This is a genomic window from Tunturiibacter gelidiferens (genome assembly GCF_014201335.1).
GTDB lineage: Bacteria > Acidobacteriota > Terriglobia > Terriglobales > Acidobacteriaceae > Edaphobacter > Edaphobacter lichenicola_E.
Genome location: NZ_JACHEB010000003.1, coordinates 461,374 through 519,044, shown reverse-complemented (window position 1 = coordinate 519,044; position 57,671 = coordinate 461,374). Strand labels below are relative to the sequence as shown.

Annotated in this window: 53 protein-coding genes (2 of these 53 only partly in view); 30 read left to right on the top strand and 23 right to left on the bottom strand. The window is 58.2% G+C overall.

Annotated features, from left to right (window positions below):
* The 9 genes from nuoE to HDF14_RS08370 all read left to right on the top strand — a co-directional run.
* Nucleotides 1–483, top strand: partial view of a complex I 24 kDa subunit family protein gene (gene nuoE / locus HDF14_RS08410; protein ID WP_183975403.1) — the 3' portion only. It extends 27 nt beyond the left edge of the window; 483 of the gene's 510 nt are visible here — the last part of the coding sequence; its start codon lies off the left edge, out of view; it ends in the stop codon at nucleotides 481–483.
* On the top strand, nucleotides 484–1,800 hold the full coding sequence (nuoF, locus tag HDF14_RS08405; protein ID WP_183975401.1) for an NADH-quinone oxidoreductase subunit NuoF: 1,317 nt from the start codon (nucleotides 484–486) through the stop codon (nucleotides 1,798–1,800).
* Nucleotides 1,800–4,196, top strand: coding sequence for a molybdopterin-dependent oxidoreductase (locus HDF14_RS08400; protein ID WP_183975399.1), 2,397 nt, complete (start codon nucleotides 1,800–1,802; stop codon nucleotides 4,194–4,196). The genes nuoF and HDF14_RS08400 overlap by 1 nt, the downstream gene beginning before the upstream one ends.
* Nucleotides 4,197–4,246: 50 nt before the next feature.
* On the top strand, nucleotides 4,247–5,308 hold the full coding sequence (gene nuoH, locus HDF14_RS08395; protein ID WP_183975397.1) for an NADH-quinone oxidoreductase subunit NuoH: 1,062 nt from the start codon (nucleotides 4,247–4,249) through the stop codon (nucleotides 5,306–5,308).
* A 117-nt stretch (nucleotides 5,309–5,425) separates the two neighbouring features.
* Complete coding sequence (locus tag HDF14_RS08390; RefSeq protein WP_183975395.1) at nucleotides 5,426–5,932, top strand: NADH-quinone oxidoreductase subunit J family protein; 507 nt, start codon at nucleotides 5,426–5,428, stop codon at nucleotides 5,930–5,932.
* Between the two features lie 5 nt (nucleotides 5,933–5,937).
* A complete protein-coding gene (gene nuoK, locus HDF14_RS08385) occupies nucleotides 5,938–6,261 on the top strand; it encodes an NADH-quinone oxidoreductase subunit NuoK (RefSeq protein ID WP_183975394.1) in 324 nt (107 codons plus the stop codon).
* A 5-nt stretch (nucleotides 6,262–6,266) separates the two neighbouring features.
* Complete coding sequence (gene nuoL, locus HDF14_RS08380; protein WP_183975393.1) at nucleotides 6,267–8,291, top strand: NADH-quinone oxidoreductase subunit L; 2,025 nt, start codon at nucleotides 6,267–6,269, stop codon at nucleotides 8,289–8,291.
* A gap of 52 nt (nucleotides 8,292–8,343) precedes the next feature.
* Nucleotides 8,344–9,915: a complex I subunit 4 family protein gene (locus HDF14_RS08375; protein WP_183975392.1), complete on the top strand. Its 1,572-nt coding sequence runs from the start codon at nucleotides 8,344–8,346 to the stop codon at nucleotides 9,913–9,915.
* Nucleotides 9,916–11,436, top strand: coding sequence for an NADH-quinone oxidoreductase subunit N (locus HDF14_RS08370; RefSeq protein WP_183975391.1), 1,521 nt, complete (start codon nucleotides 9,916–9,918; stop codon nucleotides 11,434–11,436).
* A gap of 249 nt (nucleotides 11,437–11,685) precedes the next feature.
* Here the strand turns inward: HDF14_RS08370 and HDF14_RS08365 are convergent, their stop codons facing one another.
* From HDF14_RS08365 to HDF14_RS08350, 4 genes are all read right to left on the bottom strand, one after another.
* Entirely contained in the window at nucleotides 11,686–11,994 is a 309-nt protein-coding gene (locus HDF14_RS08365) for an ATP synthase F0 subunit C (protein ID WP_183975390.1), read from the bottom strand.
* Between the two features lie 160 nt (nucleotides 11,995–12,154).
* Entirely contained in the window at nucleotides 12,155–12,886 is a 732-nt protein-coding gene (gene atpB / locus HDF14_RS08360; RefSeq protein ID WP_183975389.1) for a F0F1 ATP synthase subunit A, read from the bottom strand.
* Nucleotides 12,887–12,928: 42 nt separating this feature from the next.
* On the bottom strand, nucleotides 12,929–13,357 hold the full coding sequence (locus tag HDF14_RS08355) for an ATP synthase subunit I (protein WP_260698117.1): 429 nt from the start codon (nucleotides 13,355–13,357) through the stop codon (nucleotides 12,929–12,931).
* Between the two features lie 4 nt (nucleotides 13,358–13,361).
* Nucleotides 13,362–13,625, bottom strand: a complete 264-nt coding sequence (locus HDF14_RS08350) for an AtpZ/AtpI family protein (protein ID WP_183975387.1) — start codon at nucleotides 13,623–13,625, stop codon at nucleotides 13,362–13,364.
* A gap of 115 nt (nucleotides 13,626–13,740) precedes the next feature.
* Between HDF14_RS08350 and HDF14_RS08345 the strand changes: the two genes are divergently transcribed.
* The 4 genes from HDF14_RS08345 to HDF14_RS08330 are packed head-to-tail and all read left to right on the top strand — an operon-like array spanning nucleotide 13,741 to nucleotide 17,372.
* Nucleotides 13,741–15,504: a lysine--tRNA ligase gene (locus tag HDF14_RS08345; RefSeq protein ID WP_183975385.1), complete on the top strand. Its 1,764-nt coding sequence runs from the start codon at nucleotides 13,741–13,743 to the stop codon at nucleotides 15,502–15,504.
* A 57-nt stretch (nucleotides 15,505–15,561) separates the two neighbouring features.
* Nucleotides 15,562–16,518 carry a heme o synthase gene (gene cyoE / locus HDF14_RS08340; RefSeq protein ID WP_183975383.1) on the top strand — a complete coding sequence of 319 codons (957 nt, stop codon included), beginning with the start codon at nucleotides 15,562–15,564 and terminating at the stop codon, nucleotides 16,516–16,518.
* Nucleotides 16,519–17,088 carry a DUF420 domain-containing protein gene (locus tag HDF14_RS08335; protein ID WP_183975381.1) on the top strand — a complete coding sequence of 190 codons (570 nt, stop codon included), beginning with the start codon at nucleotides 16,519–16,521 and terminating at the stop codon, nucleotides 17,086–17,088. It begins immediately after the preceding gene.
* Nucleotides 17,089–17,144: 56 nt separating this feature from the next.
* A complete protein-coding gene (locus HDF14_RS08330; RefSeq protein ID WP_183975379.1) occupies nucleotides 17,145–17,372 on the top strand; it encodes a hypothetical protein in 228 nt (75 codons plus the stop codon).
* Between the two features lie 68 nt (nucleotides 17,373–17,440).
* On the opposite strand, the gene HDF14_RS08325 is transcribed toward HDF14_RS08330, so the two are convergent.
* From HDF14_RS08325 to HDF14_RS08300, 6 genes are all read right to left on the bottom strand, one after another.
* A complete protein-coding gene (locus tag HDF14_RS08325; RefSeq protein ID WP_260698116.1) occupies nucleotides 17,441–18,532 on the bottom strand; it encodes a DsbA family protein in 1,092 nt (363 codons plus the stop codon).
* Between the two features lie 32 nt (nucleotides 18,533–18,564).
* Nucleotides 18,565–20,244, bottom strand: a complete 1,680-nt coding sequence (locus tag HDF14_RS08320; protein ID WP_183975378.1) for an NAD+ synthase — start codon at nucleotides 20,242–20,244, stop codon at nucleotides 18,565–18,567.
* A gap of 116 nt (nucleotides 20,245–20,360) precedes the next feature.
* Entirely contained in the window at nucleotides 20,361–21,872 is a 1,512-nt protein-coding gene (locus HDF14_RS08315) for a sugar transferase (RefSeq protein WP_183975375.1), read from the bottom strand.
* A gap of 248 nt (nucleotides 21,873–22,120) precedes the next feature.
* The gene (locus tag HDF14_RS08310; RefSeq protein WP_183975374.1) at nucleotides 22,121–23,041 is read right to left on the bottom strand and encodes an ABC transporter ATP-binding protein; all 921 of its coding nucleotides are present in this window, start codon (nucleotides 23,039–23,041) and stop codon (nucleotides 22,121–22,123) included.
* A 59-nt stretch (nucleotides 23,042–23,100) separates the two neighbouring features.
* Nucleotides 23,101–23,814: a molybdenum cofactor guanylyltransferase gene (mobA, locus tag HDF14_RS08305; RefSeq protein WP_183975369.1), complete on the bottom strand. Its 714-nt coding sequence runs from the start codon at nucleotides 23,812–23,814 to the stop codon at nucleotides 23,101–23,103.
* On the bottom strand, nucleotides 23,814–25,217 hold the full coding sequence (locus HDF14_RS08300; protein WP_183975587.1) for a dipeptidase: 1,404 nt from the start codon (nucleotides 25,215–25,217) through the stop codon (nucleotides 23,814–23,816). Before HDF14_RS08300 ends, mobA begins: the two co-directional genes overlap by 1 nt.
* Nucleotides 25,218–25,390: 173 nt before the next feature.
* Between HDF14_RS08300 and HDF14_RS08295 the strand changes: the two genes are divergently transcribed.
* From HDF14_RS08295 to HDF14_RS08280, 4 genes are all read left to right on the top strand, one after another.
* A complete protein-coding gene (locus HDF14_RS08295) occupies nucleotides 25,391–25,798 on the top strand; it encodes a cupin domain-containing protein (protein ID WP_183975367.1) in 408 nt (135 codons plus the stop codon).
* 25 nt (nucleotides 25,799–25,823) lie between these two features.
* A complete protein-coding gene (locus tag HDF14_RS08290) occupies nucleotides 25,824–26,180 on the top strand; it encodes a DUF488 domain-containing protein (protein ID WP_183975365.1) in 357 nt (118 codons plus the stop codon).
* Nucleotides 26,181–26,306: 126 nt separating this feature from the next.
* A complete protein-coding gene (locus HDF14_RS08285) occupies nucleotides 26,307–27,122 on the top strand; it encodes a class I SAM-dependent methyltransferase (protein WP_183975363.1) in 816 nt (271 codons plus the stop codon).
* Between the two features lie 172 nt (nucleotides 27,123–27,294).
* Nucleotides 27,295–28,128: a hypothetical protein gene (locus HDF14_RS08280; protein WP_183975362.1), complete on the top strand. Its 834-nt coding sequence runs from the start codon at nucleotides 27,295–27,297 to the stop codon at nucleotides 28,126–28,128.
* 49 nt (nucleotides 28,129–28,177) lie between these two features.
* Here HDF14_RS08280 and HDF14_RS08275 read toward each other — a convergent pair whose 3' ends face one another.
* Nucleotides 28,178–28,648 carry a MarR family winged helix-turn-helix transcriptional regulator gene (locus HDF14_RS08275; protein WP_183975360.1) on the bottom strand — a complete coding sequence of 157 codons (471 nt, stop codon included), beginning with the start codon at nucleotides 28,646–28,648 and terminating at the stop codon, nucleotides 28,178–28,180.
* A 42-nt stretch (nucleotides 28,649–28,690) separates the two neighbouring features.
* On the opposite strand from HDF14_RS08275, the gene HDF14_RS08270 reads away from it, so the two are divergent.
* Together HDF14_RS08270 and HDF14_RS08265 are read left to right on the top strand one after the other, a co-directional pair.
* On the top strand, nucleotides 28,691–30,322 hold the full coding sequence (locus HDF14_RS08270) for a DHA2 family efflux MFS transporter permease subunit (RefSeq protein WP_183975585.1): 1,632 nt from the start codon (nucleotides 28,691–28,693) through the stop codon (nucleotides 30,320–30,322).
* 177 nt (nucleotides 30,323–30,499) lie between these two features.
* A complete protein-coding gene (locus HDF14_RS08265) occupies nucleotides 30,500–31,813 on the top strand; it encodes a PP2C family protein-serine/threonine phosphatase (RefSeq protein WP_183975358.1) in 1,314 nt (437 codons plus the stop codon).
* Between the two features lie 5 nt (nucleotides 31,814–31,818).
* On the opposite strand, the gene HDF14_RS08260 is transcribed toward HDF14_RS08265, so the two are convergent.
* Nucleotides 31,819–32,586, bottom strand: coding sequence for a DUF4239 domain-containing protein (locus HDF14_RS08260; protein WP_183975356.1), 768 nt, complete (start codon nucleotides 32,584–32,586; stop codon nucleotides 31,819–31,821).
* A 116-nt stretch (nucleotides 32,587–32,702) separates the two neighbouring features.
* On the opposite strand from HDF14_RS08260, the gene HDF14_RS08255 reads away from it, so the two are divergent.
* Both HDF14_RS08255 and secA read left to right on the top strand, forming a co-directional pair.
* A complete protein-coding gene (locus HDF14_RS08255) occupies nucleotides 32,703–33,257 on the top strand; it encodes a DUF4232 domain-containing protein (protein ID WP_183975355.1) in 555 nt (184 codons plus the stop codon).
* A gap of 115 nt (nucleotides 33,258–33,372) precedes the next feature.
* Nucleotides 33,373–36,423 (top strand): preprotein translocase subunit SecA, encoded by a 3,051-nt coding sequence (secA, locus tag HDF14_RS08250; protein WP_183975354.1) that lies wholly within the window; start codon nucleotides 33,373–33,375, stop codon nucleotides 36,421–36,423.
* Between the two features lie 116 nt (nucleotides 36,424–36,539).
* Here the strand turns inward: secA and HDF14_RS08245 are convergent, their stop codons facing one another.
* The 4 genes from HDF14_RS08245 to HDF14_RS08230 form a co-directional block, all read right to left on the bottom strand.
* Nucleotides 36,540–37,544: a cupredoxin domain-containing protein gene (locus HDF14_RS08245; RefSeq protein ID WP_183975350.1), complete on the bottom strand. Its 1,005-nt coding sequence runs from the start codon at nucleotides 37,542–37,544 to the stop codon at nucleotides 36,540–36,542.
* Nucleotides 37,545–37,753: 209 nt separating this feature from the next.
* Entirely contained in the window at nucleotides 37,754–38,314 is a 561-nt protein-coding gene (locus tag HDF14_RS08240; RefSeq protein WP_183975348.1) for a hypothetical protein, read from the bottom strand.
* A gap of 17 nt (nucleotides 38,315–38,331) precedes the next feature.
* Nucleotides 38,332–40,287 carry a sensor histidine kinase gene (locus HDF14_RS08235; RefSeq protein WP_183975346.1) on the bottom strand — a complete coding sequence of 652 codons (1,956 nt, stop codon included), beginning with the start codon at nucleotides 40,285–40,287 and terminating at the stop codon, nucleotides 38,332–38,334.
* 2 nt (nucleotides 40,288–40,289) lie between these two features.
* Nucleotides 40,290–41,738, bottom strand: coding sequence for a sigma-54-dependent transcriptional regulator (locus HDF14_RS08230; RefSeq protein ID WP_313899518.1), 1,449 nt, complete (start codon nucleotides 41,736–41,738; stop codon nucleotides 40,290–40,292).
* A 216-nt stretch (nucleotides 41,739–41,954) separates the two neighbouring features.
* Between HDF14_RS08230 and HDF14_RS08225 the strand changes: the two genes are divergently transcribed.
* Nucleotides 41,955–42,281 (top strand): rhodanese-like domain-containing protein, encoded by a 327-nt coding sequence (locus HDF14_RS08225; RefSeq protein ID WP_183975344.1) that lies wholly within the window; start codon nucleotides 41,955–41,957, stop codon nucleotides 42,279–42,281.
* A 147-nt stretch (nucleotides 42,282–42,428) separates the two neighbouring features.
* Complete coding sequence (locus tag HDF14_RS08220; RefSeq protein ID WP_183975342.1) at nucleotides 42,429–43,112, top strand: hypothetical protein; 684 nt, start codon at nucleotides 42,429–42,431, stop codon at nucleotides 43,110–43,112.
* Nucleotides 43,113–43,122: 10 nt separating this feature from the next.
* Here the strand turns inward: HDF14_RS08220 and HDF14_RS08215 are convergent, their stop codons facing one another.
* From HDF14_RS08215 to HDF14_RS08200, 4 genes are all read right to left on the bottom strand, one after another.
* Nucleotides 43,123–43,701, bottom strand: a complete 579-nt coding sequence (locus HDF14_RS08215) for a hypothetical protein (protein ID WP_183975340.1) — start codon at nucleotides 43,699–43,701, stop codon at nucleotides 43,123–43,125.
* A 170-nt stretch (nucleotides 43,702–43,871) separates the two neighbouring features.
* Nucleotides 43,872–44,927 (bottom strand): acyltransferase family protein, encoded by a 1,056-nt coding sequence (locus tag HDF14_RS08210; protein ID WP_183975338.1) that lies wholly within the window; start codon nucleotides 44,925–44,927, stop codon nucleotides 43,872–43,874.
* 605 nt (nucleotides 44,928–45,532) lie between these two features.
* A complete protein-coding gene (locus HDF14_RS08205; protein ID WP_183975336.1) occupies nucleotides 45,533–46,576 on the bottom strand; it encodes a tyrosine-type recombinase/integrase in 1,044 nt (347 codons plus the stop codon).
* Between the two features lie 192 nt (nucleotides 46,577–46,768).
* On the bottom strand, nucleotides 46,769–47,728 hold the full coding sequence (locus tag HDF14_RS08200; protein ID WP_183975334.1) for a site-specific tyrosine recombinase: 960 nt from the start codon (nucleotides 47,726–47,728) through the stop codon (nucleotides 46,769–46,771).
* A 325-nt stretch (nucleotides 47,729–48,053) separates the two neighbouring features.
* On the opposite strand from HDF14_RS08200, the gene HDF14_RS08195 reads away from it, so the two are divergent.
* The 4 genes from HDF14_RS08195 to HDF14_RS08180 all read left to right on the top strand — a co-directional run bounded on the left by HDF14_RS08195 (nucleotide 48,054) and on the right by HDF14_RS08180 (nucleotide 52,935).
* On the top strand, nucleotides 48,054–49,340 hold the full coding sequence (locus HDF14_RS08195) for a POTRA domain-containing protein (RefSeq protein ID WP_183975332.1): 1,287 nt from the start codon (nucleotides 48,054–48,056) through the stop codon (nucleotides 49,338–49,340).
* 111 nt (nucleotides 49,341–49,451) lie between these two features.
* Nucleotides 49,452–50,837, top strand: a complete 1,386-nt coding sequence (gene ffh / locus HDF14_RS08190) for a signal recognition particle protein (RefSeq protein ID WP_183975330.1) — start codon at nucleotides 49,452–49,454, stop codon at nucleotides 50,835–50,837.
* Nucleotides 50,838–50,992: 155 nt separating this feature from the next.
* Nucleotides 50,993–51,898, top strand: a complete 906-nt coding sequence (locus tag HDF14_RS08185; protein WP_183975328.1) for a retron St85 family effector protein — start codon at nucleotides 50,993–50,995, stop codon at nucleotides 51,896–51,898.
* Nucleotides 51,899–51,909: 11 nt separating this feature from the next.
* A complete protein-coding gene (locus HDF14_RS08180) occupies nucleotides 51,910–52,935 on the top strand; it encodes a retron St85 family RNA-directed DNA polymerase (RefSeq protein WP_183975326.1) in 1,026 nt (341 codons plus the stop codon).
* Nucleotides 52,936–52,991: 56 nt separating this feature from the next.
* On the opposite strand, the gene HDF14_RS08175 is transcribed toward HDF14_RS08180, so the two are convergent.
* Nucleotides 52,992–53,696: a hypothetical protein gene (locus HDF14_RS08175; RefSeq protein ID WP_221304598.1), complete on the bottom strand. Its 705-nt coding sequence runs from the start codon at nucleotides 53,694–53,696 to the stop codon at nucleotides 52,992–52,994.
* 588 nt (nucleotides 53,697–54,284) lie between these two features.
* Between HDF14_RS08175 and HDF14_RS08170 the strand changes: the two genes are divergently transcribed.
* Nucleotides 54,285–54,428 (top strand): DUF3309 family protein, encoded by a 144-nt coding sequence (locus tag HDF14_RS08170; RefSeq protein ID WP_183975324.1) that lies wholly within the window; start codon nucleotides 54,285–54,287, stop codon nucleotides 54,426–54,428.
* Between the two features lie 114 nt (nucleotides 54,429–54,542).
* Nucleotides 54,543–54,929, top strand: coding sequence for a Fur family transcriptional regulator (locus tag HDF14_RS08165; protein ID WP_183975322.1), 387 nt, complete (start codon nucleotides 54,543–54,545; stop codon nucleotides 54,927–54,929).
* Nucleotides 54,930–54,952: 23 nt separating this feature from the next.
* On the opposite strand, the gene HDF14_RS08160 is transcribed toward HDF14_RS08165, so the two are convergent.
* On the bottom strand, nucleotides 54,953–56,458 hold the full coding sequence (locus tag HDF14_RS08160; RefSeq protein ID WP_183975320.1) for a helicase HerA-like C-terminal domain-containing protein: 1,506 nt from the start codon (nucleotides 56,456–56,458) through the stop codon (nucleotides 54,953–54,955).
* Between the two features lie 192 nt (nucleotides 56,459–56,650).
* Nucleotides 56,651–57,229, bottom strand: coding sequence for a GNAT family N-acetyltransferase (locus tag HDF14_RS08155; protein WP_260698115.1), 579 nt, complete (start codon nucleotides 57,227–57,229; stop codon nucleotides 56,651–56,653).
* Nucleotides 57,230–57,358: 129 nt separating this feature from the next.
* Between HDF14_RS08155 and HDF14_RS08150 the strand changes: the two genes are divergently transcribed.
* On the top strand, nucleotides 57,359–57,671 hold the 5' end (the start) of the coding sequence (locus HDF14_RS08150) for a dienelactone hydrolase family protein (RefSeq protein WP_183975318.1). 632 nt of this gene lie beyond the right edge of the window; 313 of the gene's 945 nt are visible here — the first part of the coding sequence; it begins with the start codon at nucleotides 57,359–57,361; its stop codon lies off the right edge, out of view.

The window sequence follows — 57,671 nt, the reverse complement described above, 5'->3', positions numbered from 1 at the left end:
TCGCCGGAGCTGGCCGCCCGCTTCGACAAACTCGTTACCATCTACCCGCTCAGGCGCTCTGCGCTCGTCCCCATGCTGCTCTACGCGCAGGATGAGGTCGGCTACGTCTCCGATGCTGTGATCGCGGAGATTGCGGAACGCATCGGCCTTCTGGAGTTGGACGTTCGCAACGTGCTTTCGTACTACTCCATGCTGCGCACCAAGCCTGCAGGCAAGTACAACGTGCAGGTCTGCACCAACATCTCCTGCATGCTCCGTGGTGGCTACGAGATCCTCGACCACTGCAAACACAAACTCGGCATCGGACATAAAGAAACGACATCGGACGGCGTCTTTTCTCTGGAAGAAGTTGAGTGCATCGGAGCCTGTTGCTGGGCACCCGCTATTCAGATCAATTACGACTTCCACGATGACCTCACGCCTGAGAAGGTGGATGTCCTCTTCCAGATGTATCGCGACGGCCAGGGAAAGGACGTGAAGTAAATGCCAACACTCGTCTCGCATCCCGATGAAGTCAAGGTAGTCTCCCGTCGCTTTGGCCAGGGTGCCGCCGACATCGACAAGTACGTTGAACTCGACGGCTATAAGGCTGTTCAGGAAGCCATCGCTAAGGGACCAGAGTGGATCATCAACGAGATGAAGGCCAGTGGTCTGCGCGGCCGCGGTGGTGCTGGATTTCCGACGGGCATGAAGTGGTCTTTCGTCCCGAAGCAATCGGAGAAGCCGAAGTACGTCTTGGTCAACGGCGACGAATCCGAGCCCGGCACTTGTAAAGATCACGTCCTCTTCCTGCACGATCCCCACTCCGTCATTGAAGGCACGATGATTGCCGGTCTCGCCATCGGCTCCAAGCTCGGCTTCATCTATCTGCGGGGCGAGTACCGCTATCTGCTTAAGATCGTCGAAAAAGCCGTTGCCGACGCTTACGCGAAGGGCTTCCTAGGCAAGAACATCTTTGGGACCGGGGTAGACTTTGACGTCATCACTCAGACGGGAGCCGGAGCGTATGAGGTTGGCGAAGAGTCTGCGCTCATGGAGTCGCTCGAAGGCAAGCGTGGGGTGCCTCGCATCAAGCCACCCTTCCCTGCAGTGGTTGGTCTTTATGGTGGGCCTACCGTCATTAATAACGCAGAGACGATCGCCAATGCCCCACACATCCTGCTGATGGGTGGCGAGGCTTACGCCAAACTTGGCAGCGAGCGAAATGGGGGCACACGCCTCTTTGGCATTAGCGGCCATGTCGAGCGGCCTGGCGTTTATGAGCTTCCCATGGGTTACTCGCTCCGTAAAGCGATCTATGACGTAGCAGGCGGCATAAAAGACGGGAAAAAACTGAAGGCCATCGTTCCCGGCGGCTCAAGCTGCCCGGTCATGCTGCCCGAAGAGATCGATGTAGGCCTGGACTTCGATCAAATGGGCAAGGCCGGCACCATGCTCGGCTCGGGCGGCATTGTGGTGCTCGACGAGACCGTCTCCATCGTCGAATTCGCTTTGCGCACCATCGCTTTTTACCAGCACGAATCCTGCGGCTGGTGCATTCCCTGCCGCGAGGGCACAGATTGGATCAAGAAGACCCTCACCCGCGTCTACAACGGCGGCGGCAACAAGAAGGATGTCGACAACGTTCAGTATCTCGCCGAAAACATGCTGGGTCGCACCTTCTGCCCGCTCGGTGACGCAGCAGCCATGCCTACCATCGCCTTCGTCAAGAAGTTCCGCAAAGAGTTTGAAGACTACATCGCAGGCAACAAGGCCGGAACCCCCATCATCACCGTAGAACAACTGGTCGGAGCACATTAATGCCAGACGTAAAATTCACCGTAGACGGCAAACAACTCACCGCCCCCGCAGGCACCTTCCTCATTGAAGCCTGCAAGACCAACGGCATCGAGGTTCCCGCCTTCTGCTACTACCCTGGCATCTCGCTGAAGGCCGCTTGTCGTATGTGTGTCGTCCGCATCGAGAAGATGCCCAAACTCCAGACCGCCTGCACCACCCCAGTCTCTGAAGGCATGGTCGTCCAGACTGAGACTCCCGAAATCGCTCAGGCCCGCAAAGCTACTCTGCAACTACTCCTCGGCAACCATCCCCTTGATTGTCCCGTCTGCGACGCTGGTGGCGAGTGCGAGTTGCAGGACATGACCTTCAAGTACGGCGCCGCCGAAAGCTTCTACGCCGAGCCAAAGCACCACCGCGAAGAGCAAAAGTGGTCGCCCGTTGTCTACTACGACCGCCCACGCTGCATCCTCTGCTACCGCTGCATCAGCATGTGCGGCGAAGGCATGGACGTCTTCGCCCTTGGCATCCAGGCTCGTGGAAGCTCTTCGGTGATTGCCCCCAACGTCCCTGCTCAGATGTCACCCGACGACCTCGCTCACGTGGACTGCGAACAGTGCGGTATGTGCATCGACGCATGCCCCGTTGGCGCCCTCACCTCTGGAACATATAGATACAAGACTCGCCCCTGGGAGATGAACCACGTCTCGACCGTCTGCACCCACTGCGGCGACGGCTGCAAGACCACCCTCGGCGTCCGCTCCACCTCCGACGGCAGCGAAATCGTCCGCGGCGATAACCGCGACAAGTCCGGAATCAACAACGATTTTCTCTGCAACAAGGGCCGTTACGCATTTGACTTCGCCAACAACGAAACCCGAATCACCCAGCCGCTCGTTCGCCAGCCTAATGGCGAACTGAAGCCGGTAAGTTGGGAGACGGCCTTCGACCACGTCGGAAAGAAGCTACGCGAACTCCGCGACACGCGCGGCGGCAAGAGCATCGGCGTCATTGGCTCGAACCGCACGACGAACGAGGAAGCCTACCTCCTGCAAAAGTTCGCGCGCACTGTCCTCGGCACCAACAACATCGATCACCACCGCACAGCCGACTATGTTTCCTTCGCGCAGTCTCTGGCCGGTAACACCGACCGCACCGCCTCGCTCAGGGACACTCTCACTGCATCAGCGATTTTGCTGGTGGGCGGCGATCCCACGATTCAGGCTCCCGGTACAGCGTGGAACATCCGCACGAATGTGCGCAACCACCGCGGTCGTCTCTACGTTGCGAACTCAGCCGAGATCAAGCTCCGCCGCCAGGCCAAGAGTTTTCTCCATCTCGCTCCGTTCGGCTACAGTGCCCTCGCCTCTTACTTCGCTGGAGACGCCGCCGCAGGCAGCGAAGCTGTAGGCGACACCGATGCTCTGACGACATTCCGCGAAGCCATCAAAGCTGAAGAGAATCTGCTAATCCTCATTGGCTCGGAGCTGCGCGGTAAAGACCTCAAGAAGCTCATCGACTTTGGCCTTACCCTCCCCGGAGCAAAGTTTGCTTTGATCTCCGACTACGCCAACTCTCGCGGCGCAGCCGACATGGGCCTGCTTCCTGATCTGCTACCCGGATACACCCCGCTCGCAGGCAACACCACGTTCGCCGAGTACAACACTCCTGCCGCTCCCGGCCTCGACATGATCGAGATCTTTGAAGCAGCGGAACGCGGCGATCTCTCGGCCCTCTACGTCGTCGGATCCAATCCCGTCTCCCGCTACGGCATCGATCCAGCCTCTCTGAAGGACACCTTCGTCGTCGTGCAGGACATGTTTCTCACTGAGACCGCCGTACTGGCAGATGTCATCCTTCCGGCGGCGAATCTCTACGAGAAATCCGGTTCTGTCACCAACAGCTACGGCGACCTTCAGCTAGTCAGCAAGGCGGGTGACCGCGCCGGTGTCCGCACCGACTTCGAGATGATCGTTCGCATCGCCGACAAGATGGGTGCGAACATGCGCGAACTGATTCCCTTCGGCAAGGGCACTCGCGCCGACATGGGCCAGTCTCGCGGTGTTCATTCCGGCGAAGCAGACCGCCATGCCGTGTGGCTCGCCGCGAACAACATGGAGCCTAAGCTCAGCCCATTCGACCCCTTCGCCATTCTCGATGAGATCCAGCGCCTGGTCCCGGGATACAACCTGCTGCGTCTCCAGTTGCTCAGTGGCAACGATCAGCATCTTCAACCTGCTGCATCCTCCAACGGCCTCGTTCAAATCGGCAGCCGCCGCGACCTCGTCCTTCCAGCGAACGATACACTGTTTACCTCGGGCACCCTGGGCCGCTACTCCACCATGCTCTCCGACCTGCAGCACAACGAGAGCCTTCGTCCTCCAACCGGACTCACCCAGATCCAACCAGCAGCCGACTAAAAACACTAAACTAGCAGACGCACACAACTATAGGAGCCCAACCGACCGCCGTGAGCCACCTCAGCCCATTTCAGACATTTCTGCTGCTCAGCATCCTCAAGGTTGTGGTGGTGCTCGTCCTCACTTTGATGGCGGTCGCCTATACAGTCCTGCTGGAGCGAAAGTTTTTGGGCCGCATCCAGAACCGCTGGGGACCCTCCCGCGTCGGGCCCTTCGGCCTGATGCAACCGATGGCAGACGGCATCAAACTTTTCCTCAAGGAAGATCTCCTGCCAATCGCAGCCGAGCGTCCTCTCTTCATCATCGCTCCCATCATCGCGCTGGCCTGTTCGCTCATCTCCATCTCCGTAGTGCCTTTCGGTCAGGTCACGCACGTCGCGGGAGTCGATATCTTTCAAATTGCCGATCTCAACATCGGCCTGTTGGTGATCCTCGGCATCACATCCATCGGCGTCTATGGAATCGCGCTCTCCGGATGGTCGTCGAATAACAAATTCGCGCTTCTCGGCAGCCTCCGCGCCACCTCGCAGATGATCAGCTACGAGCTTGCCCTCGGACTTTCATTGGTCGGCGTGGTCCTCCGCGCCCAATCTCTCAGCCTGCGTGACATCGTCAACAGCCAAAGTGCCCACGGCATGCTCAGCTGGAATGTCTTCGGTGGCTTCCAGTTCGTCGCGTTTTTTATCTACCTCATGGCTGCGTACGCCGAAACCAACCGCGCTCCCTTCGACCTTCCCGAAGCTGAATCCGAACTCGTCGCCGGCTATCACACCGAATACAGTTCCATGAAGTTCGCCATGTTTTTCATGGCTGAGTACGCCAACATGATCACCGTCGCCTGTGTGGCGAGCCTGCTCTTCTTCGGCGGCGCCTCCAGTCCTCTCGGTCATCTCCTCCCCGACAACTTCGGCGGCCCATTTCTGACCGCAGTCTTTCCCATACTCTGGTTCATCGCCAAGGTTCTGTTTTTTCTTTTGCTCTATATTTGGGTGCGCGGCACGCTGCCTCGCTTCCGTTATGACCAGCTCATGAGCTTCGGCTGGAAGTTTCTCCTGCCGCTCGCCATGGCCAATATCGTCGTCACCAGCCTGGTCATGGCTTTACGCAGTTAGCTTCACCGAAGGTAGCAACAAGCTGTTTTACAATCAGCAGATAGCCCCTAACGCTGTCTGCTCCGTTTCAAGCGTCTCAAACGATTCAAGAGATCCAAAAAGGAATCGCGGAACATCATGCAACTGGCACTCTTCCTCATCTTTGGCGGGCTGGCCGCAGCAGGAGCAATCAATCTCCTTCTGCAGCGTCACCCCATCAACAGCGCTCTCTCGCTGGTCGTCGTCATGATGTCGCTCGCCGTCCTCTACTGGTCGCTCGGAGCCGAGTTTCTCGCCGCCTCACAGGTCATCGTCTACTCCGGCGCCATCATGGTCTTCTTCGTCTTCGTCATCATGCTGCTCAACGCCGGCGAAGAAGAACGCACCCACGGCAGCCGCGCGGCCTACATTGTCGGCTTCCCAGGCGCCGCCGCGATCTTCTGCCTGCTCAGCTTCGTCTTCCTCTCAGAGCGCCACGCCCTCGGCTCCTCAAACATCGGCGGCTATCTGAACCACGTCACCAGCAACATCGCCGAGATCAGCACCCTGCTCTTCACCAAGCTTCTTCTCCCCTTCGAAGTCACTTCCATCCTGATCCTGGTCGCCATTCTCGGAGCCGTCGTGCTCGCGCGAAAGGAGCAGTAGCCGCCATGAACTCTTTTGCAGCCGCGCAAGTCCCCATCGCCGCCTACCTTATCCTCGCTGCCGCGCTCTTCTCCGTCGGCGTCGCCGCCTTCCTCATCAAGCGCAACCTCATCACCATCTTCATGTCGATTGAGCTCATGCTGAACGCCGTCAACCTCACCTTCGTTGCGTTCGCGCACATGTGGCACCAGGTCTCCGGCCAAATCTTCGTCTTCTTCGTGATGGTGGTCGCTGCAGCCGAGGCTGCCGTCGGCCTCGCCATCATCATCGCCATCTTCCGCACCCGCCAGACACTGAACGTCGATCAGATCGACCTGATGAAATCGTGACCTCTATGCCTTCTGACTACCTCTGGCTCATCCCGATCGTCCCCTTCGTTGGATTCTTAATCAACGGAACCATTGGCCGTAAGTTTCCGCGCTCGCTTGTTACCGCCGTAGCCCTCATCTGCACTGCGATTCCCGCCATCCTCGTCGCCTGGCTTTGGATCACCATGAAGGCCGATGGCGCCCCCGAAGTCCTCCGTGTCGTCAGCAAACCATGGATCGCAATCACCGGCCTACAAATCGACTTCGCCTTCACCGTCGATCACCTCACCCTCATTATGCTCGGTGTCGTCACTGGAGTAGGCTTCCTCATCCACATGTACGCTGCCGGCTACATGGCCCACGAAGAGGGTTACTGGCGCTTCTTCGCCTACCTCAACCTCTTCATGTTCTTCATGCTGGTCCTGGTCCTCGCCGAAAGCTTCCTCCTCCTTTTCGTCGGTTGGGAGGGTGTCGGCCTTGCGTCGTACCTGCTCGTTGGCTTCTACTTCACGAAGGACTCCGCCGCCAACGCCGGAAAGAAAGCCTTCATCGTCAACCGCATTGGCGACTTTGGATTCCTGCTGGCGATGTTCCTCATCGTTCGTGAGTTCGGCTCTCTGGACTTCACCCACGTCTTCCAGGCCATCAGCGTCAATCCCGACTGGAATGGCGGTGTTATCACTGCCATCGCCCTCCTTCTGGTACTCGGCGCAACCGGCAAATCCGCGCAGATCCCGCTCTACGTCTGGCTTCCCGATGCAATGGAAGGCCCCACTCCCGTCTCCGCCCTCATTCATGCGGCAACGATGGTCACGGCCGGCATCTATATGGTCGCCCGCTGCCACGTCCTCTTCGACCGCAGCCCCTACGCTCTCGGCGTCGTCGCTATCATCGGAGCCGCAACAGCCATCTTCGCCGCCTGCATCGGGATGGTGCAGCACGACATCAAGCGTGTTCTCGCCTACTCCACCGTCTCGCAGCTCGGCTACATGTTCCTGGCCTGCGGAGTCGGAGCCTACACCGCAGGCATCTTCCACCTCCTCACTCACGCTTTCTTCAAGGCACTGCTCTTTCTCTCTGCTGGTTCCGTCATCCACGCTCTCTCAGGCGAGCAGGATATGCGCAAGATGGGCGGCCTCCGCAAGCGCATCCCCGTAACGTTCTGGACCATGACGATGGGCGTCTTCGCCATCTCAGGCATCCCGCCGCTTGCCGGCTTCTTCTCTAAAGACGAGATCCTCTATCAAGCTTTTGTCTCAACCAACCCTATCGGCAAGCTGCTCTGGTTCGTGGGCCTCGTAACAGCCGGTATGACTGCGTTCTATATGTTCCGTCTGTGGTTCAAAACCTTCTTCGGACCCGAGCACTTTGAGGAACACACCGATCTCCACGCCCACGGAGCAGCTGTTCACACACACTCCGACTCCCACACCGTCATTGTCGCCGACCACGAAGACAACCACACCCACGGCGTTCACGAATCGCCCGCGATCATGACCGTACCTCTCGCCATCCTCGCTCTGTTGTCGATCATCGGCGGGTGGGTAGGAATTCCCGCCGCGATGGGAGGCCATAACGAGATCGAACACTTCCTCCAGCCCGTCTTCAGCACCGGCACAGTTGTCGAAGCCGCAACCACAAGCCCAGGCTCCGAGCTGGGACTCGCTGCGGTCTCAGTTCTCGTCGTAGCCATCGGCTTCTTCTTTGCATTCGTTTTCTACTACAAGAAGCCCGGCACCGCCGCAGCTATCGCCAGGCGCGCTCCAGCCCTCTACAACTTCGTCCTCAACAAGTTCTACATCGACGAAGTTTATAGCGCCCTCGTCATCACACCGCTGCTCATGTTCAGCCGCCTCTTCCTCGGCGGTCTCGTCGACGGCGGCATCATCAACGGCTCAGGCTCAGCCGCCGGCGCAACCACTCGAGGCTTAAGCTCTCTCGTTCGCCGCGTTCAGTCCGGAAACATTCGCTCTTACGCTGGCTGGCTCGCACTTGGAGCAGCCGCCGTCCTGCTCGTCATGATCTTTGGCCGTTCCATCTGGATGCACTAAAGAAGGACCCGCTTCATTCGGCATTTTGCTTTTGCAACACCTAAAGGAACCGATGAATATCGACCACACCATCCTGACCATCATCACCTTCGTCCCGCTCGCGGGCGCGGTACTGCTGGCCTTGCTGCCAGACAAAGGCAGGTTGATGCAATGGGGTGCTCTCGCCGTCACCCTGATCACCTTTCTCTGCACCCTGCACCTGCCCGCGTACTTCGACTACTCAGCCGCCCCAGGCACCTTCCAGTTCGAGCAGAACTCCGCGTGGATCAGCTCCCCCGCCATCCGTTATCACCTCGGCGTCGATGGCCTCTCCATGTGGCTCATCGTTCTCACCGGCTTCCTCGCCCCACTAGGCGTCCTCGTCTCATGGAACACCATCGGCGACCGCAAAAAGCTCTTCTACACCCTCTTCCTCCTACAACAGGTCGCGATGCTCGGCATCTTCGTCTCGCTCGACCTCTTCCTCTACTACGCCTTCTGGGAACTCTCGCTGGTCCCGATGGCTCTGCTCATCGCCACCTTTGGCCGCACTGCCAATCGCCGCCGAGCCGCTATCAAGTACTTCCTCTACGCCTTCATCCCTTCAGCCATCCTGCTGGTAGGCATGCTCTGGCTGTACGCGCGCACCGGCACCTTTCAGTTCCCTGAGCTCGCCCAGCTTGCCGCCACGCACAACATCTCCGGCAATGAAGCTGCCCTGTGGCTCGCCTCTCTCTCCTTCCTGATCGCCTTCGCCGTCAAAGTTCCTGTCTTCCCTCTCCACGGCTGGCTCACGGACGCCATCTCCGAAGCCCCCACCGCCGCCGTTATGGTGTTGGTCGGCAAGCTTGGACTCTACTCCATCCTGCGCTTCTCCTTCGGCATCTTCCCCGAGCAGTCCCGCCACATCGCCCCGCTCATGATTGCCCTCGGAGCCATCGGCATCGTCTATGGCGCGCTCATCGCTCTTGTCCAAAAAGACCTCAAGCAACTCGCCGCCTATGGAGCACTCGGACACGTCAGCGTTGTTGTTCTGGGCATCTTCACCTTCACCATCGCAGGTCTGGACGGCGGCATCTACGCCACTCTCAACGAAGGCATCGGAGCTGGAGCCTTCTTCATTCTGCTCGGCATCCTCTTCGAGCGCTACGGCACCTACGACATGCGCGACTACGGAGGTCTCGCAGCAAAGCTTCCCTGGATGGTGACTCTCTTCGTGATTACCACCCTGTCCGTCATCGGCCTTCCCATGCTCAACGGCTTCATCGGCGAATTTCTCGTCCTCACCGGCGCCATGCAGTCAACCGTCACCCACCACATCGGCTGGACGGTTCTCGGCACCACCGGCGTCATCCTGACCGCCTCTTACATGCTCTGGATGATTCAGCGTGTCTTCTATGGCGACCTGAATGAGAACACCGCAGATGTCCCAGTCCCCGACGTCACCGGGCGCGAGCATCTCGCTCTCTGGCCCCTCATCGCAGTTATGCTGGCCATGGGCGTCGCATCCCCTTATTGGCTACGAGCCATCGACACGGCCGGAACCTACCTCGCGCAGGATCCCCAGCCCGTTGAGCCTGCCGCTTCCTTGAGCCCGACTGATGCCCAGCCGCAGATACCCGCCGCCCAGGAGGCCACGAAGTAAATGTCATCCAACGTTCTGGCCCTCCTTCCCGAACTCATCCTCACCCTCGTCGGCGTCTTCGTCATGCTGACAGAGCCATGCCTGAAGCCTGGCTCCAGCCGCAAACCTCTTGGCTGGCTTGCCATCGCCGGCGCCGTCGGGTCTCTCATCGCCAGCTGGTACCAGATTCAGTTCGGCACCATCCATGCCTTCTCCGGCACGATCCAGGTTGACGCCTTTTCCGTCCTCTTCCACTTCGTCATCGCGTCGGTCGTCCTAGTCACTCTCCTCGGCTCATTGGACTTCTTCGAAGGCAACGCCAGCCACGCCGGCGAGTACTTCGCCCTGACCCTCTTCGGAGCCGTCGGCATGATGCTGATGACCTGTTCGGTCGAGCTCCTCATGGTCTTCGTTGGCCTCGAGATCTCGTCCATCTCGACCTACATCATGTGCGGCTTCCGCAAGGGCCAGGCCACCGGCACCGAATCCTCCATCAAATACTTCCTGCTGGGCTCCTTCGCTACCGCTTTCTTCCTCTACGGCGTAGCCCTGGCCTTCGGAGCCACCGGCTCCACCAACATATACGCCATTGCCCACGGCCTCGAAACCACCGCGACTCCAGCCCTCGCCTTCACGGCATTAGCCCTGATTATCATCGGCCTCGGCTTTAAGGTCTCGGCTGCCCCCTTCCATGTCTGGACTCCCGATGTCTACCAGGGCGCACCAGCACCGGTTGTCGGCCTCATGTCGACCGCTCCCAAAACCGCAGCATTCGCCGTGCTTCTCCGCATCACCTTCACTAGTTTCCCTCTCTACCAGCATCGCTGGGCGATCCTGATGTGGGTTCTTGCTGCCCTGTCGATGACCGTCGGCAACCTCGGTGCACTGATGCAGCGCGACGTCAAGCGCATGCTCGCCTACTCCAGCATCGCCCACGCCGGCTACCTGTTAGTCGCCTTTACCGCGTTCCCCTTCGACGGAATCGCCGCAGCCTGCTTCTACACTGCCACCTACGCCGCGATGAACGTCGGTGCCTTCGCGGTTGTCACCCAGGTCGCCGGCTACGATGAGCGCGCTCGAACCATCGACGACTTCACCGGCCTCGGCCAGAAGCGCCCCTATCTCGCCGCACTGCTCAGCTTCTTCCTGCTCTCCCTTATCGGAATCCCCTTCACTGGCGGATTCTTCGGCAAGTTCTACGTCTTCTCCGCGGCTATCCACGGCGGCAACATGTGGCTCGCCGTCATCGGCCTGCTCAACAGTGGCGTGGCCTGCTTCTACTATCTTCGCCTGCTAGCCGCCGTCTATACCCGGCCCGGCAGCGAGAGCACACGCCTCAATCAGCTTCGACGCATCAGCGTCCCTGCAGCGATCGGTATTGCGCTTGCCGCAGTGGCGACGGGTGCTCTCGGCATCCTGCCTGGCGGGGCCGTTTCTTTCGCTGAGTATGCGAGCCACTCGACCTTGATCGAACAAGGTCGACAGGAGTGCGCTGCCTCCCCTGACAGCTGCAACCTCCAGCTGAATTACGACGTGAAATAACATTCTGCTGCCGGACGGGCCCGCTGCGGTCACTTCGTGACGCGTGTACCAGCTCCGGCGGACCAAGCTACAGTTGTCCTCCCGTTGGTCGGAATTATGATTGCCGACCAGCGGGAGGCCCAGCCGAAGGGGTATACAAGTCACGAAGTGACCGCCCCGCGCGCAGCGGGGCCGTCCGGCAGGACACCCAATCAAAAAAGAAAAAGCCCCCGCAGAAGCGGAGGCCATTCCCAACAACAATCTAGAAGCTTACTGAACCTTCAAGAAGATGATGACGAAGGTAAACAGCGCGAGCGATTCAATAAACGCAAGGCCGAGAATCAGGAAGATAAAGATTCCAGGACGAGCGCCCGGGTTGCGCGCCAGCGCTTCGGTTGCCGACGCGGTCGCCTTACCCTGACCGAGACCGCAAAGACCAGCAGCCAGCGCCATGCCAAGACCGGCAGCCAACGGAACCCACTGGGCTCCGGGGCTTGGAGCGGCAGCGCCCTGCGCAAAAGCCGGCGTCGCAAAAAGCAGCGCGGCCAACGACATAAACAGATATTGCAACTTCTTCATGGTGTTACTCCTGCCTCCGTGGATACGCCGCCAGTGGGTGGTTGATGCTCACCGTGCTGGCACCCTCACGCTATGCGGCGTTGTTGCACACTGCGAGAGGAGGCCCCAACGCAGCGAAACTTAGTGGCCGAAAGCTGGAAAGCCTTGGCCATGCGAAGCACTAGTGGTCGTGCGCCGTTGCCAGCGAGAGATAAATCGCCGCAAGCAGAAAGAACACATAAGCCTGAACCACGGCAACGCCAAGGTGCAGTCCAAGAAAGATCAGCGGAATTCCTACCGGCACCAACGAAAAGAAGGCCAGCGTTACCAAATCGCCCGCAAACATATTGGCGTAAAGACGAACCGTGAGGGACAGAACGCGCGCAAGGTGCGAGATGAGTTCAATCGGCAGCAGCAGCGGGTACAACCACCACACCGGCCCCAGAAACTGTTTGATGTACGCCCAGCCATTCTCCCGAATACCGTGGTAGTGGTAGTAGACGAAGGTAACAAGCGCAAATCCCAGAGGAACGACCGCATACGCAGTCGGTGACTTCAACCCTGGAATAATCCCCATCAGGTTCGCCAACAGGATGAACAGACCCAAAGCCGTCAGGTAGCTTGTGAACCGCTCGGACCCGTGCCCGATAATCTGCGATCCCTGCTCCGAGACAAACTCATGGGTAATCTCCGCCAGATGCTGCACACCGGCAGGCTTCTCGACGCTCAGCGTCATCCGCACCAGAATGAAGTAGGCGATCAGCACCAGAAACACCAGCAGCTCCATCGCAAACGCATCCGTAATCGGATACGCCGGATACTTCGGCTGCACGTGCAGCGCCTGCAGAAACGAGGTCGTAAACGCACCGAAGTGCTGATTCAAAAATTGGGTGAAGAGTGTCTGTGTCGGCATAAAAAATAAGCTTCTGCGAAACGTAATCTGCGAACGCCCGGCCTAAACCGTCCACGCTTTCATAAGCCTCAAACCCTCGACCGTCAGTGCAAACACACCCAGAGCGAGGCCAGCGGCAAGCGCGTAGACCGAACCATTCAGAATCTTAAGGCTAACATAAAGCAGCACCACGGTCAGCCCCAGTCGCAGGAAGAAACCGAACAAAATCAGTCCCATCGGCTTCGCTTTCCCCCCGCCGTCCATCCTCACCATCACGGCAGTCATCAGCCGCAACCACTCGAACAAGCCCGACCCCGAGATCAAAGACCCTACGAGCAGCAAAACCGCAGATTGCCACCCCATCTTCCACCACACCACTGGCGCTGCAACCACAGTAATCACTACCAGCAACCGCATGGCGCTCCAGATCGTCCGCTTGAAGTCCGCGTCACTGAAGCTCTCCAACGTTCTCACAAAATCGCCCTCGCCCAACCCGTTATCCACGCTTGATGTACCGCGAAGCCGTCCTGAAGATCTGCACGAAACCCGCCGCAGCCCCCAGTAAAATCCCCACAATCGAAATCCAGCTTTGATGAAAGTGCCGATCCAGCCAACTCCCCACCAGCCACCCGATCACGCACCCAGCAGGCAGCGCAATCGCCAGCTGAATCATCGACTCCGCCTTCACCAGCTCGCCCAGCGCACCCTTCCCTCCGCCGCCCGCGCCATTCCCGCTCTTCCCTGCTCCCTCATCCGCCATAGCAGGACTATTACACCACGCACGCCCCCTGATGGCACACTTCTCTCTCGATAAGAACCTCCGGGGTCGCCTCGCTATACTGAGATGTCCGCAACATCAAGCTAAAGGAATCCCTGTGTACGAGTCTGAGTTTGAAAAAAACCTTTACCAGCAGCGCCGCGACAAGCTCCAGCAGATTGCTGCCCTCGGCCAACTCGACGGCCTCAGCCACGCCGACGCGACCTACCCGAATCACTACGCCTTCAGCCACACGATCCCCGAACTTCGCGCTGCCTACGACTCACTAAGTGCCGAACAGTTCGACGCGGATCACATCAACGTCAGCATCGCCGGCCGCATCATGGCTATTCGTGTCCAGGGCAAAGCCGGCTTCGCGCAACTCCAGCAAGGTGGCCAGCGTTTCCAGATCTACGTCCGCAAAGACGACGTCGGAGAAAACACCTTCGCGCTCTATAAACTCCTGGACCTCGGCGACCACGTCGGCGTTCGCGGCCGCCTCTTCCGCACCCGCACCGGCGAGCTCACCGTCCACGTCGGCAGCTTCGACAACCTGCCCGCGATTACCTTTCTCACCAAGGCAATGCTCGCCCTGCCCGACAAGTACCACGGCCTCGAAGACACCGAACTCCGCTATCGGCAGCGCTACGTAGACCTATTCATGAACACCGGCGCATCCAAGCCCTCCACCTCAGGCGAAGCGCAAACCGAGCCGGCCGAACCCGAGACCCCGAACGTCCGCGAGGTCTTCGTCAAGCGTGCCGCGATCCTCCGCGCCATCCGCAAGTTTTTCGACCAACGCAGCTACCTCGAAGTCGAAACCCCCATGATGCATCAAGTAGCCGGAGGCGCAGCTGCTCAGCCATTTACCACGCATCACAATGCGCTCGATCTCGACCTCTTCCTCCGCATCGCGCCCGAACTCTACCTAAAGCGCCTCGTCGTCGGCGGCATGGACCGCGTCTACGAGATCAACCGCAACTTCCGCAACGAAGGCATCAGCACCCGCCACAACCCCGAGTTCACCATGCTCGAGTTCTACCAGGCCTACGCGAACTATCACGACCTGATGAAGCTCAGCGAAGAACTCATCATCTATGTCGCCAATGAAGTCAACGGAACCACGATCACCCACTTCAACGGCCACGAGATCGATCTAGGCAAATGGACAAAACTCTCCATGCGCGAGGCCATCATGAAGTGGTGGCCACCAAACGCGCCCATCGAGCCAACCATAGAAGACTTTTCATCGGATGCAAAGTTCAGAGCGCTCTTGTATGAAGGCGAGAAGTTTGCCGATCCCGAAAAGTCATCCTTTGATCGAGCCCTCAATCGCCTCGGCGCGGACTGTCACTTCGTTCGAGAGTTCGTGCTCGACAAAGGCGCACCCTACGGCAAAGCCATCTCCGACCTCTTCGAGCTGCGGGCCGAAGCCTTACGAGGCGGTGAGATGGGCATCGAAGAGCCGCTCATCCAGCCCACCATCATCTACGACTTCCCCTTGGCCGTCAGTCCGCTCTCCAAGAACAAGCCCGACGAACCCGACTGGGTCGAGCGCTTCGAGTTCTACATCGGCGGCTTCGAGGTCGGCAACGCCTTCTCCGAGCTCAATGATCCCGACGACCAGCGCACCCGCTTCGAGCAGCAAATGGCCGAGAAAGCCCGCGGCGATCAGGAAGCCCACCAGATGGACGAAGACTATGTCCGCGCCCTCGGCTACGGCCTGCCCCCCACAGCGGGCGAAGGCATCGGCATCGACCGCCTCGCAATGCTTCTCACCAACTCCAAATCCATCCGCGACGTCATCCTCTTCCCTCTCCTCCGCCCTCAGGCCAAGCAGTCCAGCGCCGCCGAAGCCCCCCACGGAGAGTCTGCCGAATAGCGCCAACTCGGGCGACGTCACCCCGTCGCGTCGCCCCAAACGCGTTATCCTTACACTGTGGCTACCTCCGCGACAACCGATCACGTCCTCGCTCCCGCGAAGCCGCACTCGCTGCTCGCCGACTATGCCACCCTCTTCAAACTGCGCATCTCCACCATGGTCATCATTACCGCTGGAGCCGGCTTCTATCTCGGCAGTCTCCGCAGCGGAATCAGTCCCTTCCACGCAGGTCTTCTGCAAGCGCTGGTAGGAATCGCGGTAGTCACCTGCGGCAGCAGCGCGCTCAACCAGGCACTCGAGCGAAAATCCGACTCCCTCATGCGCCGCACCGCCGACCGTCCCATGGCAGCTGGCCGCATCTCCCTCGCTCACGGCCTCATTCTCGGCTTTACAGCCACTTTTCTCGGCTCTCTCTATCTCGCCTACACCACCAACCTCCTCACCGGCACCTTAACGCTGCTCACCGCCATCGGCTACGTCGCCATCTACACCCCGCTCAAGCGCGTTACCACCATCAACACTTTCATCGGTGCCTTCCCCGGCGCTCTTCCCCCGCTCATCGGCTGGACCGCCGCACGCGGTGTCATCGAATGGCCCGGCGTCGCCCTCTTCGCCATTCTCTTCGTCTGGCAGTTTCCGCACTTCATGGCCATCGGCTGGATGTACCGCGAAGACTACGCCCGCGCAGGAATCCGCCTCACCCCGAATCTTCCGAACACCCGCTACGCCGCCCAGAGCACCGTGATCCAGGCTCTCTTCTACGCGGTTCTCATGATCCCGGTCAGCCTGTGGCCTGCAGCGCTCCACACCACCGGACATCTCTACGCCACAGCCGCAAGCCTTCTTGGCGCCGGCTACCTTTGGTACACCATCCGTTTCGCACGCATCCTCCGCGACCCAACCTCCGAAACCTCGCTCGTCGCAGCTCGCAACCTCCTCCGCGCGTCGATCCTCTATCTTCCACTTCTTCTGGCCGCCATGATGCTCGACGCTAAAGGACGTCTGCTCTTCTAAATGCCCACGCAAACTGCACTACCGAACAAGAATCCCGGTTCCAACCTCCGCACCCCGCCCAGCATCATCGCGACCATCATCCTCGTCAGCGCCGCGGCTAGCGCGCTCATCTGCTACCTTGTCTACTTTCACGCGCCACTCGATGTCACAGGCACTCATCTCCGCTCGCTCCCCCTGCTCAACGCGGTTCTCAACGCGCTCTGCACCATCGCGCTCATCATTGGCTTCGGCTACATCCGTGCCCGCCGCATCCCGCAACATCGCGCGGCCATGTTCACAGCGTTCTTCTTCTCCACCATCTTCCTCGTCTCCTACCTCACCAACTTCACCCTCCACGGCGAAACCCACTTCAATCGTCTCAGCTCCTGGTGGCCCTTCTACTGGAAGCTTCTCGCCTCGCACATCTTCCTCTCCGTCGTCGCGTTGCCGATGATCCTGATCACGTTCTTTCTCTCGCTCACCGGCCGTTTTCCCGCGCACAAAAAACTAGCGCGCTACACCTTCCCCATCTGGCTCTACGTCTCCATCACCGGAGTCATCGTCTACGCCATGCAGGCCCTAATCCACTAATTGCTGATTTCACAGCCAACGCAAAACCGAATCACCCAGCACCATGCACCGTCCCTATGCAGCCAGACACCCGCAAGCTCCTCCGTACCGGCTTCCTCATCTTCGGCACCGGAGTCATCGCAGCCGCACTCATCTTCACCAGCTTCGGCGGCATCACCCGTCACCAAGGGCCCCACACAAACCTCGGCTGGCTCTCGTTGATGCTCGCCATGGGCTGCCTCCCCACAGGCTTCCTCACCCTGCTTCTCGCCGCCGTCAAACTCATCGGCGACCGCCACCGCTGAACAATTTTCCCAGCTAAACAAGAAAAAGCCCCGGTCATCAGACCGGGGCTTCTCAAAACAACCTCTACTTACTTGCCTAAAGTCGGCGGATTCGAACTGCTCCCCACCGCCGGTCCAGTCGCTCCCGTGCTCACTCCATCAAGCGATGCCTGGTACGACACAATCGTCTTCAGCGTCTCGTACGGAATCCCCGTCAGCGGCAACAGATGCCCATTCACCGCAAGCATCGGTGTCTGCTCGACATTGACATCCTGCGCGAGTTTGATCGAAGCATTCACCTGGTCCTTGGTCGCCTGAGTCGCCGCACAAGCATCGATCGCCGCAGGATCCAGTCCAGCCTTGGTTACCGCGTCCTTCAGCGTCTGGTCCCCGGTCTCCGGAGTTAAAGCGCCCTGCGTATCGAACACCGCTGCGGAGTAGACAAAGTACGCATCGTTCTTTTGCTTCTGCACGCAATACCCATACGCCGCTGCCTTGAACGCGAGCGGATGCAGATCCACCAACGGAAAGCTCTGGTACACAACACGCGCGTTCGGGAAATCTTTCACCAGCTGTTCCATCGTGGACTGAGCTTCCTTGCAATGCGGGCACTGCAGATCCGCAAACTCCACCAGCAGAAGATCCTTGCTCGTCGCGCCACGAGTCGCACCATCTGCACGAGCCTGCAACGTTTTACGCAGGTCCGCAAACGGAGTCACGCCAAACGGCACCACCGCATCTCCTGCAACGGCATGCTTTCCATCCGGCATCACAAAAAACGCCGTCGGCTGAACCTTTGCGTTGGGAGTCTTGTCCGACACGAACACCACCACCTTGCTCACATTCGGAGCAGCCGTAGTCTGAATCGCCTCGACCCGCCAGATGCGGTTCGGATCATATCCCCACAACGCCTTCAAAAAACCGTTGACCGTATCCACCGTCGGCGTAGAAGCCGTAAAGAACTTCTCATTCACAGGCGGAAACGGATCTGCCTTTGTCTGCTGTCCCAGGCTCTGCAACTGCAACGGAGCGCCAGCCTTCTGCGCCGCCGGTGCCGACTGCGCTGCCGGAGCCGACTGTGCCGCCGCTCCCGCCCCTGTTTGCGCACCAGCCGTTACCGTAACGCATAGAGCCGCCACCAATCCTGCCAACATCCACTGTGAAATCTTCAAAGACACCATCCTCCGCCGCCGCCTTGCGCGCAGCTCCTCTATTACACCTGAACTTTGACCGCAATGGGAAATCGCCGCCCCATTCCAAACGACTTTCTCGTAACTTTCAACACCGGAGCCGCCTGCTGCCGCTTATATTCACTCTTCTCCACCAGCTGCAGAACCGATCTCACCAGCGCCACATCCACGCCTTGCTCCTCGGCAATCTGCTCCGCCGAACAATATCGTTCCACATACGCCTCGAGTATCGGATCGAGCACCTCATACGGTGGGAGCGAGTCCGTATCCTGCTGCCCCGGACGCAACTCTGCCGACGGAGGCTTCGAGATCGTCTCCCACGGTATAACCTCCTTCGTACGGTTCACATACCGGCTCAGCGCATAAACCCGCGTCTTCATCACATCGCCAATCACGGCCAAAGCCCCTACCATGTCACCGTACAACGTGCAGTATCCCGTCGACATCTCGCTCTTATTCCCAGTCGTCAACACCAGCGCGCCGAACTTATTCGACAGCGCCATCAACAGCGTCCCGCGGATCCGCGGCTGCAGATTCTCCTCCGCAAGTCCAAACGGCGTTCCCTTAAACAGCGGCTGCAACAAAAATTGAAACTGCGCGAACACATCATGAACCGGCAGCAACTCAAACCTCACGCCAAGATTCTTCGCCAGATTCTTCGCGTCCTCAATGGAGCCCAGCGACGAGTACTCCGTCGGCATGCCCACGCCGATCACGTTCTCCTTCCCCAGTGCCTCCACGGCAATCGCTGCCACTAGCGCCGAATCAATCCCTCCGCTCAGCCCCACCAGCACCTTGCTGAATCCACACTTTCTCACATAGTCCCGCGTCCCAAGCACCAGCGCATCCCACATCGCCGCAACTTCATCCACCGGCTTCTCGACTGCACCAGCCGCTCCATCCTCCATATCGAAGACAATCAGATCCTCGGCAAACGAAGCAGCCTGCGCCACCACCTCGCCATCCGGCCGAATCACCAGTGATGTGCCGTCAAACACCAGGCTGTCGTTTCCACCCACCTGATTCGCCATCGCCACAAACGCACCATGCCGCCGCGCCAGGGCCGCCAGCATGCTCTGGCGCACCTGCTGCTTTCCCTGCCAATACGGCGAGGCTGAGATATTTAAAATAACCCGCTGGCGGCCCACCAGGTCCTGCGACTGCGCTTCCCACTGCCCCATCAGCTTCTCAACCGGATCCACCGGATACATCTGCCGCGGCCAGAAACTCTTGTCGTTCCACGCGTCCTCACAGACGGTGATGGCCAGCGGTTCACCGCGTACGCAGACCAGCGCCTGTTCCACTGCAGGCTCAAAGTATCTCTGCTCGTCGAAGACGTCGTAAAACGGCAGCAACATCTTCTGCTGCACGAAGCTCAACTTGCCCCCGTCAAGCAGCGCCGCGACATTCCTCACCTGCTTGCCCACACTCGCTTTGGTGGCCATCACCGTTCCGCACAGAATCGCCGGTCGCCCCACACCCGTGGTCCACTGTGCAAGCTCAGCCGCCACCTCCTCGGCCCGCGCAACAAACGATGCCTTTTCCAAAAGATCCGCTGGCGGATATCCACACACGGCCAGTTCAGGAAAGACCACAAGACCCACGCCTAGAGCTTCGGCACGAGACGCATATTCAAGAATCTTCTTCGCATTCCCGGCGAAGTCACCCACCGTCGGGTTGATCTGGGCAAGCGCTATCTTCACTCTTCAAGTCTACCGCTTTGATCATTTTTTCGTGTTGGCGTAAAGGGGAGCCGCAGCTCCCAATACCGGTTTTCCGGGGAAAAACGGCATCTGCAAATCTCACCAGGAAAAACGATTTAGGAGCCTGTCCCGCTCAATACCACACCCACGGTACGTGCCAGAATGCGAAGATCCATCATCAGATTCCAGTTCTCCACATAGGCGGTATCGAGCGAGATATAGCTGTCGAACGAAGGATCCTGCCGTGCTTCCACTTGCCATAATCCGGTAATGCCTGGCAACACGTCCAACCGCCGCAGATGCGAAAGATCGTACTGTTCCACCTCGGCCGCCATCGGGGGCCTCGGTCCAACCAGGCTCATATCGCCCTTCAGCACGTTATAGAACTGTGGCAGTTCGTCCAGCGAATACTTTCGCAAAACTTTACCGACCCCTGTAATCCGCGGATCTTTCTTGATCTTGAACAGCACACTGTCGCGCTCGTTCATATGTTCCAGATCCGCCTTGAGTTTGTCCGCGTTCTGCACCATCGTCCGGAATTTGTAACAGGAGAACGTGCGTCCTTTTCGGCCAATCCTCTGTGCTTTATAAAAAATCGGTCCAGGGGAATCCAGCCGGATCGCAAGAGCAATCGCCAGCATAATCGGCGAAGTTACCAACAGACCAATCACTGATACAGAAGTATCGAGCACCCGCTTCAACATGAAGCCGCCTATCGGAAAATGCCTGCGATGCAGCGGAATCGTTGGAAACTGACCGACATACTCCACCCTTGCATTCCACGCCAGGCCGTCATACATATCCGGAACCACACGGACATCGATACCCGCTATCCGGGCTTCCTCTACCATGCTGATGACCATCTTCTCTTCAGCCGGAACAGAAAAGAAGATCTCATCCACAAACAGTGACCGCGCCAGCGACAAGCAGTTCCGCACATCCCCCACCACGTCCGCATTGCCGGACTCAGCCTCGCGTTCGGTCAAGGCAACAAAGCCCTTGAAGCGAAATCCCAGGTGCTGCAGTGTGTCGATGTGGTTCCTCAGAGCATGCCCAACACGCCCTGCTCCCACGATCAAAACATTTCGCGTCTCGATCCCCGCACGGAATCGCCGGTAGACCATCCGCCGCCACAACGCGCGCCGCAGGCACAGCATCACCGTCGTAAACAACACCATCAACGCAACCACGATCCGCGAGATCGCCTCGCCACTCGACAGGTAAAGCGTCCCACACAAGAGCAGCCCCGAAGTCAACGAGGCTTGAATCGTCATCCTCTGTTCATGTAACGCGCTATGGTGCTGAATCGTTCCGTACAGGTTATACGACCGCGTAAAGAAGATCAGACAGATCCCATACCAGCCGATGTAGAAGGGCAAAAGATTGGGAGAAGATTTGATGAGGTGCGGCAACACACGCAGAGTAGAGACATCAGCAGGCGGCTGTACACGAAACCGCAAGGCCATGAGCGCAGCAATCACCACCGTCACAAGATCAAGGGACGCCCAGACCGTACTCGTGATCGATGGCCTGCGGAATACGCCGCTAGCTCTCGACGCGCGTCTTCCATTGCCCGCGAATTTTCTCTCTGAGACAATGACCTGCTGCAGATAATCCGGTGTCGCCATAGCGAACGCCTTTCAACTCATAAATCCTGGGCCTTAAGTCGGTAGGATGCCTGAACCGAAGCTCAGGAATACCGCCGATCAAAAAACAAATCGCTACAGTTTCTGCGGGTCACTTGAATTACTGGTGTTATTTCGAGCATACGTCTCAGACAAGGGCTTGGCAACAGGTACTGCAACACTTTGCATCATCTAAATAAGCATTCACTGGACTCGATTTAGCCAGAAAACGTGCATCTTGAGCACAATTCCTAGACCGGGGTAACCAACTCGTCAAGCGCCAGGAACTCCTGAAGGATCGGATCCTGACTTTGCTCCATCTCTCCCATCGTTCCAAAGAAAATCGCCTTCCCTGCACTCAAAAACACAACTCGATCGGCCAGTTTCTTCGCCAGCCGCATATCATGCGTCACGACGATACTGGTCAGGTGCAGCTGCTGTTTTAGCCGTTCGATTAAGTCTCCAAGAAGATGTGCCATCAGAGGGTCCACCATAGTTGTAGGCTCGTCGTACAGCACCGCCTCGGGTTGCGACGCCAATGCCCGCGCAATCGCAATCGACCGTTTCATCCCGGTCGATAAGTCAGATGGCAGCAGGCTTTCCATCCCCGCCACACCCACCATCTCCAGCAAACCCTTCACCACCTGCAGTATCTGGTCTTCCGCCATCTCTCCGCGCTCGCGCATCGGAAAAGCGACATTCTCCCCCACCGTAATCGAGTCGAACAACGCTCCATTCTGAAAGACCATCGTCACCTTCCGCCGAATCTCTTGTAACTCTCTCTCCTTGAAGCCACAGATATTCTCCCCCGCGACCTTGATCATTCCTTTATCCGGCTTCAAAAAACCCAGCAGCATCTGCAGCGAAACCGACTTACCCACACCGCTTCGTCCGAGAATGCACAGCGTCTCACCCGGATAGACAAAGAAGCTCACGTCCTCCAGCACCACAAACTCGCCGAACGACTTGTACACATGCTCGAACGAGATATACGGTCCAGGTTTATTCTTCACATCCGGCAAAGCGTCCGCAGCCGCCTCGTTCTGCTGAGCCGCCTGCTGAATAAAGTCGCCCACCTCCGCTGACACATCTTCCGACACGCTCTCAATCAGCGGCGTATCCGCGGTCACCTCAACCTGTTCTCCCTCAAATTTCTTATCCGGCTCAGCCATAATCACCACTCCCAGCACCCAAATCTCAACGCAAATCTAGCCTAACCCATCGCCTGTTGCTAAGTATCCAGTGCATCGATATGCCGTTCCGCATCTGCAAACTCCTGCGGAGTATTCAGGTTCACAAACCACAGCGACCGGTTTTCCCGTTGAGCCTTCGTCAGTGTCCGCCACGGCTCGCTGTCATCCTTCATCACAGGAGCGAACGGATCATCCCATTGCATCTCCACAAAAACGTTCTTGCTCTTCACTTTAAGCTTGGCTGCAATCTCATCGCACGCCGATCGAAGCGCCGGAAGCAACTTCAACTCGCCGCGCTCCAGAGAAGCTGTCAGGTAAGGCACAATCTGTCGATGAATTATCAATAACGCCGGATGGGGATAGCTATCAACCGAGAGCATCGCAAGTTTGATATCCCGAATCGGACGATGGAGCACCGACCAAAGCCAGTCATCCAACAGAGCCGTAGGCAGAAATGGCACATCCACTGGCAGCACCAAATTCCAGTCGAACTTCGAATTCAGAAGTGCAGCTTCTATCCCCGCCATCGGTCCATATCCCGGGTGCAAATCCCGCACCAGTGGCGCAAATCGCTCAAGCGCAGAATCGCTACCGAGAATGCTTACCTCTGCGCATAGCCGTCGAAGCTTCGTCGTCGCATGCAGCACAAGCGGCTTCCCCGCCAGTTCCAAGAGCGCTTTATCGCTCCCCATGCGCGAACTCTTACCCCCAGCCAGCACATACCCACCAACCGGAGGCAAGCCCTCCCGCATCAAGCAGCGACACCACTCAAAAACCGCACAATCGACTCGATCCCCCGATGAAAGTTCGCCAAGTGAAATTTCTCGTTCGGCGCGTGGAGGTTGTCATCCGGCAGTCCAAACCCCATCATCACGGTCGGAATCTTCAGTTCGCGCACAAAATCTCCGACAATCGGAATCGATCCTCCCCCACGCACAAACACGGTCTCCTTCCCAAACACCTCACGCATCGCCTCGGTCGCAGCCTTCACGTAAACGTTATCGGTGCTCACTACAATCGGATCTCCGGCATGAATTAATCGCACCTCGAGCTGCACTCCCTTAGGCGCAATCGATTCCACATATGCCTTGTACTTCGCAAAGCTCTCCGCCGGCGTCATATCCGGCACCAGTCGCATGCTCACCTTCGCCAAGGCCTTCGCAGGAATCACCGTCTTCGCTCCAACTCCAACAAATCCACCCGGCATTCCATGCACATCAAGCGTCGGCCTCGCCCACGTCCGCTCCTGCACACTCAATCCCGGCTCTCCCGTCAACACGCTCGACCCCACCTCCGTCTCGCGGTAATGCTCTTCATCAAACGGCAGCGCCTTCCAGGCCTTCAACTCATCAGCCGTAGGCTTCTGCACTTTGTCATAAAATCCCGGAATCAGAATCTTTCCATTCTCATCCTTCAACTTCGCAATCACCTGCGCCAGCGCGACAAACGGATTCGGTGCCGCCCCGCCATACATTCCAGAGTGCAGATCTACCTTCGACCCGCGCGCCTCAATCTCCGTATAGATCATCCCGCGAAGCCCAACACACAGCGTCGGCAGCTCCGGCGCAAACATCTCCGTATCGCTCACCAGCGCAACATCGGCTTTCAAATGATCCCCGTGCTCACGCACAAACGCAGCGATTCCCTCGCCTCCAACCTCTTCCTCGCCTTCAATGATCACCCGCACATTCACCGGCAGCTTTCCACCACCAGCAGCCATTAACGACTCCAGCGCCTTCACATGCATCCACATCTGCCCTTTATCATCCACCGCACCGCGAGCATAGATATTCCCATCGCGCTCCGTAGGGTCAAACGGCGGCGTCTTCCACTCATCCAACGGTTCTGCCGGCTGCACATCGTAGTGCCCATAGCAAAGCACCGTAGGTTTCGCCTTCCCATCGGCTCCCGGCGCCGCATGCAGCCAGTCCGCATACACCAGCGGATGCCCCTTCCGCTTCACCGTAGTCGTCTCGATCAGTCGAACATTCTCCATGCCAATCCTCTCCAGCTCTGCCGCAACAAACTCCGCAGCTCGCCGCACATCCTCCACATGCTCAGGAGCCGTCGACACCGAAGGAATCCGCAACAACGCCTTCAACTCCTCCACAAACCGCGTCTTGTTCCCCTGCCCAAACGCAACCGCCGCCGTCATCGTCGTAGTCACTGATCCACTCCTCAAAAACATTCTTCCGCCCGCCGCAATCCACTACCGCAGCGAAACATAAGTATAGGCAACAACCGCCCACCCCGCCTCACAACCTATTCACCGTCGCCTCTCTCCCAGTGAGAGGAGTAGACTCTCAGCAAAACAAAGGAGCGTCTGCCATGACAACCTCCCAGCAAGACGGCAACATGATCGACAAGATCGCGCAGTTCGACCTCGCCAGAGAGATTGCCGACGCCGAGCAAAAAAAACCCTGGCCAGCCGGCCTCTACTCCAAGACCCTATTCAAGAAGCACGACCTCAGGGTCGTCCTCATCTCCATGCAGAGCGACGTCCGCATGAAAGAGCATCACGCCGATGGCACCCTCTCGCTTCACATCCTTAAAGGCCAGATCCGCGTCTCCGTCAACGGCAAGCCGCACGATCTCCCCACCGGAACCCTTTTCACCCTCGGCGCCTCCATCCGGCACGACGTAGAAGCCAAGAGCGACTCTGTCTTTCTCCTGACAATCTCCTGGCCCAGCAACGAGGAACTAGCCGCCATGAAGCACCGCGGCTACGGCTCCTGATTTCACCAGAAAGAAAAAATCAACCTTGACCGTCCAAATCAAACGAGTCTACGAGGAACCCTCCGAAGAAGACGGCACCCGCATTCTCGTCGACAGGCTCTGGCCGCGCGGCCTGACCAAAGAAAAGGCCCGCGTCGATCTATGGCTCAAAGAGATCGCACCCACCAACGATCTGCGAAAGTGGTTCGCTCACGACCCGGCAAAGTGGCCCGAATTCAAAACCCGCTACCACGCAGAGTTGAAACACAACCCCGAACAGATGGCGCTCCTCCATCAAGCCATCGCCAAGGCACCCGCTACTCTCCTCTACGGCGCAAAGGATATAGACCACAACGAAGCCGTCGTTCTTCTCGAAGTATTGAACCGCAAAAAACCTCGATGAGAACCCCCTTTATCACCCGACAAAAGACTGTGACAACCGAAGACCAACCATCCAGCCCCGCTTATCTGGCCGTCGTTAATTCTTATCTTCTTCATTGACGCGCTCTCCCTGTCGGACAATAACCCTATGACGACTCCCGGCAACTCTGCACCGCCCGCCACAGGACAGATCTGGAACACTGAAGCCTACGCCGCCAACGGCCGCTTCGTCGCAACTCTCGCCACAGACGTCGTCGCTCTCCTCGCCCCGCAACCCGGCGAACACATTCTTGATCTTGGCTGTGGCGACGGTGCCCTCACCGAGCAACTCGCCGCGACTGGCGCCATCGTCACCGGCGTCGACGCCTCACCCTCCATGCTCGCCGCCGCGCGTGAACGCAACCTCCACAGCACCACCAGCTTTGCTCTAGACCATCACGACGCCACCGCCCTCCCCTACAACCAACAATTCGACGCCGTCTTCTCGAACGCCGCGCTCCATTGGATCAACGGCGCCTCTGGCCATCAGGCGATGCTCTCCTGTGTCCACCGCGCACTTCGCAGCGAAAATCCACAGGCCCGCTTCGTCGCCGAGATGGGCGGCCAAGGCAACGTCGCCGCAATCCGCACCGCGCTCCAGGCCGTACTCGCACCCTTCCACATCGACGCCGAAGCCACCGCCGCGAGCTTCTTCCCTTCCCCTGCACTCTATCGCCGACTACTCGAATCCGCCGGCTTCACTATCCAATCCATCGAACTCATCCCTCGCCCCACACCTCTATCCAATGGCATGGAGTCCTGGCTCAACACCTTCCGCAACGGCGTCCTCGACCGCCTCAATCCACACGATCGAGCAGTCGCCCTCGCCAACACCATTGCCCTGCTCGAGCCCACCCTGCGTGACGCCGACGGCAATTGGATCGCCGACTACGTTCGTCTCCGCTTCCACGCCACCCTCCGTTAGGCCCAGTTAACTAAACAAAGATAAGCACAGATCACAGTGGGAAAATCTGCGTCCTTACTCATGTCTCTTTGCTCATTCGCAGGTGTGACAATTCAAATGACGGCGGAATGAATCATCTCAGACAAATCGCCGTACTTCTGCGTCTAACCAACCAACAACACAACCCGGGCCCATGAAAATAAAACTTCCTCCCTATGTCATCTGCGCCACAAATTTGTTCCTTTCGCTGTATCTTTTCTGCGGAAACGCACACGGACAGAACAACCAAAACTCCCTCCCGGACACGTCAGCAACACTCAAAACCGTGAGTGACGAAACCTCATCCTCACTCAGCAACGCCGACTATCCCGACGCCCCTCAGGCCCAGCTGGCATCGCACGACGCAACCATCGAAGACGCGCAAGGCGAAGGGCAGCAGACCAAGCGCATCCTCGGCATATTTCCTAACTTTCGTGCCGTCAGCGTAGACGTTCATCTCCCCCCGCAGACTGTAAAAGAGAAGTTCCTCACCGCCACGCAGGACAGCTTCGACTACTCTGCTCTCTTCATTCCAGGTATCGTCGCAGGATACAACCAGGCCACCAACGACACGCCCGAGTTTGGCCAGGGAGCTGCCGGATACGGCCGCTATTACTGGCACGCCTTCGTCGATCAGGCCAACGAAAACTACTTCGTCGAGTTCATCGTGCCTGTCATCACTCACGAAGACACCCGCTACTACACTCTGGGCACCGGAGGCTTCTGGAAGCGCGCAGGATATTCTCTTAGCCGCGCCGTCATCACACGCAATGACGCAGGTCACGACACCTTCAACATCAGTGAAGTCGTCGGTGCCGGAGCAGCAGCTGGCATCTCAAACCTCTACTACCCCTCCCGCGAGCGGGACTTCGGCAACACAGCAGATAGATGGGGGCAAAACGTCGGCATCGACGCCGCAACCTTCCTCGTCCATGAGTTCTGGCCCGACATCAACCACGCGCTCTTCCACAAAAACTCAACCCAATAAAACCAAAGCCGGCATCTGCCCAACCAGGTGCCGGCCGCACTACCGAACCCTAAGACCCATTCGACTCCGGCCCAAGATTCGCAAGGCATTGCTCCAACACTCCATTCAAAGCCTCGATCGAATCTTCCGCCACCCCCCGCCACAACTTCCCTTCGATTACCTTCGCTGCTTTCTCCGCAGTCTCCAGCAGCTTCTCTCCCTCAGGCGTCACACGAGCCGCAAGAATCCGATCGTTTCCCCGCCCTTTGCTCCGTACAATCCACCCATCTCGTTCCAGTCCCGTCAGCAGCGACTGCGCAGACTGAGGAGTCATATAGCACGACCGAGCCAACTGAGCCCCCGACGCCCCCGGTTCTTCCCGAACCGTCTTCAACAGACGCAGCTGCGCTATCGTAACTCCCTGAGGACGCAGCGCCTCGTCCATCTGGCTATGAAAATGGATCAGGATGCGCTTCATCATCTGCGCCGCCCGTCTCCTTTCCACCTGTCTTTTTTTCTCGTTCAAATATAAAGAAGCCATATCAGTCTCCTGATATCATATCAGGAGACTGATATGGCAACGATGACCGCACCCTCCCCAGCACTCGCCCGGCCAAAGCCCGCCCCTGCCGCGCCAGCTGCCTGGAAGCCCCACCACAACCCCTGGGCCATCGCCCTTACGGTCACTCTTGCCACCTTCATGGAGGTCCTCGACACCTCAATCGCCAACGTCGCCCTGCCCCACATCGCCGGCACACTCGGCGCCAGCTCTGAAGAAGCCACCTGGGTCCTCACCAGTTACCTTGTGTCGAGCGCCATCGTCCTGCCCATCTCGGGCTGGCTCTCCAACCGCTTCGGCCGCAAGCGCTTCTACATGACCTGCGTCGCACTCTTCACCATCTGCTCCTTCCTCTGCGGCATCGCAAACACGCTTCCTCTTCTCATCGTCGCGCGCATCCTTCAGGGCGCAGGCGGCGGCGGCCTCGCCCCTAGTGAACAAGCCATCCTCGCCGACACATTTCCCGTCGAAAAGCGCGGACAGGCCTTCGCCGTCTACGGCATGGCTGTCGTCGTAGCTCCCGCCATCGGCCCAACCCTCGGCGGCTGGATCACCGACAACTTCAACTGGCATTGGATCTTCTTCATCAACATCCCCATCGGCCTCATCTCGCTCTACCTCAGCAACCGCATGGTCGAAGACCCACCACACCTCAAAGAGCGCATGGAGCAGGCCAAGCACCTCAAGATTGACTTCCTCGGCCTTGGTCTCGTGGCCCTCGGCGTCGGCTGCCTCGAGTTCACCCTCGACAAGGGCCAGGAGAAGGATTGGTTCGGTTCGCCCATGATCGTCACCTTTGCCATCCTCGCTGCCGCCACGCTCATCTTCTTCGCCTTCTGGGAGTGGCACCATCCCGATCCCATCGTCGACCTCAAGCTATTAAAAAATCGAAACTTCGGCACCGCCGTCTTTTTGCAATTGGTCCTTGGCATGGTCCTCTTCGGCTCGACCGTCCTCATCCCCCAATACCTTCAGGGGTTACTGGGCTACACCGCAGAACGTGCTGGCATGGTCCTCTCCCCCGCAGGCTTCGTCATGATGATCATGATGTTCGTCGCCGGTCGCAGCCTCGGCAAATTCGACCCTCGCCTCATGGTCTGTCTCGGCTATCTGGTCACGGCGATAGGCATCTATAACCTCACCCGTCTCGACCTCAACGCCGCCTTCGGCACCGTCACCCTCTGGCGTATGTTGCAGATGATCGGCCTCGCCTTCATCTTCATCCCCATCAGCACCCTCAACTACGTCGGCGTCCCTGCCAACAAGACTAACCAGATCTCCAGTCTCTCCAACTTCGCCCGCAATCTCGGCGGCAGCGCGGGTACCGCGCTCCTTACGACCTATCTCGCCCGCAACTCGCAAGTCCAGCAAGTCGCACTCTCCGCCAATGTCGTCCGCGGCAGTGTTCCTTACAACCTCTACATGGACCGCATGAAAGAGATGCTGATGTCGCAAGGAATGTCCGCAGCCAACGCCTCACAGATGGCCATCGGCGAGGCCTACCAGCAGATGCTTCGCCAGGCCTCTATGCTCAGCTACAAAAACGCTTTCGCCATTCTCGCGTGCACCATCTTCCTGCTTACCCCGCTACCATTCATCATGCGTCTCCCCACCAAAACTGCAAAGCCCGACCCCGAAGCCATGGGCGGCCACTAGTCATCTAAACCCACTCTTACGGAACTCCTTGCGCTCTACCTGCGTAGAAACCACTACGCAGCGAAAGGTCGTGCTCGTTTCCCGTATTTCTCTTTTTAAAAAGCACTACTGAAACTACGGAGATACCTATGCTTCAATAAGGGGACCTATTCATGCCTCAGCTCCACCAAAACTGACATGACCGACAGACCTCTCTCTTTAAAGAAGAAAATAGCCCGCTTCCTCAATGAAAAGCTAACCCCTAGCGGGTATGCCTCTCGCGATCAATTCGAAGAAATCCTGCTCGAAGTCGGCCGCACACTCTCTCTTGACGAGTTGCTCGTCACCTGCCCCCGCAAAATCTCATCCGCACTGCACCTCTCTTCCTTCCACATCCTCCTTCGCGAAGACTCCGACTACGTCCCACAGGGAACCGCCCGCGACCTTACCTCCGGCTTCATCTTTCCCGCCAGCTCCGCCACCATCCTCCGCCTCAAGCGCGAGCGAAGACCCTCCCCCTTCACAAAGCAGACGCCCGACGCCTGGCAACTCCTCGCCTCCTCCCATGAGATCGCCGCCCTCGACGCCCTCGGAGCTCAACTCCTCATACCCTTCGAAGGCCGCACTGGCTTACGCGGTTTCGCCACACTCGCCAAACCCGAGGGAAAACACTTCCTCCGCCACGAGCTTCGCTTCCTCCGTGAACTCAGCCAACAGATGGGCCGCGGTCTCGAGACAGCCCGCCACGTCAAGTCCCTCAGCGAAGAGGCCGTCAGACGTGCCAAAGTCAACCGCGAACTCGATCTCGCCCGCGAGGTCCAGGAGCGACTCTTGCCCCAGTCCCTCCCCACCGTTCCCGGCATCGACTCCGCAGCTACCTATAAAAGCGCCGATGAGGTCGGCGGTGATTATTACGACCTTTTCATCACCTGGAAAGGCCTCCTCTGCTGTGTTGTCGCAGACGTCAGCGGCAAAGGCATTGCGTCCGCCCTGCTCATGGCCACCCTCCGCGCCTCGCTTCGCAGCCTTATGATCAATCACCGCGAAGACCCCGTCACTGCTGTCATCGAAGACCTCAACCGCCTCCTCTACGAAGCCTCCTCCGCCAGCCGCTACGCCACACTCGTCTTCTTCGTCTACGATCCCTCGGCGCAGACCCTCACCTACGTCAACGCTGGTCACAATCCGCCTCTGCTGCTCAGCGACAGCCAGGTCACCAGGCTCGAGTGCGGCGGCCCTGTCCTCGGCCTGCTCCCCGACGCTACCTATGAAGAGCAGACCCTCGCCTTCAACCCTGGCGACACCCTCACCATCTACACCGACGGCATCACCGAAGCAATCAACTCTCGCGGCGCCGAATGGGAGGAGCAGGGCCTCCTCGCCGCAGTGCTCAAACAAAACTCGCCTTCCGCCGCAGCCGCCGTACAGGACATCCTTTTTTCTCTCCACGCCTTTGCCTCCGGCACCCCGCAGGTCGACGACATGACGCTCCTCGTCCTTCGCAGAACATAACCCGGCTAATGCCCCGCATCCGACTGCATCATCTTCTCCACACGCTCAAATGCAATCGGGCTCACCGACACCGCGCCCTCAAACGGCCTCGCCAAATCCGCAATCGCCGTTAGCGTCACCGCCACCACAAACGTCAGCGCCAGCACCTGGCAATAGTGCAGCCACTTATTGTCGTTCCCCAGCACGCACGAAGACAGCACAGTCGCTCCACCGCCCGCCAACAGCAAAATCCACAACACAACCGGCAGCCTTACACGAAGCTGCTCCTCCCGCAGGCCTCGTCTCTCCGAAAGATCACTCAGCACCTGGGTCAAATGGTCCACGCTGTTCGCCGAGCCGGCTTGGTCCTTCACCGCCGCAAGCAGCCTCCACATATCCACCTCGATCATCTCTCCAGCGCTGCTCTCCTCCTGATGCTGCATCGCCGGCCACTCCTGGTTCACCACTGCATCGGCATACTTTATACCCAGCGTCCGAAACTCCTCTCGTGCCTCAACCGGCAGTGCCGACGCGATCCGAGTCACCGTCAATACCGAGCTAGCCTCCCGCGACGCATTGATCTCCGCCGCGCGAAAATCAATCCACACCGTGTACAGCATGAAGCCAAGAATCACGCCATACGTCGTTCCCAGAATCCCCAGCTGCCATCCCGTCACATCATTGATCAACTTGCGATTCGGAATCGGCCACACCCAATTAAGCACCAGCACCATGAACACCGACACCAGCATCGCCACAACCACCAGCACGCCACTCTGCATGTAATTCAGCATTAGAAGCTCCACCTGACCGGAAACCCGCACTGACAAGCCAGCTTACATCGTGCCCCGCCTCTCACCATTGCGAAAACATCTCAACAGATCAGCAAAGAAAGACTAAAATTCTCCCAGTGACCAAACCAGCCTCGAACGCGGTCTATGTAGTAGTCGCAGTGGTGCTCGTCCTCGCCTCATCAGCGAGCGCGACCCCTCTGCAATCCGCGTCAACCCTGCTGGCATGCACTGCCGCGCAGCTTTCTCTCTCCTTCGACAGCGAAGGCGGCAACTTCGACGGCATGTCGCAATCCGGCACGCTCCTGGTCCTGCGCAACATCGGCTCCCAGACCTGCACCGTCTCCGGTAGCCCCGCGCTCGTCTTCGAAGACGATTCGCACACCAAACTTCCCATCTCCCTCGAAACCCCACCCGGAATGCACCCCGGCCCTGTCATCCTCCCGGTAGCCGTCCCTGCAAACGCCGAAGCCACCGGCGAGCTCCACTGGGTCTCGGGCGAGGTCTACGACAACAGCCAGTGCTTCTCCCCGGCCTTCGTAGCAATCTCCATCGGCACCAACGTCCTCCGCGCCCCTTTCGCCGGACACCTCTGCGCGCCCTCAGGACAAGACGCCAAATACCGCTTTGCCTACCTCAAACGCGACCCAGTCTACGTGCGCTCGAAATCCTAAACAGCGCCCCGACTCTCTCCCGCGTAAATAACGGCCAGCGAAGCCGTTAGCCCGCCACCCTCCCGCACCATTTACACTAGTATTTGGGACAAAATACGCCCCGAAGGATATCGTTTTGCTCAACTCAGTCATTGCAAAAGTCTTTGGCACCAGTAACGAACGCGCCGTCAAGCGCATCCAGCCAACCGTCGCGCAGATCAACGCGCTTGAGCCGACCATTCAGGCGCTCTCCGACGAGGATCTGCGCAATAAGACCGCCGAGTTCCGCCAGCGCATCGCCGCGGCCATCGCAAACATCTCCGACACCCCAGAGAACGCCGACGAGCGCATCGCCGCCGAAAAGGAAGCACTCGACGCCATCCTGCCCGAAGCCTTCGCCGTCGTTCGCGAAGCCGGCAAACGCGCCGTAGGCATGCGCCACTTCGACGTCCAGCTCCTGGGCGGCATCGTCCTCCACTCCGGCAAGATCGCCGAGATGAAGACCGGCGAAGGAAAAACTCTCGTCGCCACGCTCCCCTGCTATCTCAACGCGCTCGCCGGTCGCGGCGTCCACGTCGTCACCGTCAACGACTACCTCGCCAAACGCGACGCCGAATGGATGGGCAAGATCTACGGCTTCCTCGGCCTCACCGTCGGCGTCATCGTTCACGACCTCGACGACCAGCAGCGCCGCGACGCCTACGCCTCCGACATCACCTACGGCACCAACAACGAGTTCGGCTTCGACTACCTCCGCGACAACATGAAGTTCGAGCTCAAGGATCAGGTTCAGCGCGGCCACTACTACTGCATCGTCGACGAAGTCGACTCCATCCTCATCGACGAGGCCCGCACCCCGCTCATCATCTCCGGCCCCACCGACCAGACCACCGACAAGTACGCCCGCGTCAACATCATCATCCCCAAGCTCGAGCTTGGCGAACTCATCGAAACCGTCGAAACCAAAACCTGGTCCGGCGACTACGTCGTAGACGAAAAGACCCGCTCCATCACCGTCACCGACGAAGGCTGGGAGAAGATTGAAGAACTTCTCGGCATCGGCAACATCGCCGACCCCGAGAACTGGGACCTCAAGCATCACGTCGAAGTCGCCATCAAGGCCCACTCCCTCTACAAGCGCGACGTCGAGTACGTCGTCAAAGACGGCGAAGTCATCATCGTCGACGAGTTCACCGGACGTCTCATGCCCGGCCGCCGCTGGTCCGACGGACTCCACCAGGCCGTCGAAGCCAAGGAAGGCGTCGCCATCCGCAAGGAAGACCAGACGCTCGCCACCATCACCTTCCAGAACTACTTCCGCATGTACAAAAAACTCAGCGGCATGACCGGTACCGCCGAGACCGAAGCCGCCGAGTTCGACAAGATCTACAAGCTCGACATCGTCGTCACCCCCACCAACCGCAAGATGCTCCGCATCGAAAACGCCGACGTCGTCTACCGCACCGCGAAAGAAAAATACTTCGCCGTCGCCGACGAGATCGCCCGTCTCCACGCCGAAAAGCAGCCCGTACTCGTCGGCACCACATCGATCGAAAAGTCCGAGCTCCTCTCCGAGATCCTCAAGCGCAAAGGCGTTCGCCACGTCGTCCTCAACGCAAAGTTCCACGAGAAGGAAGCCGAGATCGTCGCACAAGCCGGTCGTCTCGGCATGGTCACCATCGCCACCAACATGGCTGGCCGCGGTACCGACATCCTCCTCGGCGGCAACGCCGAGTTCATGGCCCGCCAGGACCTCGTCCGCAAGCAACAGGCCCGCGCCGTCAGCGCAGCCGAAGGCGCAATCAACCCCGTCGCCGGTCCCGGCATGGTCCGCTTCTACTACACCGGACAGGAGTTTGAAACCACGCAGGCAGCCTGGGACGCCGCCACCGCAGCCCACGATGGCGCAGCCAAAGCCGAACACGAATCCGTCATCGGCGCAGGCGGCCTTCACATCCTCGGCACCGAACGCCACGAGTCCCGCCGCGTCGACAACCAGCTTCGCGGTCGCGCTGGCCGTCAGGGCGACCCCGGCTCCTCCCGCTTCTTCCTCTCGCTCGAAGACGATCTCATGCGAATCTTCGCCCGCGAGTGGGTCTCCACGCTCCTTCAGCGCCTTGGCATGGAAGAGGGAGTTCCCATCGAATCCGGCATGATCTCTCGCCGCATCGAAGCCGCTCAGAAGGCCGTCGAAACGCAAAACTTCGAATCCCGCAAACACGTCCTCGAGTACGACGACGTCATGAACAAGCAGCGCGAAGCCGTCTACGGTCTCCGCCGACAGCTCATGGAAGGTGTCGACCAGAAGCAGCTCATCACCGAGGACTACACTTCCACCATCCTCTCCAACATCCTCGACGAGAACGCCCCAGAAAAAGTTCACGCCGACGAGTGGAAGCTTGAGCCTCTCTTCTCCCAGATCTACGACATCTTCGGCGCACGTCTAGAAACCGAAGTCGACGCGACAGCACTCAACCGCCACGAGCTAGGCGAAGCCATCTTCCAAAACCTCCGCGGCCGCTACGATATCAAGGAGAGCATCCTCGGCGCCGAAGCCATGCGCTACCACGAGCGCATCGTCATGCTCTCCGTCCTCGACGGCCTCTGGAAAGATCACCTCCTCGCGATGGACCACCTCAAGGAGGGCATTGGCCTTCGCGGCTACGCGCAACAAGATCCGCTCGTCGCCTACAAGAAGGAGTCCTTCGAGATGTTCGAAGGCATGATGATGCGTTTCCAGGAAGACACCGCACGCCACCTCTTCCGCATGCAGATCATCGGCCCCGACGGCACCCCCATCGAATCCGCCGAGCAGCTCGCTCAAGCGCAAGCCCACGCACAGGCTCTCGCTCAGGCCCAACAAGCCCAACAGCAGCTAGCCTCCGCTGCTCCTCAAAACGCACTGCCCCCATCCGGCCCACCGCAACACACCAACGCTCCGGCCGCGCGTCAAAATGCACCGGCACCCCAGCCCAACCGCGCTCCCTCCACCACCATCGACGCACTCGAGCGCGAGTTCCAGAAGAAAAAGCAGCGCGAACTCGAGCAAGCTCGTTCCGTAGGCGCAGCCTCTGCCGAAAGCAACGGCTCCGGCCCTCGTCACGCCGGCGAAAAAGTTGGCCGCAACGACGAGTGCCCCTGCGGCTCCGGCAAAAAATACAAAAAATGCCACGGAGCCACCGCCTAAATCTGCAGCAGTTCCGTCGCTACAAACAAGAATGCCACGCATCGCCCAGAGCGGCTCTTTGCAACAACCTCGCATGATAAGAGGCGACGCCGATCGGTGCCGCCCCTTCCCATCCGCTAATAAGGCGTGACAATTACCTTGCCAACCATGCCAAGCTCATCATGCAACGCGCATATGTAGTTGTACGTCCCCGCCTCCGTAAAGGTAATGCGAAAACGCGTATTGCCCGGAGGAGACTGTGGCACGCCAACCTGGTTTTCCGGCGACGCGAGAATAAGGCCCGAATGTACGTTGTCCCCCTTCGAATTAATCGTGGCATGCAATACGCCATCTGCATCCAGGGTCAGGGGCACGTTGCCGGACGGAGGAATGGGATTCGCCGGCTCCATTCCGAAGGTGATCGTATGCGGCAACGCCGGGTCTAAATTAGTCCACTCAATCGTGTCTCCCTTATGGATTTCAATCGTTCCCTTCAAAAAACGCACAACAGAAAGCGACTCGAATCCAGCGCCGGTCACGTTCATCTCTCCAATACCCGCAGTCACGCCGTTCTTGTTTGCCAGCACGTGCGCGGAGAGCATGTCATCCATGTCCCTCTGCCTGTCTGTATCGGCGAGCAGACTCCTCCGCTGGTCCGCCCCCTGCGCGTCATAGAAGGCCTGATCGTGCGGTAGAGTCGCCGACGCGGCGAGAACATGTATGACTCCAGTCATGTGCGGATGGACCAGACAGACAAGGCTATAGTTGCCAGGTTTAGGGAAGCTCACGGTAAAACTTTGCCCCGTCGTTAACGGAGGCGCGCTCACGCACTTGGAGCCGTCAAAACTCGTTCCACTGGGCGAGAACCCCGGACATCCCGTCATGAAATCGGTATACGCCTGACCGGCGATCAGGAATGACACCGTATGAATCTCGCCGCTGGCGGAGGTCCACGTAATGTTGTCGCCCTCGTGGATCCAGAGCTCGTTGGGAAGAAAAGCGATAGCCAGTTTGCTCATATCCTTGCTTTGAGCCCCCAGGCCAGCTTTCCAGTTTTTTTGGGCATAAACGCTACGCGGGATACAACACGACAGCGCCGACAGCGCCGCCACGGATACAAACATCGAGATCCTCGATTTCATGATCGCCTCTTGAAAACATAGATTTTTGGGGGAGCAGGCCCGGAGCCCGCCGGAATTATAGTCCTCGCCGCACTGTGCCAGCACCGCCTCTGTTCGAAGCGCAGCGACTACGCCCATCGCTCAGGATGCGCCAGCTCGCAACCCTTTGATAACAGGTAGATCGCGAAGCGCGAGATTCACAAATTTGTTAGTGGAACAACGACTATCCCTTACTTCTCCAGATCATCGAGCAACAACTTAGCCTTCGTCGCCAGCGTCTTAGCCCCCTCGGCATCGCCAGACTTCAGAGCCTCCTGCGCATCCTTCCAGAAGTTCCGCACCTTACTCACCTGGGCCTTCTGCTCCTCAATCTTCTGTGCCGGCAGCGCATTCAGCCTCTTATCAATCGAGACAATCAGATCTTCCGCCTCCTGTTTGGTCTGCGGATTCGTCTCGCCGCCCGCCGTCAACGCACCGACCGCAGCGTCCGGTGTCGGCGGACCAGCAGCGGCGTTCGCCACCTGCGCGTCAGCCACCGATTCAGCGGGCACCACAACCTTCGGCGGCTGCTTCTTCTTCCTCTTCGGCTTTCCCGCCTCAGTCGAAACCGGCACCGGCGGCAGATTCTCCGGAGGAGCCTCCACCATCGGGAGATTGTCCGGCTCCGGAATCTCCTCAAGCGCCACCGGAGCCATCACCGGCGGCAATGGAGCGAGCTGCGGTTTATGCCGGCATCCTGCCAGCCCTATCGTCAAACCAAACCAGAGAGTCGTCCATGCGATCTTCTGCATAATGTTGCTCGTACCCTTCAAACCCGTTCCTCTAACTCTTTGTGAACTGCTCCAGCTGCGGCGGCCTTTCTGCTCTCCGTGGCCGTTCCTGCCGCTATCGGCAGTCGAAACGTAAAAGTAGTCCCTCGCTCGACCGAATTGGGATCGGCATTGGATCTTACCTCCATCGCTCCGCCATGTAACTGCAAAATTCTGTACGTCATCGCCAAACCGATTCCGCTGCCCTTCGGTTTTGTCGTGAAGTACAGTTCGAAGATACGCGGTAATAGCTCCGGCGGTATACCTACTCCTTCGTCAATTACTTCCACAACAGCAAATTGATGATCCCGTCGCAACCGCACTACCATCGCTCCGCCATCCGGCATTGCCTGCATCCCGTTCAACAGCAGGTTTAACAGCGCCTGCTGCATCAGTTGCGCATCCACCCGCACCATCAACGGCTCTTTCGGAGCATTGACCACCACGACCACCTGATTCTCCTGCATCTCGGCCGCCGTCAGCTCCATCACAATCCCCACCACCTGCCGCAGATCGTGCTCCCGCAGATGCAGTTCCATCGGCCGCGAAAAGTCCGCCAGCGTCTGCACCACCCTGTCCAGCCGCTGCATCTCTCCCGCCAGAATCTCCACATGCCGCTGCGCCCCGCCAAGCGCCTCAACTCCACCCGGCGCCAGCTTTCCGCGCAGCAGTTCCAAATGCAGCACCATCGCGTTGATCGGATTCTTGACCTCGTGTCCCACCCCAGCCGTCAGCCTCCCAATCGCAGCCAGCCTCCTCGCCACCTCAATCTCCTGCCCCAGTTGTGCCACCGACTCCATATCCCGCAGCGTCAACAGCGTCGTCACATTCCCCGCCCCACTCAACCCATCGTCGATCCGATCCAGCGAGAATTGCACCTGCCGCCCGTCCTCCAGCGTGATCACCTGCGCACTCACCTGGCCTCCCTCGAACGCCTCCAACACCGCCTCTCCCAGCACACTATCCGGCGCAAAGATCTCTTCCAGCCGCATCCCCACCAGCTTTTCGTGATCTTCGTTCAACGGCGCTCCCAGAAAGTAAGCCACCGCATCCGACACCATCACCGCGCGGCGGTCCGCCGTAAACAGCAACACGCCATCGCGCAGCGTATCCAGCATCTGGTTCAAATTCGCCTGCAGCGCCGTGTAGCCGGCCTCCTGCGTGCGCATCTGCTCGCCCAGCCGGTCCAGCGTCCGCGTCACCCGAACCACCTCATCGGTCCTCGTACCGCGGCTCTCCGCCAATCGCTCCGGAATCGCTCCTGCAGCCCGCGACAACATCTCCAGCCGCGCACTGATAGCCTCCAGTGGACGCAGCGCCACATTCGCCAGTAGCCCCGCCGACAACATCGCCGCCAGCGCCGCCAGCGCCGCAAAGATCAGCGCATCCAGCAGCCATGGCTCGTATGAGTTCCTCAAAAACGTCGACCGCACTCCCATATGCACCACCAGAAATGGAAACCCATTCCGTTCCAGTGACTGCGAAACGTCCAAAACTCGCGGCTTGCCAAAGAGAACTCTCATCTGCCGTTGGAGCGGACCATTCTGCACGCTCTCCAGACTGAACCGGAACACTGCCGGCTGGTCCACCGCATCCGGATCGGTACTCAACAACGTCATCCCATGTGCATCCGTCACGCTCACGTCCTGCACCGTAGGCGAGTAGCGCACAATCGCGTTCATCACATCAGCCAGCGCCGGCCGAGTCCTCAACGCGTTCACAACTGCGGCATGCAACGCCTCATCGCTTCGATCTACAGGCGGGTTCGCCTTCAGACCTGCCTCCACCACCAACCGCGTCACCAACAGAACCTCGCGCGACAGCGTATCGTTCGCCGACGCCGTCTGTTCGATCCTCTGCCGCAGCAACTCGCTTAGGAACAGTGCCGACAACACCAGCACGATCGCAAACGTCAACGCCGTCGCCGCAAGCACGAGCTTCGTCTTCAGCCGCATCGTTACTCCGTCACTGCAGCGTTCGAATACTCCTTCAGCTTATTCTGTAAGGTCTTCGAACTGATCCCGAGAATCTCCGCGGCTTTGGTCTTATTGTTATGCGTCGCCACCAGCGTCTTCAGAATCAGCTGTCGTTCCGCTTCATCCACCGTAGTCCCCACCTCAACCCGCACCGAGTTCGACTCGTCCAAACGTCGCTGCCCATCCTCATACGGCGCCGCTTGCGAAACCAAAACGCTCTCCACTCCGCCAACTCTATTCGGAGGCGGAGCGAACCCCGGCTCCCCAAAGTGCGGAGGCAGATGCTCAATCCCAAGCATCCCCGAGCCCGCAAGAATCACCGCGCGCTCAATCGTATTCCGCAGCTCCCGCACATTGCCCGGCCATTGGTATCCCTCCAGCCGAATCATCAGCGAATCCTTCAGCCCAGCCACCGTGCAATGGTGTCGCTGGTTCATATCCTCGATCATCCTCTCCGCAATCGCGGAAACGTCCATCAAATGATCACGCAGCGGAGGCATCTGGATATTGAAAACATTCAGCCGGTAATACAGATCACCACGCAGGTCTCCGTTCGCAACTGCCTTCTCAGGATCTTTATTCGTCGCTGCCACCACTCGTACATCTACCGGCGTCTCGATCTTGCTGCCCAGTCTTCGCAGCTTCCGATCCTCCAGCACGCGCAACAACTTCGCCTGCGTCGCCATCGGCATCTCGCCAATCTCATCGAGCAGCAGCGTTCCCTCTTCTGCCAGCTCAAAGCACCCTGCACGTCGCTCGAGCGCGCCCGTAAACGCGCCTTTCTCATGCCCGAAGATCTCGCTCTCGATCAACGTCTCCGGAATCGCCGCGCAGTTCACCGCCACAAACGGCTTCAGCCTCCGCGCACTCAGGTCATGCAGCGCCCGCGCCACCAGCTCTTTTCCAGTCCCGCTCTCGCCGGTCACCAATACCGACACATTCGACGGCGCAATCCTCTCGATCATCGAGAAGATGTCCACCATTTGCGGTGACGAGCCCACCATCGGCCCCAGCACGCCTGTATCCCGCTGCTGCCGCCCCTCCGCCTCCATCTCAGCGTCCGCCTCACGTTGTCGGCTCGCATTATGCAGAATCGTCTTCAGCCGAACCGGGTCCACCGGCTTGGGAATGTAGTCGTACGCCCCCATCCGCATCGCATCGACGGCCGACTCAATCGAACCCTGCGCCGTCAGCATCACCACCGCCATCCGCTGCGGCAACTCGCCAATCCGGTTCAGCAACTCCATGCCGTCCATCCGCGGCATCTTCAGATCAGTCACAACAATCGCGGGAGCCCAGGAGACAGCCTTCTCCAGACCCTCCATGCCATCGGCGGCACACTCCGCCCTGTAGCCCCAGCTTTCAATCAGCTCTGTAAGGCCACTCCGCGCGTGAACCTCATCTTCAACAATCAAAACCTTTTCCAACACACTCTCCAACCCCAATGAAATCAGGAACCCAGGAAAACCTACCAAGGCAGTCATCAATACCCAATTAAAACGACAAGCTTACCAACCGGAATGGACCCTGCTCAACAATATTCCCAACCGGACTCGCTCCATTCAACAGCCGAAACTAGCCAATCGTCACCAAAGACCCGTCCGGCCCCTGTGCCTCATGCCATCTATAAGGATATCCTTGAAATCATGTTAGAGCCCGAAATTACCGCAGAAGCCTTCTCCAAACTCCGCGAGCAGCCCAACGCACCCCTTTTGCTAGACGTCCGCGAGCCTTGGGAGTTTCAAACCGCCAGCCTCCCCAACTCCGTCCTCATTCCCATGGGCGAGATCCCCTCCCGCGCCCACGCTGAACTCGATCCCGACGCCCCTATCGTCGTCCTCTGCCACCACGGCGCCCGCTCCCTCAGCGTCACTATGTGGTTGCGTAATCAGGGTTTCGAGCACGCCCAATCCCTCGCCGGAGGCATCGACGCCTGGTCCCGCACCATCGACCCAACCATCCCCCGTTACTGACCCACCGGCGTTGCAGTTGCACTTGCAGTGGCTTTTGCACTTGCACTTGCCGTTCTGGTTGTCATCCCCGAAGGGGATCTGCTGTCCCCAGCACGGCAATCCCCTCAAAACACCCAGACACCCTAAGCAATCACACAGGAACCCCGCATGAACAAGTTTCTCCCCCTCTTACTACTCCTCTCCAGTCCTCTCACAACCCTCGCCCAGAAAAACCCCAGCCTCCCCCCCAACTACACCACCATCCTCACTAACGACACCTTCAAAGTCATCCGCGTCCACTACGGCCCCCACGAAAAAGTCCCCGTCCACGACCACCCCGCGATCCCCACCGTCTTCGTCTACCTCAACAACTCCGGCCCCGTAAACATCATCCACGACGAACCAAAACCCGACACCGTCACCCGTCCCCCAACTCACCTCGGAGCCTTCCGCATCGGCCCAGGCATCATCGAGCGGCACGCCATCGAAAATCTCAGCGACCTCCCCTCAGACTTCCTCCGCGTCGAACTCCCTCACCTCGATGACAAAATCGTCGAATTCCGCGGTCCCGCACCCACCACCCTCACCCACAACATCGATGCCACCGAATTCTCCTCCCCGCACCTCACAGTCCGTCGCGTCGTCTGCGTCGACACCACCCCCTGCGCAATCCCGCCCACATCGGCCCCCGCAGTCCTGGTGGCCTTCTCCAATACAACTCTCACCCAGAACGGTCACACCACAACGATCGAACCAGGCACCGTAGTCTCCATAGCCCCCGAACAATCGTTCCAGATCTCCCCGGCCACCCCCTCAGAACCCGCCCACATTCTGCTCATATCAAGTCGCTAAAACCAGCAACCTAGAAGTTTTGTGGCGACTGACCCTGTTGCGCAGGATCAGTCTGCTGCTCAGAGTTCCCATCCATCGGTGCAGGCTCAGCCTGCTGCGGCTGCGGCATGTTCGGATTATCTTGAATCCGCGGAGGCTCCTGCCCCGGCACAACCGGCTGCGTAATCGGCACCTCGGGAAGATCCTGAATTCGCGGCTCAGCCTGCTGTTCCTGCTGAAGCTTCTGACTCCGCTGCACCACCCCGTTCAACTCCTGCTGCTGCCTTTGAGAGGCCGCCTGCTGCTGCTGAAACAGCGTCGCATCTCTTTGTCTCTGCGCCTCCGCCAGCGCATTTGGATCAACCAACGGCCTCGGAGCCGGCATAACCGGCGGAGGAGGAGCAACCCGATGCCCCGCATGATGCACAGGCTGATCAACATTCAATTGCGTCGGAGGATCATCAGGAAAATCCACCGGTGCAGGCCGCGGCGCTGCACGCACCACAGGTTGCACGACCGCAGGCACCGGCTTCTTCTTACACCCCTGCCCCACCATCAGAACCACTCCCACCGCCGCCAACCCCACGCCCTGCCGAAACCGTCCCAGCATCCCCTACCTCGCATTCACATTTGATTTGATGCGACCTCTGTCCGCGCCGGTTCTTCATCGTCCAAACAGCTGCGATCAGCAAAATCAGAGGGCGAGCAGACCACTCCTGAAAGTTAGACGCTACACAATCTTGTAAGCCTCAACTCTGGCTGATTCGGGAGACTGCTGATTTATTCCGCGACACTTCCAACCTCTTCAATTGCCTTTCGACTAGTGAAGTTCAGCCGATTCAGCCACTCTTTGACGTCTGCCTGCGATCCCATCAGGAAGCCGCGCGTCAAAGAGAACTTTGAGATCAGATAGGACACAAAGTAGGAGCCAATCAGGACAAGGCACAAGGACACAACGGGGTTCATCTTCTCCAACCGATGCACGCCAAGGATCGACCGCACTTCGAGATGGACGAACATGATCCCCATCGAGAGCGCGCCTAGCGATCCGACGACGACGACAGCCAAACGGCTGCGACTGATCAACTCACTCACAAAGAGGACAGTCAGGATGCAGCTAGCTGCCAGCACAAACGAGACGCCGGGCCACCCGTACGTACCGCTCCGCATTTCATAGTCGAGTGAAGGATGGCTATATACCAGGATGCCAGCAGTGACAAAGCCAACTAGAGCGATCAGTCGAACCCATACTCGATTCAGATCAAAAGACCTGGCCCTGTAACCAAGCAGGAAGAACGGCATCGCGCCAAGCACAACCTGAGCATCGAAGGGCAGTTTGAACCATGGCGCATACATCAAGTTCACGAAACTCAGAACGAACGCTGCCACAGTGATCATGTTTACGGTGCGTGAGCTGTGACGTGCCAGGAGCCAATTCATCACTTGTTGTGTGAGGAAGAGGCAGCTTACAAACCAGAACACAGCGAGCAAGCCACGCAGAGAATCACCTCCCCACAGCAATGCTCCTACGGTGTGAAGCAAACGGTGAGAATCGGTGTGATGCTGTTTATAGTAGAGCGGCGCATACAGCAGCAGAAACGAAAAGTAAGGGATCATCAGGTGGATAAACTTCTTCTCGAAGAAGCCACGATAATCTGTCTTTACTTTATGAAGGTAGCCGCTCAGAAAAAAGAACAACGGCATATGGAACAGGTAGATCCAGTTCCTTAGAAAACTTCCGTCGTTCAAATGACCATAAACAACAAGAGCAATTCCTATTCCGCGGGCGACATCGATCGCAGGAATGGAGTGGCGTGGAGCCTCGATTTGACCCATTTTTCCATCCTGACCTGAAGAGTCGTTAGCGAACAGCTACTCCGGGAATAGTTTATCTGAAGTTCCCATAAAATCGCGCGTCGACTAAGCCTGACCCTGCTACCGCAGGACAGCCGCTATTAGAGATCAATTCAGGGAGTGGCCCCAAAAGCACGTAAATCACCGGAGATTCACCGACTGGATCGCCAGGCACCACCCCGAATGGTCGCTCGAATCAACAACGCCCAACGAATTCCCCTACGACCCCACCCATCCCGACAACACATTCTTCGCCGACTTTTACGTCTTCGCCAAAAACTAAGCAAAGTCAAAGGCCAAGCAAGATCATTGACGGCCCAGCCTAAAAATAGTTGCAAAAATGCGGATGCCCCATGTCTCGATTTGAGGCATGGGTTTCAACGAGTCTCGAACTCCGCGCCCAAACCAACGCAACCAAAAATAAATCTCACAAGCCTGTCACTTTTTCCCACCACGAAAAAAGCACCATCAGCAAACCACAAACTCACCACAAACCACCACGATCCCACCATCAAAACACCACACCTAAAACGCCGCTTTCACCAAAACACTCAGCAGAAACGCCCTCCCACCACCACAGAAAAAAATCACTTCGCCCGAGGATGAGTCTCGTCATAAACCTTCTGCACCTGACCCACCGTCAGCTGCGTATATCGCTGCGTCGTCGACAACCGCTCATGCCCCAGCATCTCCTGAATCGCCCGCAGATCGGCCCCCTCCTCCAACATATGCGTTCCAAACGCATGCCGTAGCGTATGCGGATGCACATCCGCCGCCAGTCCCCTGCTCAGCGCAATCGCCTTCACAATCCTTCCCACACTCCGCGTAGTCAACCTGCAATCGCCACGCATCCGCAGGTTCATCATCAAAGGCCCCTCATGCACCAGCGCACCTTTGCCCGCTGCCATCAGCTTCGCCTCCCGCAACGGCAGATACGCCCGCAACGCAGCGGCAGCCTCATCTCCTAACGGCACCAGCCGCTCCTTCCTTCCCTTGCCTCTCACCAACACCGCGTCATCACGCCACTTCACGCTGCCCATATTCAGTCCCACCAACTCCGAGTTCCGAATCCCACACCCATACAACAACTCGAAGATCACCCGATCCCGCTCAGGCCACGCCGAAGCATCTCCCTCATCCGAATCACCACCACCGCCCGCGTGCCCCATCCTTCGCGCACTATGCGAAGGGTGGGAGACTACATCGCCTCCAGCCTTCTTCTCAGTCGAACCATCCAGCGAATTCAAAACTCGATTCACCTCTTCCACACTAGGCACCCGCGGCAGATGCTTCGGCAGCTTCGGCGTACTCACCAGCAGCGCAGGATTCTGCGCCACCTTTCCCTCCTTCGCCAGCCACTTGAACCAGCTCCTCACCGCCGCCAGCGCCCGCGCGGCACTAGCTTTGGTCAACCCCCGCTCATATAACAATCCCAAGTAAGCGCGAATATGCAGATGTTCCACCTCACCCACATTCGCATCCTTGCCTAGCGTGTCGCCAAGATAGGCCGCAAAGCTTCGCACCTCACGCGCATACGCCCGCACCGTATGCTCCGACGCCCCGCGCTCATTCTTGAGCATCGCCAGAAAACCCTCGGCCAATCTGTCGAATTCACTGACTTCTTCCCGCATAGATCCTCAACTTTCAGGGACTCTGCACATCAACGGCACCAGGCGCATATCAACAAAATCAGACCGACACACAGCGAACCGGGTACCGCATATCAATTCGTCGAGTGAACATCCGAACAAACGGGTGCTCCATATCTCGATTTTGAGATGTGGGCATCGTGCGGGCACGACCGCTCCTGCTCATCTCCAACCTCAACTCGCAGCCCGTTTCTTCCCTCGCGGATGATGCTCCCGATGCACCTTCTTCAAATGCCCCAGCGCCACATGCGTATAAACCTGCGTCGTAGCAATATCGGCATGACCCAGCAAAGTCTGCACACTGCGCAGATCCGCACCATGCTCCACCATGTGCGTCGCGCAACTGTGCCGCAGCATATGCGGACTAGCCTTACTCCCTGTCCCCGAAACCGACCGCACCATCTCCCACACCCACTGCCGTGTCAGCGCATGTCCCCGCACACTCAGAAACAGCGCTCTCTGCACCGCGTGACTTCCCCGCTCCAGGCCGCCCTTCACGAGGCTAGGCCTTCCCATCGCCAGATATCTCTCCAAAGCCTCCATCGCCGACCGCCCCAGCGGCACGATCCTTTCCTTATCGCCTTTGCCACGCACCTGCGCCCGCCCCTGATCGAGATGCACATCCTCTACCCGCAGCGCACAGATCTCCCCCACCCTCAATCCACCCGCGTACAACATCTCCAAAATCGCATGATCCCGTAGCGCCAGCCCGTCGGCATCATCACTCCTCGCGGCGACAGCAGTCCGCTCCAGCATCTCCGCCACTTCACCCTCGGCCAGCGATTTCGGCAGCACCTTCCAGCTGGCAGGCGTCTCCACATTGACCGTCGGGTCATGAGAGATTCTCTTATCCATCACCAGCCAGCGATAGAACCCACGCAAACAGCTGAGCTTTCGCGCAATCGACCGCGACTCCACCCCATGCCCCCGCAGCCCCTCCATGAATCCACTCACATCCGCCTGCATGGCTCCTAATAGCAACCCATCCCGCATCTCAACATGCTCGGCAAACTGCTCTAAATCCCGCTGATACGCCTCGCAACTCGCGGGCCGAAGCCCTTTCTCCACTCGCAGATACGCGACGAACTCCCGCATAACTCGAACATTCCCCGAAGCTTGTCCCGCATCTTGCATAGACCAATTATCCCGCCCCCCAAACCTCCGTGCGGCTCCGACTCACACCCCGAACCAATCTGACTACGCACCAAGGCCGCCACTTGCGTCTTGCCGGACAGGCCCACTACGCGTGGATCGGTCACTTCGTGACGTGTGTACCGGCTTCGCCCGGAGCCTTCCGATGGTCGGCGCAAAATATCCCCTCGCAACCAACGGGAGCGCCACAGAAGGGGTATACAAGTCACGAAGTGACCGCCCTCCGCGCAGGAGGCGTCCGGCAGGACAAGCTCTCTAAAAAGAAGTCTCTTCTCACCCATCGCAGCATGGGGTATCTTCCATTCAAATGCGCTCGAAGACTTTCAGGCCCACTCTCCTCGCTCTCTGCCTTTCCGTCCTCCCCCTGCAACTCTCCGCCCAAACCTTCACCGTTCCTCCGATCACCTTCGAAGGAGCCCCCGCCTACTCGCAGGCCGACCTCCTCAAAGTCACCGGCCTCACCCCCGGCTCGACCTCGACGCAAGACGCGCTTCAAGCTGCCGCCCAGCACCTCGGCGACACCGGTCTCTTCTCAGACATCAACTTTGCCTCTAATGAAAAAGGCCTCGTCTTCACCCTGAAGCCCATGCCGGACTCGAATCTCCTCCCCGCCACCTTCACCAACTTCGTCTGGTGGTCACCCGCCGAACTCACTACCGCACTCAAGGCCCGCGTCCCCCTCTACATCGGCCTCATCCCTACAACCGGCAATTTCCAGAACAGCATCATCTCTGCCCTCAAAACCATGGTCGCGGAAAAGGGCGTCACCGCCAACGTCGTGGCAGTCGCCAACAGTACGCAAGCCGGCGCCGCACCAACCTCCATTGGCTTTGCCATCGAGTCCCCCCAGGTTCGCGTCCATACCCTCACCCTGGTTCAAGCCTCGCCCACCATGCAGCCCAGGCTCGACCCCGTAATCAAAAGCCAGACCGATCAGCCCTTCGACACCAACACCACTCGCACCACCATCACCAACGCACTCACCTCGGCCTACCACGATGCGGGCTACCTCGACATGGCCGTTCTCAACCTCGCTCAAGCCCCACCCCAGGTAACCCCCAACAACATCGACGTCGCCTTCACCGCTACCCTCAAAGAAGGCCAGCCCTACCAACTCTTTCAGCTCAACTGGCCCGGCTCCGACGTCATCAGCACCGCCGACTTCAGCAAACAAGTCAAGATGAAGCCCGGAGACATGGCCTCCGAAGCAGCCCTTTGCCAAAGCCTGTCCATCATCACGGCCGCCTACTTCGCCAAAGGTTTTCAGGACGCAAAAGTCAAAGCCCCAGCCACCTTCGACCATCTCAGCCACCACGTCTCCTACACCATCACCGTCGACCCCGGCCCGCAATACCAAATCCACAGCGTCAAAGCCCTCGGCCTCTCCGCCGAGCAGCAGAAGCAATTCGACTCCGCGTGGCACATGAACCCCGGCGACTTCTACGACGCGACCTACCTCACCAACTTCCTCCACAACAACAGCGCCCTCCAAACGCTCTCCGGCTACTCCGCCACCTACGACGCTATCGCCGACCCCAACACCCACCTGGTCGATCTCACCATCACCTTCGCCAAAGGCGGCCTCCTCAACTAGAGCCCCTCGCGACCAACGGGAGCGCCACCCAAAGGGGTATACAAGTCACGAAGTGACCGCCGCCCGCGTAGGGCGCAATTCCCCGCCATTCCCTGTAAACTTGTAGCAGTCATGTTTGAAAACCTAAGCGACAAACTCCAGCGTTCCTTCAAGACCCTCCGCGGCCAGGGCACCATCTCCGACGAGAACATCTCCGACGCCATCCGCGAGATCCGCCTCGCCCTTCTCGAATCCGACGTCAACCTCACCGTCGTCAACGAGCTCGTCGAGCACATCCGCACCCGCGCCATCGGCGAAAAGGTCGCCACCGCCCTCAGCCCATCCGAGCAAATCGTAAAGATCGTCCACGACGAGCTAGTCAACCTCCTGGGCCGCGACACTGCCCGCTTCCAAAAAAGTTCCCAGCCCCCAAGCGTCATCCTCATGGCAGGCCTCCAGGGCTCCGGCAAAACCACCACCTCCGGCAAGCTAGCTAGTTGGCTAAAAAAAGCCGGCCACCGCCCCATGCTCGTCTCGGTCGACGTCTACCGTCCCGCCGCCCGCGAGCAGCTCGCCATCGTAGCCCGCTCCATCTCCGCCCAGCTCTACGAGGGCAAGCTCACCGAAGAAAAACCCGGCACCGACGCCGTCCTCCGCCTAGCCAAAGAAGCCAGGCGCGAAGCCGCCAACTTCGGCTGCGACATGCTCATCGTCGACACCGCAGGCCGCAACCAGATCGACGCGTCGCTGATGGACGAGATGGCGCAGCTCAAAAAGCTCCTCAACCCCTCCGAGATCCTCTTCGTCGCCGACGCCATGACCGGCCAGGACGCCGTCAACTCCGCTAAGGCCTTCAACGATCTCCTCACCATCACCGGCGCCATCCTCACCAAGATGGACGGCGATGCACGCGGCGGCGCTGCCCTCTCCATTCGGCACGTGACAGGAGCGCCGATAAAGTTTTTGGGGACTGGCGAAAAGCCCGACGCCTTCGAGCCCTTCCACCCCGACCGCATCGTCTCCCGCATCATGGGTCACGGCGACATCGCCACCCTCCTCGAGCGCGCCGAAGCCACCCTCGACCGCGGCAAAGCCGAGCAGTTCGCCAAGAAAGCCCTCTCCGGCGACGGCTTCACCCTCGACGACTTCCGCGACCAGCTCCGTCAGATCAAAAAGATGGGCTCCATGAAGTCCATCCTCAAGATGCTCCCCTCCGTCGGCCCCTTCGCCGGCATGCAGCAGGCCGTCGAAAACGTAGACGAAGGCCAGTTCACCCGCGTCGAATCCATCATCAACTCGATGACGCAGAAAGAGCGTCTCGACCACGAGATCATCAACGGCAACCGCCGCAAGCGCATAGCCCGCGGCTCAGGCACGTCCGTACAGGACGTCAACAATCTCCTGCGTCAATACGCCCAGATGCGCAAGATGTTCAAGTCCCTAGGCGGTGGCGGCGGCATCAAAGCCCAGCAACGCATGATGAGCCAAATGCAAGGCAAACAAAAATTCGGGCGTTAGTTTTCTTGACTTTCGTGCGCCCTCAATGCAATCTAAACGTGCTCCTAGTGTGAACAGACGTTCAAGTTCGCGTCTGTGGCTGGTGCTTAGCCAGCCCGTTATGGTTGATAGGTTTTCTGCCCCGGCTGCGCCGGGGGCCGCTCGAAGTGGGAGTTATGCAAGTTGAGTGGTATGAACATCCAAAGTATGTGAGGGTTCGTGAAAGACTGATTTCCTCTCTCACGAATCCTCACTACAGATTTCGCCGATCAGAACCAATAATTTTCCTCTGTGGTGGCGAAAAAAGCACACCTCGCGATACGCTCGCAGCCTATCTTCATAAGCACATTCCTACAACTAAGTTCTTTTACGCAGAACCTGTTTGGGAAGTCATCGCTTCTCGTATAAAACTTGGTGCATTAGCGATGGAGGCTGATCTCGCGAAACTTGCAGATTTGGTCATCGTGATAGTAGAAAGCCCCGGAACATTTGCAGAATTAGGCGCGTTCTCCAATAGCGATGCTCTACGACCCAAGCTTCTCGCAATAGTGGACGCTGAATATTCTCCTCCGCAAAATTCATTCATTGCTTTGGGGCCGATACATTGGATCGAAGCTGAATCGAACTTCGCCCCTACGATCTACGTTCCCTTGGCCAGTATCCTCACAGCAGTGGGAGAAATAGAAGAACGACTTTCTCGAATCAAAACCACCACTGCAAAAGTCTCTAACCTCGCCGATAGTCCCAAGCAACTATTGTTGTTCATCTGCGATCTCATCGCGATAATCTATCCTGCGACCATAGAGACAGTAGAAAGCTACTGCCAAGGAATTTTAAGCGAAGCACCTTCAACCGTTGCCGTCGCAACAGTCGTTGCACTTGGAAAAGCCATGGGAATTTTGGGCTCGTTTGCGGTCGCAAACGAAACATACTTTTTCCCCTCAACATCAGAAAATGCCGCGAAACCATATCACCATATGACTTTAGCCACTCTGCCGGGACTCAGGTCTGAGCATCTTTCCGCGCTTCTTTCAATTCCAGCAGCCCGTCATGTAATGGAGCAAATCAGGGGGAAGGAATGATAGCTGAGCGTATGACGACTGAACTCGGGCTAACGTGGGAGTTCGTCGCGAATCTTGCAGGTAGTGCGTCTTACGAATACAAGAAATTCATCGTCAGGAAGAAGAGTGGCGGGTTACGTGAGATTTTCCATCCGTCTAGAAAGTTGAAGGCTGTTCAAATCTGGTTATTACGGAACCTATTGGGACAATTACCAGTTCACGAATCGGCGACAGCATACAGAACAGGGATCTCCATCTACGACAACGCAACTCGCCACACGAAAAGCAGATACCTCCTACGAATTGATCTAGAGAATTTTTTCCCGTCTATCAGGGATTCTGATTTCTCGGCGTATGTTGATAGCAACCAAGAGAACTTCAAAGGGTGGACTGAGATTGATAAAGCCATTGTGACTTCCCTAATGTTCAGGAACGGTGAACTCACGATAGGTGCTCCAACTTCTCCTGCCTTATCGAATGCCTTATGCTTCCAGTTAGATGTTCAACTCAGCAAGCTTGCTAATAACCGCGGTCTTGTTTACACGCGCTATGCCGATGATCTGTTTTTTTCATCCATCAAACCTGGCGTTCTTTCATCAGTTTTAGATGAAGCCCAAAGCATCATTGACGAGCTACCTATTCCGGCAACATTGAAAATCAATCGAGCTAAGACCCGGCATTCTTCCAAGAAAGGAAGACGTCAGGTTACTGGAATAGTTCTTGGAAGCGACGGGAAACCCCACATATCTCGCACCTTCAAACGAAGTATCCGCTCGATGGTCCACAAGTTCGATTTATTGCGCGAAGATCAAAAGGTTGCATTGCCAGGAATGATCTCTTTTGTAGCCGGAGAAGAGCCCGGATTTTTAAATTCGCTGATTACAAAGTATGGCTTCGAGCTCATCGCTCGAGTAACTACAATTCAGAGTCTCGCGGAACGTCAACGAATACATCTCCCGAAAGTAAAGCCCTCACCTCCGAAGAAAGTTCGTGCGAAATCGTCGACGCAGGTCTTGTTCGATACTTTGAGAAATGCGGGCTTCGACGTTGACGATTGAACGAATCTATCGATACCCATAACTCAATTCTGAGATGTGAACACCAAAGCGTCACTTCATCTCTCCACCGTCCCATCCGACCAAGTCATCACCGGAACCATAAACGTCGTCACCGGCTCAGGAGCTCCCTGCGCGGCGTAGACCGGCGATCCATCAAGGTTCGCGCCCCACTTCGCCGCCTCCGTAGTCGGAAGGAAGAACATCACATGAGGATGCCAGTGGCCGGCACTGTCGTTCAAATATCCCTGCTTCGACATCATGTAGCACATCGCTCCCTCCTCAGGCACCCCAATGACCTTCGTCGCCACCGCCTCCTTCATACGTGCCTCCACCTGATCCTTCGGCAATCCGGACAGCACCAGCTCCGTCCGCTTCAGGTACGCCGGCATCACCGACCGCGCAGCAGCGGCGTTGAAGCAGTGCGGCGCGCGCAGCTTCGGGTTCCAGAACTGAGGATCGTCGAAGGTGGTAGCCCACGAACGCTCGACCAGGCAGACGAAGCCGTTCGTCCCCTTCGCCGCCGTCTCATAACCGTGGCTGCCGAGCACCATCACCTCCGCATCACCGCTCACTGCAACATTCGCCGCACTGCGCGCCAGCGCGACTTCCTCCGCCACGCTCGCCACGCGGTACTGCTCTATAGGAGCCATCGCCGGATACAGCGCCTTCCCTCCCTGCCCCCAGCCGACACCATCCGCACCGATTAGAACCACACCACACACCACGCAAGACGCTATCGCTCCAATCATTCGATTTGCCATTGCACCTGCCTCCTTAAATAAGTCGCTTCACCTGCTTGGGCCGTCATTCATAACTGTGAGACCGTTCACACGCAGCAAGGTTATGCCCGATGCACATCGAAAAACCCAGCACTGGGACATCTGCACCTCCTAAAGAAAGCTCCCACCCAATCAGCAAACGCCAGCAAAATAACCTCAAAACAGCCCAAAAACAACATGTCAAATCCCACCCACGAGAAAACCCGCTCCAGACGCGCCTTTTCGCGTGGCGTATTCACCCGCACCAACCAGCTATCCTGTTAACAGAGGCCCCAAAACTAACTAAAGAGATCGAGTCTGAGACGAACCATGCTCCCTCTAACTCTCTCAAAACAAGTATTTTGTGCACAACCAGCTTGTTTTCAATATTTTACAGCGGTCCACTGTCTGCAAGCTAAAGCAAACAAACAAGTTACCCGCAATATACCCCCAGGGGAGGGGGAGGGGTGACCGCCACATCGCCCCAGTACCAGCAAAGTGAACGGCGAAAGAATTTTCGATTACGCCTGCAACAAAATCAGCATCACACCTCCATCTGGCGAAATTTCGCCGAACGGAGAAAAAATAAAGATGCTTATCCTTTTGCTCATTCTGATTCTGGTGTTCGGCTTTGGCGGTTATCGCATGGGACCTGGCCTCGGCTACTACGGCGGAGGCGGCATCAGCCTCATCCTGCTCATCGTCCTCATCCTGCTCCTGATGAAGGTTATCTAGCTGCAGCAGGCCCATTCCGCACGACCGAATGGGCCATCTCAGCTCTCTCAACCAACCACCTAGTTGAGAGTATCTTCGCAACACGCTACGATAAGACGCTAGCCAAGCGTGCTCATGCCAACCACGGTCCAGACCCGCAACACCCGCCAGAAAGACGCCATCCGCGCCGCCTTCCTCGAGGCGAATCGCCCCCTCTCTCCCGACGAAGCCCTCGCCCTGGCTCAGAAAGAGGTAGACGCCCTCAGCATCGCCACCGTCTACCGCAACATCGGCAGCCTGGTCGACGACAAGTGGCTCACTCCTGTCGATGTCCCCGGCCACTCCACCCGCTACGAGGTATCAGGCAAGGCCCACCACCACCACTTCCAATGCAACACCTGTGGCACTGTCCACGAACTCGAAGGCTGCGAGATGCAGTCCCGCCCCAAACTCCCCCGCGGCTTTAAGTACTCCAGCCACGAGTTCTTCGTCTACGGGACCTGCTCCTCCTGCACCAAGTAGCCCAGCGAACCTACCGCCGCCGTCTATCGTTTCGATCCGCCTAACAGCGAACCTAACACCCCACGGATCAACTGCCGCCCCACCGTGCTCCCCATCGTCCGAGCCGCACTCTTCACCGCCGCCTGCAGCACCGTGTCTCCCCGCCGCGATCCGCCAGACCCCAACACCCCACCCAGCGCACTCCCGGCCGCCTCCATCCACCCCGGCCCCGACCCCGTACCAGCAGGAGTACCCGCCGGAGCAGCCACCCCACCCCCCACCTTCCCCTTCAACCGCTCATAAGCCGACTCCCGATCCACCACCGTCTCATACACCCCCGCCACCACCGAATTCTTGATGATCGCAGCTCTCTGCTCCGGCGTAATCGGTCCTATCTGACTATGCGGCGGACACACCATCGCCCGCTCCACCATCGCGGGGATCCCTTTCTCATCCAGAAACGAAACCAGCGCCTCACCCACGCCCAACTCGGTAATGACTGCCTCCACATTCAACTTCGGATTCGCGCGAAACGTCTGTGCAGCAGCCTTCACCGCCTTCTGATCCCGAGGAGAAAACGCTCGCAACGCATGCTGCACACGATTCCCGAGTTGACTCAGCACTGTATCCGGCACGTCGATCGGATTCTGCGTCACAAAGAACACCCCAACCCCCTTCGACCGAATCAACCTCACCACCTGCTCAATGCGATTCTGCAAAACCGACGGCAGATCGTTGAACAACAAATGGGCCTCGTCGAAGAAAAACACCAGCTTCGGCTTTTCGAGATCGCCAACCTCCGGCAGTTTCTCAAACAACTCACTCATCAGCCAAAGCAAAAACGTTGCATACAGTTGTGGCGACTGCAGTAGCTGATCCGCCGCCAAAATATTCACTACGCCTTTACCACTCGAATCTACTTGCAACAGGTCATCGATGTTCAACGCTGGCTCGCCGAAGAAAAGATCTCCTCCCTGCTGCTCCAACCCCACCAACCCTCGCTGAATTGCACCTATGCTCGCCGCCGAAATATTTCCATACTGCGTCTGGTATTCCTTCGCAGCTTCGCCCACGTGCTGGAGCATCGCCTGCATGTCTTTCATGTCCAGCAACAATAACCCACTGTCGTCGGCGATCTTGAAAACAAGAGTCAACACCCCCGTTTGCGTGTCATTCAGGTTCAGAATCCGGCTCAAAAGCAGCGGTCCCATCTCGCTCACCGTCGCCCGCACCGGGTGTCCCTGCTTCCCAAACACATCCCAAAACACCACCGGGCATCCCGTAAAGCTCCATTCGCCCAGCCCCATCGCTGTAACCCGAGCATCGAACTTCGGCGAACTCTTCCCTGCCTGCGAAATACCCGACAAGTCCCCCTTCACGTCCGCGGCAAACACGGGCACGCCGATCGAACTCAATACTTCCGCCATCACCTGCAGCGTGACGGTCTTACCTGTCCCGGTTGCGCCTGCTACAAGGCCATGCCGATTCGTCATCCCCGGCAGCAAGTAAAGCTCATCAGCGCCTTTCGCAATCAGCGGCATTTCAACCATCGAGTAGGATCTCCTCTACCTGAAGACTACACACCCTCTCGCCAACGTCAACACTTTGTCCGTTTGCAACTTTCATCGCAGCCACCTAGAGGAAAACCTCTTCTTGATTTCGCGCTCGCTCAGCAGTTCATTTGAAATGACTCAAGCAACTGTGGCGAGCCATTGAAAACGTTCTCCTGCCTCAAATGCATCTCAACGGGAGATCTCGCCGATATCTTTCACCATACGCACAACCTCGATCGTCTCTCCGCCGCCCACCGGCACCTTCCTGCGTTCGACTTCCCGATATCCCTTCTGTTCATAGAGCGTGACACCCGTCAGCGTACTACCCATCTCAAAGCGGGTGAACCCTTCTGCCTTCGCAGCTTCTTCAGCGGTGGCGAGAATCAGGCCTCCCAAGCCCATCCGCGCAAAATCCGGATGCACAAAGATCGCTCGAATCTTCGCAGCGTCCTTCCGTGCATCCAATCTCTCCGGCGCAATCTTCTCCATCTGATGATCCCCGCCGTAGAGCGTCTTCCGGAAGCTCCATCCACCACATCCAGCTATCACTCCGCCTTCCGCGATCGCAACGAAGTAGGTGCCATCTGTAATCAACTGACTATCGACCGTGAACACCGTAGACAGCGCCCCCTCTCTTTGCGCAAAGGAATAGTCCGCCACTTGTAACCCCCTCACGGAGGCTTGTATCAATTCACGAATCGCAGCAACATCATCGTCCGCCGCAACTCTCAACTGAAACTTCACCATCCGCAAAGTATAAAAGCCCAACTATCGCCGTTGCGAAATTGCACGATTCCTGCGCCTTTATTGAACTCACAATAATTCGGCAACAAATCAAGAGCTGCGTCTTGTCCCTCCCCTCCATCGCGTACTACACTCCTCCCCATGACTTTCACGATGCCTCGCGCCATTAGACTCTTTGCCGCAGCTCTTCTCCTTCCCCTCTCCACCGCTACGATCCATGCGCAAGATTGGGCCAAGGCCCGTCTCGAAGCCTCCCCGCGCCATCACGAATACGTCCCTCTCAAGCACGGTGACCGCACCGTCCAGGCCTTCGTCGTATACCCCGAAGTCAAGACCAAAGCTCCCGTCGTCATTCTCATCCATGAGATCTTCGGCCTCAGCGACTGGGCCAAAGAGATGGCCGACGAATTAGCCGCGCAAGGCTTCATCGTCATCGCCCCTGACCTCCTCACTGGATTCGGTCCCA

Coding starts and splice junctions, on each gene's coding strand:
- HDF14_RS08220 (WP_183975342.1), top strand. CDS start 42,429: ATGAACAAGTTTCTCCCCCTCTTACTACTCCTCTCCAGTCCTCTCACA.
- ffh (WP_183975330.1), top strand. CDS start 49,452: ATGTTTGAAAACCTAAGCGACAAACTCCAGCGTTCCTTCAAGACCCTC.
- HDF14_RS08260 (WP_183975356.1), bottom strand. CDS start 32,586: ATGCTGAATTACATGCAGAGTGGCGTGCTGGTGGTTGTGGCGATGCTG.
- HDF14_RS08285 (WP_183975363.1), top strand. CDS start 26,307: ATGACGACTCCCGGCAACTCTGCACCGCCCGCCACAGGACAGATCTGG.
- HDF14_RS08390 (WP_183975395.1), top strand. CDS start 5,426: ATGCAACTGGCACTCTTCCTCATCTTTGGCGGGCTGGCCGCAGCAGGA.
- mobA (WP_183975369.1), bottom strand. CDS start 23,814: ATGCGGGAGGGCTTGCCTCCGGTTGGTGGGTATGTGCTGGCTGGGGGT.
- HDF14_RS08170 (WP_183975324.1), top strand. CDS start 54,285: ATGCTTATCCTTTTGCTCATTCTGATTCTGGTGTTCGGCTTTGGCGGT.
- HDF14_RS08195 (WP_183975332.1), top strand. CDS start 48,054: ATGCGCTCGAAGACTTTCAGGCCCACTCTCCTCGCTCTCTGCCTTTCC.
- nuoF (WP_183975401.1), top strand. CDS start 484: ATGCCAACACTCGTCTCGCATCCCGATGAAGTCAAGGTAGTCTCCCGT.
- HDF14_RS08295 (WP_183975367.1), top strand. CDS start 25,391: ATGACAACCTCCCAGCAAGACGGCAACATGATCGACAAGATCGCGCAG.
- HDF14_RS08165 (WP_183975322.1), top strand. CDS start 54,543: ATGCCAACCACGGTCCAGACCCGCAACACCCGCCAGAAAGACGCCATC.
- nuoK (WP_183975394.1), top strand. CDS start 5,938: ATGAACTCTTTTGCAGCCGCGCAAGTCCCCATCGCCGCCTACCTTATC.
- HDF14_RS08235 (WP_183975346.1), bottom strand. CDS start 40,287: ATGCGGCTGAAGACGAAGCTCGTGCTTGCGGCGACGGCGTTGACGTTT.
- HDF14_RS08325 (WP_260698116.1), bottom strand. CDS start 18,532: ATGGTGTCTTTGAAGATTTCACAGTGGATGTTGGCAGGATTGGTGGCG.
- HDF14_RS08315 (WP_183975375.1), bottom strand. CDS start 21,872: ATGGCGACACCGGATTATCTGCAGCAGGTCATTGTCTCAGAGAGAAAA.
- HDF14_RS08225 (WP_183975344.1), top strand. CDS start 41,955: ATGTTAGAGCCCGAAATTACCGCAGAAGCCTTCTCCAAACTCCGCGAG.
- HDF14_RS08160 (WP_183975320.1), bottom strand. CDS start 56,458: ATGGTTGAAATGCCGCTGATTGCGAAAGGCGCTGATGAGCTTTACTTG.
- HDF14_RS08330 (WP_183975379.1), top strand. CDS start 17,145: ATGCAGCCAGACACCCGCAAGCTCCTCCGTACCGGCTTCCTCATCTTC.
- HDF14_RS08200 (WP_183975334.1), bottom strand. CDS start 47,728: ATGCAAGATGCGGGACAAGCTTCGGGGAATGTTCGAGTTATGCGGGAG.
- HDF14_RS08370 (WP_183975391.1), top strand. CDS start 9,916: ATGTCATCCAACGTTCTGGCCCTCCTTCCCGAACTCATCCTCACCCTC.
- HDF14_RS08365 (WP_183975390.1), bottom strand. CDS start 11,994: ATGAAGAAGTTGCAATATCTGTTTATGTCGTTGGCCGCGCTGCTTTTT.
- HDF14_RS08275 (WP_183975360.1), bottom strand. CDS start 28,648: ATGGCTTCTTTATATTTGAACGAGAAAAAAAGACAGGTGGAAAGGAGA.
- atpB (WP_183975389.1), bottom strand. CDS start 12,886: ATGCCGACACAGACACTCTTCACCCAATTTTTGAATCAGCACTTCGGT.
- HDF14_RS08245 (WP_183975350.1), bottom strand. CDS start 37,544: ATGAAATCGAGGATCTCGATGTTTGTATCCGTGGCGGCGCTGTCGGCG.
- HDF14_RS08180 (WP_183975326.1), top strand. CDS start 51,910: ATGACGACTGAACTCGGGCTAACGTGGGAGTTCGTCGCGAATCTTGCA.
- HDF14_RS08205 (WP_183975336.1), bottom strand. CDS start 46,576: ATGCGGGAAGAAGTCAGTGAATTCGACAGATTGGCCGAGGGTTTTCTG.
- HDF14_RS08300 (WP_183975587.1), bottom strand. CDS start 25,217: ATGACGGCGGCGGTTGCGTTTGGGCAGGGGAACAAGACGCGGTTTGTG.
- HDF14_RS08375 (WP_183975392.1), top strand. CDS start 8,344: ATGAATATCGACCACACCATCCTGACCATCATCACCTTCGTCCCGCTC.
- HDF14_RS08310 (WP_183975374.1), bottom strand. CDS start 23,041: ATGGCTGAGCCGGATAAGAAATTTGAGGGAGAACAGGTTGAGGTGACC.
- HDF14_RS08210 (WP_183975338.1), bottom strand. CDS start 44,927: ATGGGTCAAATCGAGGCTCCACGCCACTCCATTCCTGCGATCGATGTC.
- HDF14_RS08265 (WP_183975358.1), top strand. CDS start 30,500: ATGACCGACAGACCTCTCTCTTTAAAGAAGAAAATAGCCCGCTTCCTC.
- HDF14_RS08240 (WP_183975348.1), bottom strand. CDS start 38,314: ATGCAGAAGATCGCATGGACGACTCTCTGGTTTGGTTTGACGATAGGG.
- HDF14_RS08215 (WP_183975340.1), bottom strand. CDS start 43,701: ATGCTGGGACGGTTTCGGCAGGGCGTGGGGTTGGCGGCGGTGGGAGTG.
- HDF14_RS08270 (WP_183975585.1), top strand. CDS start 28,691: ATGACCGCACCCTCCCCAGCACTCGCCCGGCCAAAGCCCGCCCCTGCC.
- nuoL (WP_183975393.1), top strand. CDS start 6,267: ATGCCTTCTGACTACCTCTGGCTCATCCCGATCGTCCCCTTCGTTGGA.
- HDF14_RS08335 (WP_183975381.1), top strand. CDS start 16,519: ATGCCCACGCAAACTGCACTACCGAACAAGAATCCCGGTTCCAACCTC.
- HDF14_RS08280 (WP_183975362.1), top strand. CDS start 27,295: ATGAAAATAAAACTTCCTCCCTATGTCATCTGCGCCACAAATTTGTTC.
- HDF14_RS08175 (WP_221304598.1), bottom strand. CDS start 53,696: ATGGCAAATCGAATGATTGGAGCGATAGCGTCTTGCGTGGTGTGTGGT.
- HDF14_RS08400 (WP_183975399.1), top strand. CDS start 1,800: ATGCCAGACGTAAAATTCACCGTAGACGGCAAACAACTCACCGCCCCC.
- HDF14_RS08350 (WP_183975387.1), bottom strand. CDS start 13,625: ATGGCGGATGAGGGAGCAGGGAAGAGCGGGAATGGCGCGGGCGGCGGA.
- HDF14_RS08185 (WP_183975328.1), top strand. CDS start 50,993: ATGCAAGTTGAGTGGTATGAACATCCAAAGTATGTGAGGGTTCGTGAA.